The organism is Algoriphagus algorifonticola (genome assembly GCF_007655305.1).
Classification (GTDB): domain Bacteria; phylum Bacteroidota; class Bacteroidia; order Cytophagales; family Cyclobacteriaceae; genus Algoriphagus; species Algoriphagus algorifonticola.
Window position 1 is genome coordinate 57,672 of the sequence record NZ_VLOG01000052.1, and the last position, 57,671, is coordinate 115,342.

At 39.1% G+C, this 57,671-nt stretch carries 54 protein-coding genes and 2 tRNA genes (1 of these 56 only partly in view); 29 read left to right on the top strand and 27 right to left on the bottom strand.

Features of this window, described 5'->3' with window-relative positions; translation table 11 throughout:
• Positions 1-62: 62 nt before the first annotated feature.
• The 6 genes from mnmG to FL972_RS13425 all read right to left on the bottom strand — a co-directional run bounded on the left by mnmG (position 63) and on the right by FL972_RS13425 (position 4,350).
• Entirely contained in the window at positions 63-1,931 is a 1,869-nt protein-coding gene (mnmG, locus tag FL972_RS13400; protein WP_144605962.1) for a tRNA uridine-5-carboxymethylaminomethyl(34) synthesis enzyme MnmG, read from the bottom strand.
• 78 nt (positions 1,932-2,009) lie between these two features.
• Entirely contained in the window at positions 2,010-2,435 is a 426-nt protein-coding gene (gene ybeY, locus FL972_RS13405) for an rRNA maturation RNase YbeY (protein ID WP_144605963.1), read from the bottom strand.
• A 1-nt stretch (position 2,436) separates the two neighbouring features.
• A complete protein-coding gene (locus FL972_RS13410) occupies positions 2,437-2,838 on the bottom strand; it encodes an ATP-binding protein (RefSeq protein ID WP_091653382.1) in 402 nt (133 codons plus the stop codon).
• Positions 2,839-2,873: 35 nt separating this feature from the next.
• Positions 2,874-3,638 carry an exodeoxyribonuclease III gene (locus FL972_RS13415; protein ID WP_144605964.1) on the bottom strand — a complete coding sequence of 255 codons (765 nt, stop codon included), beginning with the start codon at positions 3,636-3,638 and terminating at the stop codon, positions 2,874-2,876.
• A 2-nt stretch (positions 3,639-3,640) separates the two neighbouring features.
• Positions 3,641-4,003: a hypothetical protein gene (locus tag FL972_RS13420; RefSeq protein ID WP_144605965.1), complete on the bottom strand. Its 363-nt coding sequence runs from the start codon at positions 4,001-4,003 to the stop codon at positions 3,641-3,643.
• Between the two features lie 5 nt (positions 4,004-4,008).
• On the bottom strand, positions 4,009-4,350 hold the full coding sequence (locus tag FL972_RS13425; protein ID WP_091653386.1) for a carboxymuconolactone decarboxylase family protein: 342 nt from the start codon (positions 4,348-4,350) through the stop codon (positions 4,009-4,011).
• Positions 4,351-4,429: 79 nt separating this feature from the next.
• Between FL972_RS13425 and FL972_RS13430 the strand changes: the two genes are divergently transcribed.
• The 7 genes from FL972_RS13430 (at position 4,430) to FL972_RS13460 (ending at position 9,597) form a co-directional block, all read left to right on the top strand.
• A complete protein-coding gene (locus FL972_RS13430) occupies positions 4,430-5,128 on the top strand; it encodes a ComF family protein (RefSeq protein WP_144605966.1) in 699 nt (232 codons plus the stop codon).
• 5 nt (positions 5,129-5,133) lie between these two features.
• On the top strand, positions 5,134-5,676 hold the full coding sequence (locus FL972_RS13435) for a YfiT family bacillithiol transferase (RefSeq protein WP_144605968.1): 543 nt from the start codon (positions 5,134-5,136) through the stop codon (positions 5,674-5,676).
• Positions 5,677-5,688: 12 nt separating this feature from the next.
• Complete coding sequence (locus tag FL972_RS13440) at positions 5,689-6,447, top strand: SDR family NAD(P)-dependent oxidoreductase (protein WP_144605970.1); 759 nt, start codon at positions 5,689-5,691, stop codon at positions 6,445-6,447.
• A gap of 7 nt (positions 6,448-6,454) precedes the next feature.
• Positions 6,455-7,870 carry a pyridoxal phosphate-dependent decarboxylase family protein gene (locus FL972_RS13445; RefSeq protein WP_144605971.1) on the top strand — a complete coding sequence of 472 codons (1,416 nt, stop codon included), beginning with the start codon at positions 6,455-6,457 and terminating at the stop codon, positions 7,868-7,870.
• Between the two features lie 12 nt (positions 7,871-7,882).
• Positions 7,883-8,446: a hypothetical protein gene (locus tag FL972_RS13450; RefSeq protein WP_144605973.1), complete on the top strand. Its 564-nt coding sequence runs from the start codon at positions 7,883-7,885 to the stop codon at positions 8,444-8,446.
• A gap of 94 nt (positions 8,447-8,540) precedes the next feature.
• Positions 8,541-8,996, top strand: coding sequence for a PaaI family thioesterase (locus tag FL972_RS13455; protein ID WP_144605975.1), 456 nt, complete (start codon positions 8,541-8,543; stop codon positions 8,994-8,996).
• A 184-nt stretch (positions 8,997-9,180) separates the two neighbouring features.
• Positions 9,181-9,597: a hypothetical protein gene (locus FL972_RS13460; protein WP_144605977.1), complete on the top strand. Its 417-nt coding sequence runs from the start codon at positions 9,181-9,183 to the stop codon at positions 9,595-9,597.
• Positions 9,598-9,613: 16 nt separating this feature from the next.
• Here the strand turns inward: FL972_RS13460 and FL972_RS13465 are convergent, their stop codons facing one another.
• Positions 9,614-10,153, bottom strand: coding sequence for an RNA methyltransferase (locus FL972_RS13465; protein WP_144605979.1), 540 nt, complete (start codon positions 10,151-10,153; stop codon positions 9,614-9,616).
• A gap of 79 nt (positions 10,154-10,232) precedes the next feature.
• Here FL972_RS13465 and mutS point away from each other — a divergent pair, with 79 nt between their 5' ends.
• The 6 genes from mutS to FL972_RS13495 all read left to right on the top strand — a co-directional run bounded on the left by mutS (position 10,233) and on the right by FL972_RS13495 (position 15,450).
• The gene (mutS, locus tag FL972_RS13470) at positions 10,233-12,836 is read left to right on the top strand and encodes a DNA mismatch repair protein MutS (protein WP_144605981.1); all 2,604 of its coding nucleotides are present in this window, start codon (positions 10,233-10,235) and stop codon (positions 12,834-12,836) included.
• A 48-nt stretch (positions 12,837-12,884) separates the two neighbouring features.
• Complete coding sequence (locus tag FL972_RS13475; RefSeq protein ID WP_144605983.1) at positions 12,885-13,682, top strand: LuxR C-terminal-related transcriptional regulator; 798 nt, start codon at positions 12,885-12,887, stop codon at positions 13,680-13,682.
• Positions 13,683-13,822: 140 nt separating this feature from the next.
• Positions 13,823-13,895: transfer RNA gene (locus FL972_RS13480), tRNA-Gly, on the top strand.
• Positions 13,896-13,979: 84 nt separating this feature from the next.
• Positions 13,980-14,063 (top strand) — tRNA-Leu (locus tag FL972_RS13485).
• A 45-nt stretch (positions 14,064-14,108) separates the two neighbouring features.
• Positions 14,109-14,348 (top strand): GIY-YIG nuclease family protein, encoded by a 240-nt coding sequence (locus FL972_RS13490; RefSeq protein WP_144605985.1) that lies wholly within the window; start codon positions 14,109-14,111, stop codon positions 14,346-14,348.
• 250 nt (positions 14,349-14,598) lie between these two features.
• Positions 14,599-15,450 (top strand): mechanosensitive ion channel family protein, encoded by an 852-nt coding sequence (locus FL972_RS13495; RefSeq protein WP_144605987.1) that lies wholly within the window; start codon positions 14,599-14,601, stop codon positions 15,448-15,450.
• Here FL972_RS13495 and FL972_RS13500 read toward each other — a convergent pair whose 3' ends face one another.
• From FL972_RS13500 to FL972_RS13510, 3 genes are all read right to left on the bottom strand, one after another.
• Entirely contained in the window at positions 15,451-15,918 is a 468-nt protein-coding gene (locus FL972_RS13500) for a pyrophosphohydrolase domain-containing protein (RefSeq protein WP_144605989.1), read from the bottom strand.
• An 84-nt stretch (positions 15,919-16,002) separates the two neighbouring features.
• Positions 16,003-16,770, bottom strand: coding sequence for a hypothetical protein (locus tag FL972_RS13505; RefSeq protein ID WP_144605990.1), 768 nt, complete (start codon positions 16,768-16,770; stop codon positions 16,003-16,005).
• 164 nt (positions 16,771-16,934) lie between these two features.
• On the bottom strand, positions 16,935-17,690 hold the full coding sequence (locus tag FL972_RS13510; RefSeq protein ID WP_144605992.1) for a superoxide dismutase: 756 nt from the start codon (positions 17,688-17,690) through the stop codon (positions 16,935-16,937).
• Between the two features lie 177 nt (positions 17,691-17,867).
• On the opposite strand from FL972_RS13510, the gene dapF reads away from it, so the two are divergent.
• The 7 genes from dapF to FL972_RS13545 all read left to right on the top strand — a co-directional run bounded on the left by dapF (position 17,868) and on the right by FL972_RS13545 (position 27,316).
• Positions 17,868-18,641: a diaminopimelate epimerase gene (gene dapF / locus FL972_RS13515; protein WP_317129946.1), complete on the top strand. Its 774-nt coding sequence runs from the start codon at positions 17,868-17,870 to the stop codon at positions 18,639-18,641.
• Positions 18,642-18,734: 93 nt separating this feature from the next.
• Complete coding sequence (gene secA / locus FL972_RS13520) at positions 18,735-22,115, top strand: preprotein translocase subunit SecA (RefSeq protein WP_144605996.1); 3,381 nt, start codon at positions 18,735-18,737, stop codon at positions 22,113-22,115.
• 5 nt (positions 22,116-22,120) lie between these two features.
• Positions 22,121-22,660, top strand: coding sequence for a hypothetical protein (locus FL972_RS13525; RefSeq protein ID WP_144605998.1), 540 nt, complete (start codon positions 22,121-22,123; stop codon positions 22,658-22,660).
• Positions 22,641-23,831 (top strand): M20 metallopeptidase family protein, encoded by a 1,191-nt coding sequence (locus tag FL972_RS13530; RefSeq protein ID WP_144606223.1) that lies wholly within the window; start codon positions 22,641-22,643, stop codon positions 23,829-23,831. Before FL972_RS13525 ends, FL972_RS13530 begins: the two co-directional genes overlap by 20 nt.
• Positions 23,832-23,932: 101 nt before the next feature.
• On the top strand, positions 23,933-24,706 hold the full coding sequence (locus FL972_RS13535) for a S1/P1 nuclease (protein ID WP_144606000.1): 774 nt from the start codon (positions 23,933-23,935) through the stop codon (positions 24,704-24,706).
• A gap of 86 nt (positions 24,707-24,792) precedes the next feature.
• Positions 24,793-26,655 carry a tetratricopeptide repeat-containing sensor histidine kinase gene (locus tag FL972_RS13540; protein WP_144606003.1) on the top strand — a complete coding sequence of 621 codons (1,863 nt, stop codon included), beginning with the start codon at positions 24,793-24,795 and terminating at the stop codon, positions 26,653-26,655.
• Positions 26,656-26,665: 10 nt separating this feature from the next.
• Positions 26,666-27,316, top strand: a complete 651-nt coding sequence (locus FL972_RS13545) for a response regulator (RefSeq protein WP_144606005.1) — start codon at positions 26,666-26,668, stop codon at positions 27,314-27,316.
• Here FL972_RS13545 and FL972_RS13550 read toward each other — a convergent pair whose 3' ends face one another.
• Positions 27,317-28,696 carry a methyltransferase RsmF C-terminal domain-like protein gene (locus FL972_RS13550; protein ID WP_144606007.1) on the bottom strand — a complete coding sequence of 460 codons (1,380 nt, stop codon included), beginning with the start codon at positions 28,694-28,696 and terminating at the stop codon, positions 27,317-27,319.
• A gap of 100 nt (positions 28,697-28,796) precedes the next feature.
• On the opposite strand from FL972_RS13550, the gene FL972_RS13555 reads away from it, so the two are divergent.
• The 5 genes from FL972_RS13555 to FL972_RS13575 all read left to right on the top strand — a co-directional run bounded on the left by FL972_RS13555 (position 28,797) and on the right by FL972_RS13575 (position 33,271).
• The gene (locus FL972_RS13555) at positions 28,797-29,156 is read left to right on the top strand and encodes a DUF1304 domain-containing protein (protein ID WP_144606009.1); all 360 of its coding nucleotides are present in this window, start codon (positions 28,797-28,799) and stop codon (positions 29,154-29,156) included.
• A gap of 15 nt (positions 29,157-29,171) precedes the next feature.
• Positions 29,172-30,014, top strand: coding sequence for a fumarylacetoacetate hydrolase family protein (locus FL972_RS13560; RefSeq protein WP_144606011.1), 843 nt, complete (start codon positions 29,172-29,174; stop codon positions 30,012-30,014).
• Between the two features lie 53 nt (positions 30,015-30,067).
• Complete coding sequence (locus FL972_RS13565) at positions 30,068-30,541, top strand: hypothetical protein (protein ID WP_144606014.1); 474 nt, start codon at positions 30,068-30,070, stop codon at positions 30,539-30,541.
• Between the two features lie 9 nt (positions 30,542-30,550).
• Positions 30,551-30,979: a secondary thiamine-phosphate synthase enzyme YjbQ gene (locus FL972_RS13570; protein WP_091653426.1), complete on the top strand. Its 429-nt coding sequence runs from the start codon at positions 30,551-30,553 to the stop codon at positions 30,977-30,979.
• 87 nt (positions 30,980-31,066) lie between these two features.
• On the top strand, positions 31,067-33,271 hold the full coding sequence (locus FL972_RS13575) for a DUF5916 domain-containing protein (protein ID WP_144606016.1): 2,205 nt from the start codon (positions 31,067-31,069) through the stop codon (positions 33,269-33,271).
• Between the two features lie 49 nt (positions 33,272-33,320).
• On the opposite strand, the gene FL972_RS13580 is transcribed toward FL972_RS13575, so the two are convergent.
• The 4 genes from FL972_RS13580 to FL972_RS13595 all read right to left on the bottom strand — a co-directional run bounded on the left by FL972_RS13580 (position 33,321) and on the right by FL972_RS13595 (position 39,262).
• Complete coding sequence (locus tag FL972_RS13580; protein ID WP_144606018.1) at positions 33,321-34,316, bottom strand: TlpA family protein disulfide reductase; 996 nt, start codon at positions 34,314-34,316, stop codon at positions 33,321-33,323.
• 45 nt (positions 34,317-34,361) lie between these two features.
• Positions 34,362-36,770, bottom strand: a complete 2,409-nt coding sequence (locus tag FL972_RS13585) for an alpha-L-rhamnosidase-related protein (protein ID WP_144606020.1) — start codon at positions 36,768-36,770, stop codon at positions 34,362-34,364.
• Positions 36,771-37,062: 292 nt separating this feature from the next.
• Positions 37,063-38,232, bottom strand: coding sequence for an ATP-binding protein (locus FL972_RS13590; RefSeq protein ID WP_144606022.1), 1,170 nt, complete (start codon positions 38,230-38,232; stop codon positions 37,063-37,065).
• Between the two features lie 97 nt (positions 38,233-38,329).
• Positions 38,330-39,262: a polysaccharide deacetylase family protein gene (locus FL972_RS13595; RefSeq protein WP_144606025.1), complete on the bottom strand. Its 933-nt coding sequence runs from the start codon at positions 39,260-39,262 to the stop codon at positions 38,330-38,332.
• Positions 39,263-39,357: 95 nt separating this feature from the next.
• Here FL972_RS13595 and FL972_RS13600 point away from each other — a divergent pair, with 95 nt between their 5' ends.
• The gene (locus FL972_RS13600) at positions 39,358-40,791 is read left to right on the top strand and encodes a DASH family cryptochrome (protein ID WP_144606027.1); all 1,434 of its coding nucleotides are present in this window, start codon (positions 39,358-39,360) and stop codon (positions 40,789-40,791) included.
• 288 nt (positions 40,792-41,079) lie between these two features.
• On the opposite strand, the gene FL972_RS13605 is transcribed toward FL972_RS13600, so the two are convergent.
• The 3 genes from FL972_RS13605 to FL972_RS13615 are packed head-to-tail and all read right to left on the bottom strand — an operon-like array spanning position 41,080 to position 43,807.
• Positions 41,080-42,321, bottom strand: a complete 1,242-nt coding sequence (locus FL972_RS13605; RefSeq protein WP_144606029.1) for a serine hydrolase — start codon at positions 42,319-42,321, stop codon at positions 41,080-41,082.
• The gene (locus FL972_RS13610; RefSeq protein ID WP_186300118.1) at positions 42,318-43,379 is read right to left on the bottom strand and encodes an aminotransferase class I/II-fold pyridoxal phosphate-dependent enzyme; all 1,062 of its coding nucleotides are present in this window, start codon (positions 43,377-43,379) and stop codon (positions 42,318-42,320) included. Before FL972_RS13610 ends, FL972_RS13605 begins: the two co-directional genes overlap by 4 nt.
• 5 nt (positions 43,380-43,384) lie before the next feature.
• Complete coding sequence (locus FL972_RS13615) at positions 43,385-43,807, bottom strand: VOC family protein (RefSeq protein ID WP_091653438.1); 423 nt, start codon at positions 43,805-43,807, stop codon at positions 43,385-43,387.
• Positions 43,808-43,847: 40 nt separating this feature from the next.
• Between FL972_RS13615 and FL972_RS13620 the strand changes: the two genes are divergently transcribed.
• Both FL972_RS13620 and FL972_RS13625 read left to right on the top strand, forming a co-directional pair.
• Positions 43,848-44,750 (top strand): patatin-like phospholipase family protein, encoded by a 903-nt coding sequence (locus FL972_RS13620; protein WP_144606033.1) that lies wholly within the window; start codon positions 43,848-43,850, stop codon positions 44,748-44,750.
• Positions 44,725-45,351: a class I SAM-dependent methyltransferase gene (locus FL972_RS13625; RefSeq protein ID WP_317129947.1), complete on the top strand. Its 627-nt coding sequence runs from the start codon at positions 44,725-44,727 to the stop codon at positions 45,349-45,351. Before FL972_RS13620 ends, FL972_RS13625 begins: the two co-directional genes overlap by 26 nt.
• Before the next feature lie 148 nt (positions 45,352-45,499).
• On the opposite strand, the gene FL972_RS13630 is transcribed toward FL972_RS13625, so the two are convergent.
• Together FL972_RS13630 and FL972_RS13635 are read right to left on the bottom strand one after the other, a co-directional pair.
• Positions 45,500-47,968, bottom strand: coding sequence for a non-ribosomal peptide synthetase (locus FL972_RS13630; protein WP_144606035.1), 2,469 nt, complete (start codon positions 47,966-47,968; stop codon positions 45,500-45,502).
• Positions 47,958-48,725 (bottom strand): hypothetical protein, encoded by a 768-nt coding sequence (locus FL972_RS13635; RefSeq protein ID WP_144606038.1) that lies wholly within the window; start codon positions 48,723-48,725, stop codon positions 47,958-47,960. Before FL972_RS13635 ends, FL972_RS13630 begins: the two co-directional genes overlap by 11 nt.
• 360 nt (positions 48,726-49,085) lie before the next feature.
• On the opposite strand from FL972_RS13635, the gene FL972_RS13640 reads away from it, so the two are divergent.
• Positions 49,086-49,688: a trimeric intracellular cation channel family protein gene (locus FL972_RS13640; RefSeq protein ID WP_144606040.1), complete on the top strand. Its 603-nt coding sequence runs from the start codon at positions 49,086-49,088 to the stop codon at positions 49,686-49,688.
• Positions 49,689-50,340: 652 nt separating this feature from the next.
• Here the strand turns inward: FL972_RS13640 and FL972_RS13645 are convergent.
• The 7 genes in view from FL972_RS13645 to FL972_RS13675 are tightly spaced (at most 19 nt apart) and all read right to left on the bottom strand, a layout consistent with a single transcriptional unit that may run on beyond the window.
• Complete coding sequence (locus FL972_RS13645; RefSeq protein ID WP_144606042.1) at positions 50,341-51,501, bottom strand: DUF4221 family protein; 1,161 nt, start codon at positions 51,499-51,501, stop codon at positions 50,341-50,343.
• Entirely contained in the window at positions 51,498-52,643 is a 1,146-nt protein-coding gene (locus FL972_RS13650; RefSeq protein ID WP_186300119.1) for a DUF4221 family protein, read from the bottom strand. The genes FL972_RS13645 and FL972_RS13650 overlap by 4 nt, the downstream gene beginning before the upstream one ends.
• A 19-nt stretch (positions 52,644-52,662) precedes the next feature.
• Positions 52,663-53,808, bottom strand: a complete 1,146-nt coding sequence (locus FL972_RS13655; protein ID WP_144606046.1) for a DUF4221 family protein — start codon at positions 53,806-53,808, stop codon at positions 52,663-52,665.
• Positions 53,809-53,819: 11 nt separating this feature from the next.
• Positions 53,820-54,938: a DUF4221 family protein gene (locus FL972_RS13660; RefSeq protein WP_144606048.1), complete on the bottom strand. Its 1,119-nt coding sequence runs from the start codon at positions 54,936-54,938 to the stop codon at positions 53,820-53,822.
• Positions 54,939-54,941: 3 nt separating this feature from the next.
• On the bottom strand, positions 54,942-56,078 hold the full coding sequence (locus FL972_RS13665; RefSeq protein ID WP_144606050.1) for a DUF4221 family protein: 1,137 nt from the start codon (positions 56,076-56,078) through the stop codon (positions 54,942-54,944).
• 7 nt (positions 56,079-56,085) lie between these two features.
• Positions 56,086-57,306, bottom strand: coding sequence for a DUF4221 family protein (locus FL972_RS13670; RefSeq protein WP_144606053.1), 1,221 nt, complete (start codon positions 57,304-57,306; stop codon positions 56,086-56,088).
• A gap of 1 nt (position 57,307) precedes the next feature.
• A protein-coding gene (locus FL972_RS13675; RefSeq protein ID WP_144606055.1) for a DUF4221 family protein crosses the window boundary here: on the bottom strand, positions 57,308-57,671 show its 3' end. 773 nt of this gene lie beyond the right edge of the window; 364 of the gene's 1,137 nt are visible here — the last part of the coding sequence; the start codon falls outside the window, past its right edge; the stop codon is at positions 57,308-57,310.

Below are 57,671 nucleotides of genomic sequence, written 5' to 3' on the forward strand. Positions count from 1 at the left end.
CGGTGTAATTAAGAAAAAGCCCACTCTTACAAAGCGGGCATTTTGTTAATCTTTCTACAGGTTTATCTTCCAAGGTAAACAGTCAATATGGATAGGTCAGCTGGTGATACCCCACTTATTCGGGAAGCTTGACCCAATGTTTCTGGTCTAATTTTATTCAATTTTTGTTTTCCTTCAGCAGATAAAGCAGGGATAGCTAAATAATCAAATCTCTGAGGGATTCTAAAGTTTTCCATATTAGAAAGCTTCTCCACCATTTGCTGTTCTTTTTCTATATAGCTATCGTATTTGATTTGAATTTCTGCTTGCTCTAATACTTCGGTTGGATATTTTGATAAATAAGTAGCCAATTCTTTATCCAGCTTCTTCAAATCACTGATCCCGATTTGAGGCCTTTTTAGAAGTTTTTCAGCACTGATTTTTTCCTTGATAGCAGCTGTATCAATAGCTTCCAGCCCCTCATTTGTTGTTTCGTCAGGAAGTAGCTTTTTCTGCTTCAAATCATTGATCAATTTTGCAGTTTGCTCTTTTTTATCCTGCATCTTATCAAATCTTTTTTGATCAGCTAAACCGATAGAATAACCCAACTCTGTTAATCTCAAATCAGCATTATCCTGTCTAAGCAATAATCGGAATTCAGCTCTGGAAGTGAACATTCTATAAGGCTCCTCTGTACCTTTATTGATTAGATCATCTATGAGTACTCCTATGTATGCATCTGATCTTTTCAATATAAATGGATCTTTTTCCTGAGTTTTCAGTGCTGCATTGATTCCTGCAATTAGACCCTGAGATGCCGCTTCTTCATATCCAGTTGTACCATTGATCTGACCTGCAAAGAATAGGTTTTCTACTAATTGTGTTTCAAGTGTGATCTTGAGTTGAGTTGGTGGGAAGAAGTCGTATTCTATGGCATATCCTGGTCGAAACATTTTTGCATTTTCAAAGCCTGGAATTTGCCTCATGGCTTTCTGCTGAACATCTTCCGGTAGAGAAGTAGAAAAACCGTTTACGTAGATTTCTACAGTGTTCCATCCTTCTGGTTCAACAAAAATTTGGTGCCTTTCTCTTTCAGCGAAGCGGTTGATTTTATCTTCAATTGATGGACAATAGCGCGGACCCAAGCCTTGAATTCGGCCATTAAACATAGGAGATCTGTCAAAACCAGTTTCCAGTGTTTGGTGTACATCCTTATTGGTGTAAGTAATCCAACATGACCTTTGTTCTTTTAAGGGACTTGTTTCATCAGAATAAGAGAATTTTTCAGGGTTCTCATCTCCGTGTTGAACTTCCATTTTGGAATAATCGAGGCTTCTACCATCTACTCTTGGAGGAGTTCCGGTTTTCATTCTTCCTGCCTCGAATCCCAAGCTCACCAATTGTTCTGTAATTCCTTTAGCTGCTGCTTCTCCGGTTCTGCCTCCTCCAAACTGTTTCTCTCCTATATGAATGATCCCATTTAGGAATGTTCCATTGGTTAGGACTACAGTTTCTGATTCTATTTCTAAACCTATTCCAGTTTTAACACCTACTACTCTATTGTCTTTGACAATGATTCCAGTAATCATTTCTTGCCAAAAGTCCACATTGGGTGTTGCTTCTAAGGCCAATCTCCATTCCTCAGCAAATCTCATTCTGTCATTTTGAGACCTTGGAGACCACATGGCAGGCCCTTTTGATCTGTTGAGCATACGAAACTGTATCATGGATTTATCTGATATGATTCCAGACATTCCTCCTAGAGCATCAATCTCCCGTACAATTTGCCCTTTAGCCACTCCTCCCATAGCAGGATTACAAGACATCTGAGCAATGGTATTCATATTCATGGTACACAATAATACCTTAGAACCCATCTTTGCCGCGGCATGTGCTGCTTCACATCCGGCATGTCCTGCTCCTACTACTATGACATCATATTTTTGAAACATGATAATTTTCCTTTACTGTTTCACGTGGAACACTTACAGATTAAGTAAGTAATTTGGTTTACTGTTCCACGTGGAACACTATGATTTTTTATATAATTCAATAGCGAACTCTTCCTTGGTTCTCATGAGTTCTGCTTCTTCTTTTTTCTTGTCTTTGTATCCAATCAAATGAAATAAACCGTGACTTATCACCCGGCTTAATTCATCTTCCTCTTGGACTAGATGTTTGGATGCATTTTCCTGAACCCTATCAATACTGATGAAAATGTCTCCTTCGATAAGTCCATCTTCTTCTGAATTGTCAAAGGTGATAATATCTGTATAAGTGTGGTGATTTAAATACTCCACATTGATTTGGTACAAATATTCATCTGAACAGAAAATATAATTGAGATCTGAAATTTGATAGGCTTCCGATTTGGCTATTTCCTTAAGCCATTGCTTTCTCTTGTTTTTCTGCTTGAGCTGAAAAGGGCTGTCTTCAGTAAAGAAATTAATCGCCATGTTAATCCATGTAAAAGGAAAGGATTGTTTTCTTTCCGTTTTCTTCAAACTTTACCTCATCAGTCAAATGTCGAATCAAGAAGATTCCTCTGCCTCCTGGTTTGGCGATATTTTCCGGGGAAGTAGGATCAGGTAATTGTTCCAAATCAAAACCCTCTCCTTCATCTTCGATGATGAATTGCAGTTGATCCTCTTCTGCTTTCAATTCCAGATGAACCAGCTTGTTCTTGTTACTTTGGTTTCCGTGAATGATAGCATTACTGATACATTCTGTGACAGAAATCATAATATTCCCATAGATATCATCATTGATTTCAAACTTCTCGCGAGCATTGTCAATGAAGCTCTCAATGATTTTTATGTTCTCAATCAGTGATGGTATTGAAATTTTTATAGAATTCATTCCTTTTATATGCTATGGGTAATATTTATTTGCGTTTAATCTTCAATTTCTAAAACAATCGGACAATGATCCGAATGCACCACATTTGGCAAAATTACTGAGCTTTTTAATTTGTTCTGCATTTCCGCAGTAGCCATATGATAATCTATACGCCATCCCAGATTTTTTGATCGTGCATTTGCCCGATAACTCCACCAAGTGTATTGATGAGGGTCTGGATTAAAGTGTCTGAAACTATCCACAAATCCTGATTCGGTGAATTTATCCATCCAGGCTCTTTCTTCTGGCAAGAATCCTGAAGAGTTTTTATTTGACACAGGATTATGAATATCTATGGCCTTGTGACAAATATTATAATCTCCGCTTAAAATCAAATTAGGATGCTCTTTTCTCAAATCTTGCATATATCCATAGATATCATCCAAGAACTCATATTTGAAGTCTTGTCGAATATCTCCAGTGGTTCCTGAAGGAAAATACGCAGATAAAAAGGAGAAATTATCAAATACTGCTTGAATCAATCTTCCTTCATCATCGTATTTGTCCAAACCCATTCCCATTTTGATTGATTTGGGTTTGATTTTGGTAAATATGGCTACTCCGGAATATCCCTTTTTGACAGCAGGAAACCAATGTAACTCATATCCTAAGTCAGTAAATATACTTGGTTCAATTTGGGAAATATCTGCTTTAAGTTCTTGAATTCCAATGATATCTGGGTTTTCAGTCTTCAACCAATCCACAAATCCTTTGTTGATGGCAGCCCTGATTCCATTTACATTGTATGAAATAATTTTCATGCTTAATCAATCTCTATTTGGTACTCTTTTTCAAAATATTCCAAAACCTGAATCTTCAGGAGCTTTTCCTGCTCCAATAAATCGAAGTGAGGAAGTTCTTTTATTAGTTTCCAATGAGGCCAGCCTTCTTGATCTACAAAATCCAATTCGTAAAATCCTGCTAGACTTAAGACCTTGCAAACAGCAATATGCATCAAATCCTGCTTTTGCTCCTTTGAAAATGTCTTGGCCCCTTTTCCTAGTTCCTGAACACCTATTAGAAATAAAACTCCATTGAGATCTTTGGGTTTTTTCCCAATAGTATCTTCCAGCCCAACCAATAGTTTGGACCATTTTCTCTCCAGGTCTAGATCTTTTTTAAACACTTATATTATTGATTTTCAAGTTCTTCCCAATATTCGGTCGCCCTTCTTAAATGAGGAATGACGATGCTGCCACCTATTAATGTTGCGATGGAGAATACTTCAAATATTTCTTTGGAATTGAGCCCAGCTTCGTGGCATTTTCCCAAATGATATTTGATACAATCGTCGCATCTCAAAACCATGGAGCAGGCTAGACCGATCATTTCTTTCGTTTTGATATCCAAAGCACCTTCTGCATAAGCATTGGTGTCAAGATTGAAAAATCGCTTGATCACTTTATTGTCCGCGGCCATGATTTTATCATTCATGCGGGCTCTGTAATCGTTGAATTCCTCTATAAGATTCATTAAATTAATGGTTTAGGATAAATCTGCCGCAAATATACAGCTATTCTGCAAGCAGTTTGAATAACAGCAACTAATGCGTATGCGTTTACTTTTTGTCAAAGATTTTTTGGATTTAATTTTTCCCCGCAATTGCGAGCTGTGCACAAGGGCTCTTTTCGACTACGAGTTTTGTCTTTGTACGATTTGTGAAGGCAAACTTCCAATAACTAGCTATCATCTTCGGGCAACTGACAATGATTTGAAGGATAAATTGCAGGGGTTGACAAGGGTTTTAAGAGTTTTGGCCTTTTTGAAGTTTACAAAAAATGGTAAAAGTCAGCGCTTACTTCATCAGCTGAAATACAGAAATAAGCCTCAAGTCGGATATTATTTGGGTAAAAAGTATGGTCAACTACTGTTAAAACAAGATTATTCAAAAAGCTGGGACTGCGTTGTTCCTGTACCCTTACACCGAATGAAACTGAAAAGAAGGGGATACAATCAAAGTGAGGAATTTGCCAAAGGGCTTGCTGAAAGTCTGGGTATTCAAATGGAGAATATTTTAGAGAGAATAATAGCAACAGAAACCCAAACCAAAAAAAGCAGACTGGAAAGAATGGGAAATGTAGAGGAGGTTTTTCAATTAAAAAGCAATATTTCAGTTCAAAACAGAAACATCTTACTAGTGGACGATGTCATTACTACCGGAGCAACTTTATGCTCCAGTGCAAATGTACTTTTGGCCAATGGGGCAAAAAACGTAGATTTAGCAACCATAGCCGCAGGAGGCAAAATTTAAACCCTATGATTGATATAGAGCATTTAAAGTACCCTATCGGAAAATTTCAGTTTGATCCTGAATCTGCCGAGGAAAATCTCAAAGAGGCGATCGAACAGATAAAATTACTGCCCGAGAACCTAAATAAGGCATTGAGAAATCTCAATGAATCTCAAATAAACACTCCCTACCGGCCTGGAGGTTGGACTGTTCGTCAAGTGGTCCATCATATTGCTGACAGTCACATGAATGCTCTTATCCGTTTCAAATTGGCTTTGACGGAAGATAACCCTACTATCAAACCTTATGATGAGGCTGCATGGGCCAAAATGTCTGATTATGATCTTGCAGTAAATCCTTCTTTGGATTTGATACGAATCATACATTTCAAATGGGTAGTACTTCTGGAAAAAATGGAGCTGAGCGATTTCCATAAAACCTATTATCACCCGGAAAATAAGAGGCAACAAAGCCTTTTGGAAGTTGCTTTGATGTACAGTTGGCACTCCCAACACCATCTCGCTCATATTCAGCACTTGGCCATTCGGGAGAACTGGGTTACAAAATAATATTTTGCTATCATGAACATTTCTCTAAAAAACCAAAGAATATTGGTCACAGGTGCTTCCAGAGGCATAGGAAGAGCTATAGCTCGTCAACTTTCTGAATCTGGAGCTGAAGTAATCGTCCATTTTAATTCCAATGCTGAGGAAGCAGAGTCTTTGTTGAGTCAATTCAAAACTCCAGGATTCATGGAGTCTTGTGATTTATCGGATTCCGGAAAAGTAGTGGGTTTTATTCCTGCATTAATAAAAAAATATGGGCCATTAACCGGATTGGTGAATAATGCCGGGGTTTCTATTCCTGCAAAAGATACTTTGCCTACCGATGAATGGCTGAAAATTTGGGAAAAAACCATGGCGATTAATTCCACAGCAGTTGGAATTCTTTGTAAAGAGTTTGTTGATCAGGCTAAAAGCCAGCAGAACGGTCGGATCATTACTATTTCTTCTAGAGCAGCTTTTCGAGGAGATACTACCGATTATCTGGCCTATGCGGCATCCAAAGGCTCCTTGGTAAGTTTGACAAGGTCAATTGCACGGCATTATGGGAAAATAGGCATTAAAGCCTTTTTAATTGCTCCAGGGTTTACCAGGACAGACATGGCAAATGAGATTTTATCGGAGTACGGAGAGGATTTTGCGCTAAATGATATTGCCTTGAACGAGCTGACTCTCCCTGAGGACATTGCTCCTATGGTCACCTTGCTTTGTTCTGGATTGGCTGATCATGCTACCGGAACTTCAATTGATATCAATGCAGGATCTTACGTGAGATAAAAACCCTATGGATAAGCAGGAATTTAGAAAGAGAGCCCATCAGTTAGTTGATTGGATGGCAGATTACTTGGAGGAGAAGGAAAAATATCCGGTTACACCCAATACAGAGCCCAAAACTATATACAATCAGCTTCCTAAAAATGCCCCTGAAAAGGGAGAATCATTCGATCAGATTTTTGAGGATTTTGAAAAAATAATTCTTCCTGGAATGACGCATTGGCAGCATCCCGCCTTTTTTGGCTACTTCCCGGCGAATAATTCAGAACCTTCCATCTTGGCAGAAATGCTCATGTCAACATTGGGTGCTCAATGTATGTCTTGGTTGACCTCGCCCGCAGCCACGGAATTGGAAGAAAGAGTTTGTGATTGGTTGAGGGATGCCAAAGGAATAGATTCATCCTGGAAAGGAGTCATTCACGATACTGCGAGCACCGCTACCTTAAGCGCTATATTAACGGCAAGAGAAAAAGCCAGTCATTATCAAATCAATGAAAAGGGCTTTGTTGGGGATATGGTTTTTCGGGTTTATTCATCTTCCCATGTTCACTCATCAATCGATAAGGCGATAAAGATCGCAGGTTTAGGTGTTCAAAATTTAGTTCGAATCCCTGTAAATCAGGAATTTGCCATGATTCCTGAGGAATTGGAAAAAGCGATAGTGGAAGATTTGAAAAATGGCTTTTATCCACTTTGCGTGGTTTCTGCTTTGGGTACCACCAGCTCAACTGCCGTTGATCCAATCGATGAGATCAGTAAAATCACGCAAAAACATGGCCTATGGCATCATATAGACGCTGCTTTTGCAGGTACAGCCTTACTTTTGCCAGAATATCAGCATTTGATGAAAGGACATGAAAAAGCGGATAGCTATGTGTTCAATCCTCATAAATGGATGTTCACTAATTTCGACTGTACCGTCCTATTCTTAAAGGAGCCTCAATACTTGGTCAATACATTTTCTCTCACACCCGAATACCTGAAGACTCAACTGGACAATGAAGTTAACAATTACCGAGACTGGGGCATACAACTAGGTAGACGATTTCGGGCTCTGAAATTGTGGTTTGTCTTGAGAACTTATGGATTAGAAGGAATTCGGGAAAAACTCAGAAATCATTTAAAACTGGCAAAAACAGTTGAGGGATGGATAATCAAGCAAGATAACCTGGAGGTTTTGGCTCCAGTTAATTTCAACACAATCTGTTTTCGATATACTCAGGCAGATTTATCAGTAGAAAAGCTAAATGCTATCAATGAAAAGTGGATGAATGAAGTCAATGCTAGTGGAAGGGCATTTTTTTCACATACTAAACTCGAGGGTAAATTTGTCATTCGCTGGGTAATCGGGCAGACCGATGTGGAACAAAAACATCTTGAAAGTGCATGGGTTTTATTAAAAGAAAAGCTTCTAAGCATTGTTTAATCTTATCTATGTATGGCTGCAAAAGATCCTGTTTTAACTCCTGAGTTACTGAAAATCATCAAAATATTCGGAATAGCTTCCATTTTGCTGGTTTTGGGTCTTTCCTTTTTCAATTCAAGAAGAGCCAACAATACGGGTGATGACCTAACCTTTCGGATGAGTGATGCTGCTAGAATCTATTTTTTAAATATGAAAGCCATCAATTATGATAGAGAAATCCGTTCAGATGCAGGAATGACTTTGTTCAGACATGAAGATCTAAGTGTTGGAAATGAAGACCTGGGAATTCAACTTGTACTTATTTTAAATCCGCCCAAAGATGAGGCTTACCTTTACCTTGAGCCCCAAAATTTTGATTGGCCCATTCAAATCAAATCGGGCGGAGAAACTTTCACTTTTAAAAATGGAAATAAATCAGATCATTTGTCAGCAATAAATCAACTAAAGGCTTTGATTCAAGGTGGAAAAATGATTTCTTTAGTCCAAAATGAAATAGAAATTCCGATTTGGAAAAAAAAATCAGAAAAAGAGGCGCTCAAGCAAGTATTTGAAGACTACGCACGCTTGATGGAATAAAGTTTTGGTTCATTGAGTTTAGAGTTTATCACAAAATAATGTTCATACCTCTTTATTTTTAAACTTTTAAAAAACAAAAAAATATTCTTAATTAATGGAAAAAGAGTCAAAGGCATTGCAATTATTTCTGTCTCTTGTGGGTAAAACCTTGGATCAAACTCCATCAGCAGCAGGTAACTGGTTGGCTGGTACATTGAAAGAAGTAAGTGAGAAGCATATCAAGGTGGCTTACACTGTAAGAGCGGAAATGTGCAATCCTGCCAAAATCCTTCATGGTGGAGTAGCCTCGCTAATGCTGGATGACGTAATTGGAATGGGAAACTTTGTTACAGGCTCCGAACACCTGATGACGAGTATCAATTTGAATGTGGACTTTTTATCTCCTGCTCAAATTGGAGAAGTCTTAGAGGTAAGTGCAGAGTTAATCCGTTCGGGCTCAAACCTGAACCATTGGGAAGCAGTGATCCAGAAAGACTCAGGCAAGATTGTGGCAAAAGCAAGTTCAAATATGATCAAAACCCACGTTAAGCTGAGTGATTTAGGTTTTTAATATCAAATACAATTAAATTTTAATCAATTTAAATAAAGCCTTTAGAATTCAATTGGAATGATTCTTCTGGCATATCCTTAAAAACTACTATTACATGAAATCGAGCATCGGGGAACCTGTGCGAGATTGTCCCGAATCAAGTTCGGGACAAGCTATATGGCCCTTTAAAAACAAATTATATCATATGAAAAAAATTTTACTGACGCTTATTTTTTGCGTTTCCTTTGCATTTTTGTCTCAGGCCCAATGGACTGTTTCCTATCATCAGAGTGATCTACCCTTTTTGGGAATTAATAAGCAGCTAGGTGAAAAATGGATTCCGGAGTTTCGCCTAGGGGCCAATAATTTCACACGATTTCTGAGTTTGGAGCTAGTTGCGAACTATATGGTCAAATCTGATGAGGACCTTCAGATTTACCTGGGATTTGGAGGAAGAGCTAATTTATTTCCGGGACTTGTTTTTCCTGCCGGGATTAATTACTACCCATTTGCTAAAAAAGAATTTGGTTTTCATTTTGAAGCGGCACCTTTGGTTTCATTCCAAAATGGAGCCTTGTTAAGAGGATCTTTAGGCTTTAGATATCGCTTTCTGAAAAACTGATCGGAGTTGGGGGCTTTTAGGAATCGAAAGCCTCCAATTTTACCATCAGATCCCAGACTGCAATTCCCAAGGAAACAGAAATATTCAGGGAATGCTTTGTGCCAAGTTGAGGGATTTCCAAGACTTGATTGCAAGCTTTCAAAACTTCCTCCTCTACTCCAAAAACCTCATTTCCGAAAATCAAGGCATATTTTTTATTAGGTTCTGGCTTGAACTCGTTTAGAAGTATGGATTGGTCAACTTGTTCTAAGGCGCAAAGCTGATAACCTTCCGCCTTCAATTTGTGAACAGCCTCCATGGTATTCAGACAATATTCCCACTCTACAGACTCTGTGGCTCCCAAGGCAGTCTTCTGTATATCACGATGAGGAGGAGTTCCAGTAATTCCACAGAGATAAATCTTCTCCACTCTGAATGCATCCCCGGTCCGAAAGGCCGATCCTACATTATTCAGGCTTCTTACATTATCCAAAACCAGAGCAATGGGTGATTTTTTGGTTTCCTTAAACTCTTCAACGGAGAGCCTTTCCAACTCTTCCATACTTAATTTCTTCATCTTTTTTGATCTCCCTTGCTTATAGGCTATTTTCAAACTTAATTCGTTCCCCCAAATTTAAGAGAAATTAGCCGAACCCATGAGTAAATCCAAAGATGGAAAAGAAACCCCGCTGATGAAGCAGTATAATGCGATCAAAGCGAAGCATCCTGGTGCCTTGCTTTTGTTTCGTGTGGGTGATTTTTATGAGACTTTTGGTGAAGATGCAATAATTGCCAGTAAAGTTTTAGACATTGTTTTGACTAAAAGAGCCAATGGTGCAGCTTCACATATAGAATTGGCGGGTTTTCCACACCATTCATTGGATAATTACCTTCCCAAATTGGTCCGAGCAGGAAATCGTGTCGCAATTTGTGATCAGCTCGAAGACCCCAAGTCGGTCAAAGGAATCGTGAAAAGAGGGGTTACAGAATTAGTAACTCCGGGCCTTTCCTACAATGACCAAGTTCTGGACACCAGAAAAAATAATTACTTGGCATCCATCCACTTTGGAAAGGATAAACATGGAATCGCCTTTTTGGACGTTTCAACGGGGGAATTCATGTGTGCTGAAGGGAATTCCAGCTATGTAGAAAAGCTTCTGCAAAGTTTTGCACCTGCAGAAATTATTTTTTCGAAAGCTGCCAAAAAAACAGCTCATGACTTGATCAAAAACGACTACATCACTTTTCACTGCGAAGATTGGGTGTATCAGTTTGATTATACTTACGAAAAGCTCAAAACCCATTTTGAAACTGCCAACCTCAAAGGTTTTGGAATAGAGGAACTGGAGATGGGCATAGTGGCAGCCGGAGCGATTCTGTTCTATCTTGAAGAAACTGAGCATAAGGAAATACAGCATATCTCAGCAATATCAAGGATTGCTGAAGAAAAGTATGTGTGGTTGGACAAATTTACCATCCGAAACCTCGAATTGGTATTCCCACAGCATGATGGAGGCGTTCCGTTGATTCAAATTTTGGATCATACGGTAACTCCGATGGGTTCGAGAATGATGAAAAAGTGGATGGTTCTTCCTTTGAAAGAAAAAGCTCCTATAGAAGAACGCCTTAATGTGGTTGAATTTTTCCATGAAAACGCAATCCTGATAGACGAAATATTGGCTCATTTGCGCCATATAGGTGATTTGGAAAGATTGATTTCTAAGGTGGTGGTCGGAAGGGCCAATCCAAGGGAAATGAATCAGATCCGTCGGGCCCTGAAAGCGATTTTGCCTGTAAAAACCCTTCTCAAGGAACAGCAAAACCCCACTCTAAAGAGATTAGCTGATCAAATCCATCCATGTGAATACATTTTGGAGAAAATTGAGAAGGAGCTTCAAGAGGATGCGCCGATGCTGGTTCATCAAGGAGGCGTGATCAAAGATGGCGTAGATGCAGAATTGGATGAATACAGAAACTTAGCAAATAAGGGCAAGGATTTTCTGGTGCAAATTCAGCAAAGGGAAATCCAGAATACAGGAATCAGTTCTTTAAAAATTGCCTTCAATAAGGTTTTTGGGTATTACTTAGAGGTCACCCATGCGCACAAGGATAAGGTGCCTCAAGAGTGGATCAGAAAACAGACTTTGGTCAATGCGGAAAGATATATTACCCCCGAGCTCAAAGAATATGAGGAAAAAATCCTGAATGCAGAGGACAGAATGATTGCTTTGGAGCAAAAATATTTTCAGGAATTAGTTACTGAGACAGCTCAATTTGTCACTCAAATTCAACAAAACGCCAGAATAGTTGGCACATTAGACGCGCTATTGTCTTTTGCACAGGTTGCTCTAAATAATAATTATTCCCGTCCGAAGGTATCCGATACCGAAACTTTGGAGATTAAGGACGGAAGGCATCCGGTGATAGAGAAGCAATTGCCAGCTGGAGAAGAATATATTCCGAATGATATTTATCTCGATCACGACAGCCAGCAAATAATAATCATTACAGGGCCTAATATGGCTGGTAAATCGGCCCTGCTAAGACAAACGGCCTTGATTGTTTTGATGGCTCAAATGGGTTCTTTTGTTCCTGCTTCTTTCGCAAGAGTTGGAATAATTGACAAAGTGTTTACCCGTGTTGGAGCTTCTGATAATTTATCCAAAGGTGAGTCAACGTTTATGGTTGAAATGACCGAAACGGCTAGCATTTTGAATAATTTGTCAGATCGCAGTTTGGTATTGATGGATGAAATCGGGCGAGGAACTTCCACTTACGATGGAATTTCCATAGCCTGGTCTATTGTCGAGTACCTTCATAATCATCCTACTTTCAAGGCAAAAACCTTGTTTGCAACTCATTACCATGAGTTGAACCAGCTTACTCAGGATTTTCCTCGCATAAAAAACTTTAATGTTGCTGTAAAAGAAGTGGGAAATAAGGTGATTTTCATGAGGAAACTGAAGGAAGGTGGCAGCGAACATAGCTTCGGTATTCATGTAGCTCAAATGGCCGGAATGCCAAACCCTGTTGTCTTGAGAGCGGCAGAGATCATGTCCCATCTTGAAAAGGATAAGGCCATGAACCAGGGCAAAAAGTCACTTAGTTCTGTCCCAAAAAATAATTATCAGCTTAGTATGTTTGAGATGGATCCTAAATTCAAAGAGGCAAAAGAACTTTTGGATCAAATAGATATAAATTCTATTTCTCCCATAGAAGCACTGCTAAAGTTGCATGAAGTGAAGAAAACTCTTGACTAATTAAAAATCAGTTTTTTAGTATATTGACTGCAAAAAGAGAGATGTTCTATGGATAAGGTGTTACTAAAGGACCTTAAAAAACAAGATAAGTATACTAAGTTCTTCCAAAATTGGGCGGAGCAGGAGTTTAAAGCTCATCCCAACGAAAGAAGACTATTAGAGAATCTCGAGGCATTAAGCCAAAGTATTGGCATGAACGAGGGGCTTTTGATAGCTTGTTTTGATTATAGAAATCTAAAATTGGCTTTTTTTACTGGGGAGGTTGAAAAGCTTACAGGGTATCCGGAGGAGATGTTCCGCAAAAAGGGGATGGAAACTTCTTTTACCATGGTGCATCCTGATGATCGGGAGGAGCTGTTTAAGTTCCAAAAGATTGTTTTCGATGCCTTTCACAGTTTAAGTTTGAATGAGAGACATTCTTTTGAATTTTCCTATATCACGCGCTGGGTTCATCGAACCACCGGTGAAGTATCTTGGATGATGGCCAAAGTAAGACCTTATTTGATTGATAAGGATGGCAATTTTGCCATGGACTTACATATTATCGTGAAGCTGTTGACACCACCTAAATTCAAGGGTTATGATTGGAACTATTCTTACACTAAAGATGATGGTACCCGAATCATTGTATCTAAAGATTCTCCAAATGACAAGGAGGTCAAGTTAACGAAGAAGGAAAAAGAGGTGGTTGAGTTGATGCTGGAAGGAATGGAATCAAAGGATATTGGGGAGAAATTAAATATTTCTATCAATACAGTCGGAACCCACAGAAAGAATATTCTTCGAAAGCTGGGAGCGAAAAATGTGGCTGAGATGGTTAAAATCTTGGCCTCATATGAATTTTAAAAATTGCTGAAAATCAGTGTGATCCTTAAAATTCCTGAGATTATTAAAAAAATTCCAGTCAGAATTATTGTAAAAATCAAAGAGGAACTTACCTTTGCATCCACAATTCGCTCAGACAAAGGTCTGGGATATTGAAATAAGCGAGAGTAGCTCAGTTGGTAGAGCACGACCTTGCCAAGGTCGGGGTCGCGAGTTCGAATCTCGTCTCTCGCTCAGATCAAGCCCTTGAAAGAGGGCTTTGTTGTTTCAAGCCATAGCTTTAACAAGCAAAAGACAGCCTATAATTTTATAGGTAATGCCGGGATGGTGGAATTGGTAGACACGCAAGACTTAAAATCTTGTGTCCTTTTGGACGTGCGGGTTCAAGTCCCGCTCCTGGTACATAAAGCCTCACAGAAATGTGAGGCTTTTTGTTTATATTCCTAGGTGTTCACCGTTTATGCCATTTCAAGTATTTCAAGGAAATATGTTTATGTTGGACTGACTTCCGATTTAGAGGCAAGGCTTCACAGGCATAACTCTGGATATGGGCGAACTACCAAGCCTTATATTCCATTTGAGCTAATTTTTCAAAAAGAATTTTCGACAAGATCAGAAGCCAGGGAGTTTGAGAAATATCTTAAAAAAACGAATAATGGTAAACGAAGATTTTTGGGTTTGAGATAAATCTTGTGTCCTTTTGGACGTGCGGGCCTGCCTGTTATCGATTCACAGGTCTTCCTGTTGCTTGGTTAGATAGTCCTCAATTTGACTAATGGGCGATGTAGAAATGCAGACAGGTTCAAGTCCCGCTCCTGGCCTCCTAAGGGAGGAAAATCCAAAAGCCTCACAGAAATGTGGGGCTTTTTGTATTTATGCCAATGGCTTTAAAATCCTGTCCTTTTTCGTATTTTGAGGAAAATCAAAAAATAGGATTATGAATAGCCTTAACATTTTTCAAACAGATTGGGAGGGAATAGAATCACTATTAAAGACTATTGGCCTTTCTTTAGCTATCCTTCTCGCCTTTTACTTTTTGGCAAATATCCTTCAAAAGTTTTTGAAAAAGCGATTGCTCGTCAGAATGGATGATCCTCTTCTAGCCAATTTCTTATCCGTGGTCTTTAGGTTGATCATTATTCTGCTTGGATTTTTATTGGTTTTTAGAATAATAGGACTGACAGGCTTGGTATCAGGGCTTCTCGCCGGGGCTGGAATCACAGCTTTTGTAATTGGTTTCGCCCTGAAAGATATCGGTGAAAACTTTCTGGCCGGTATCCTCTTAGCCTTTAAAAGACCTTTTCGGGTAGGAGATATTGTAGATATCAATGGAATGGGAGGGGTTGTTTTGACCTTAAACCTGCGAGATACTCAAATCAAAACTTCTGATGGAAAAGACGTTTTTATTCCCAATGCTACCATCATTAAAAATCCTTTGGTCAATTTTACCATAGATGGATATCTGCGCTATGATTTTATTGTTGGTTTGGATTATGGCTCCGACTACCAAGCCGCAAGAGCATTAATTCTTGAAGCTATTCAAAAAGTACCTGGAGTGTTATTGGATACTAAAACCCCGATGGTTTGGGTTTCAGACCTGGCAGAAAGCACTCTGAATTTGCAGGTGACTTTTTGGGTAGATACTTTCGATAGAAAAATTGCTGACCTGGAAGTGAAAAGCCAAGCTATCATCCAAGTATTGACTACATTAGAAAAGGCCGGATATAATCTTCCGGCCCGTGTATTGGAAATCAAAAACTATAGGGATGAGCCTATTAAAAGTTCCTGATTATTTTTCAATAATTTTCTTTAAATCAGCTGGGGAGTAATTAACGGATTTCAAAGTTTTTCTGTCTCCTTCTCTGAAAACTAAATATAAATCACCCTCTTTTTCATAAAAACAGTCAGTTCCTTTGAGTTTATAATGCGCCACAGTAGCCTTGGCCTCTTCCTCTGTCACGCAGGCTTTGCTCATGTTTGATCTTTGAACTTCATCGAAAAGCTCTTTGAATTTTTCCCCCAACCCAAATTCAAGCACAGCCCCGGAAAGCACGTATTGCAGATCGCAAAGCGCATCCGCAATTTCTACCAAATCCTTATCTGCAATGGCTTGTTCTAGCTCTTTCAACTCCTCTGCAAGCAAAGAAACTCTCAATTTGCAGCGGGTTTCTGAAGGAATGGTAGGTTCTGGTAATACAGGGTGCTTGAAAGTTTGATGGAATAAAGCTACCGAAGTGAGGGATTTTGGATCTTGCATAGGTATTAATCTAGTTGGAATCCGAAATAAAGAAAAAAGACCGGAAAACCCGGCCTTTTAAAACTTTAAGATCTAATAATGTGCTTAGTTTCTCTTTTTCAAAGTGACGGCACTGTCAATGTTGCTCATGATTCTGGAATAAAGCAAGGTATTGCCATCGACCCCGTTTGGACCGATTTCAATTTTACCATCTGCATTTCCATCTACTGCCAAAGAAAAGTCAACTCCTGCAAATAGCTTGGTCATATCGAAATCCAAAACCATTTCGCTTTGGCCTTCCACTTCTACCCCATTGCTACCCTCTGCCATTGCACGGATTGTTTTTTCAGTTTCAGACCAAACAATAGCCTCTGTGTTGTTGACTTGACCTTTAATCCACATTGATTTGTTGAATTTTGGATCTGAAGAAGCTACGGTGGTGTTTTTCTTCAACTTAAACTCTGCTTCTGCATAGTTTCCTTCAGGAGTTTCTCCTTCAGCAATCAAAGCTGCTCTACTATCACCATTGGCAATAATGGTCAGTGATTTCGTTTGTGCAGCGGAAGTCTGTAGGCTGGAGTTCACATTTGTTTTCAAAGTAATGTTACCCAGATTAATTCCTGCTTGAATGTCTGCTTTTGCAGCATACCTCAATTCCATGTCTGCAGTGGCCACAGTGAATTCTGTGGAAGAGAATCCATTGACGATTACTCTGGAATTGCTACCACCAGAAGAACCTTCGCTGGCAGTCGCAAAAAGCCTTGCATTGGAATTCCCTTCAGAAGGCATTTGGTCTTCGTTTTCTGAACAAGAACTCAAAATAATTCCGGCTGAAAATGCAATCATTGCGACGTTTACAAAATTTTTGATCATGGTAATTTTATTTTGGTTTACTTCTATTTGATCCAATTGAGATGCCAATCGGATATCCAGAAAAAAAAACGAAGAGCAAAACGTAACTGGATTAGCTAAGAAATGGGTATAAAAAAACGCCGAACTGAATAGTCCGACGTCTTATATTTATTTAATTTTCTGAATTAAATGGCTGCATTATAGCGTTCAGCCACTGTTTTCCAGTTAATTATATTCCAAAAAGCAGAGACATAATCCGCTCTTCTGTTTTGATAATTGAGATAATAAGCATGCTCCCAAACATCCAGACCTAGTAAAGGAATTCCTTTAAAATCGGAAATGTCCATGAAAGGATTGTCTTGGTTAGGTGTAGAACCTACGGACAATTTGTTGTCCTCTCCCACCACCAACCATGCCCAACCTGAACCAAATCTAGTCTTAGCAGCAGCTTCAAATTGCTCAACAAATACCTCGAAACTTCCAAAAGAAGAATTGATAGCCTCTGCCAAATCCCCCTCTGGTCTTTCGGCAGCATCTGGAGTCATGATTTGCCAGAATAGTTCATGATTATAGTGGCCGCCACCATTATTTCTCATTTTCGTACTATAATTGGAAATCTTAGCCAATACATCCTCCAAAGGTTTGTTGGTGTCTACATTTTCCTCTCCAACTGCCTCACCCAGGTTTTTTGCATATCCGGCTGCATGTTTGGTGAAATGGATCTCCATAGTCATCGCATCAATATGAGGCTCCAATGCTCCAAAATCAAAGCTTAGCGGAGTTTGCGTAAAGCTGGTTGCTAAAATTGCCTGTGCATCACCTTTGGCCTCATTGGAGCAAGCACTTAAGATTCCCGAACCAACCAGACCTACAGCAAGTCCTGCTTTGGAACTGTTTGATAAAAACTTTCTTCTGGATATGGGGTTTTCTGTGAGTTTCATAAATAAATAACTGATTTCTAGTTTCAATGTTAAAAGATACCTGAAACTAACCATTCTTAAGCAGAATTGAAATTGCTAATCAGACATTAAGTCCGATTTTCTGACAAGTTGGTTATGTTTGCATCCAAAGTTTTGCTTGGTTAGGTTTTTGACTTTCTAAAAGTTAAGATGAATAAAATGGTTTTTTATAAATATCAGGGCACTGGAAATGATTTTGTGATGATCGATGATCGGGAGAATAAATTCGATGATCAAAATCTCGACTTGGTTTCCAGAATCTGTGACAGAAAGTTTGGTATAGGTGCTGATGGATTGATTTTAATACGAAATCATCAAGACTATGATTTTGAAATGATTTATTTCAATGCTGACGGCTCCCAGAGTATGTGCGGAAATGGTGCCCGATGTGCAGTCGCCTTTGCGGGTTTTTTGGGCATTATTAAAGAAAAAACTAATTTTTTGGCAATCGACGGCCCTCATGAGGCAGCGTTAAGCCAAGATGTAGTAGAGCTAAAAATGGGCAATGTAAAAGGAATTATACCCAAAGACGGAGATAGCTTTGTAAATACAGGTTCACCACATCATATAAGAGTGGTTGAAGATGTTCATAACTACCCTGTTTTTGAGGAAGGCAAAAAAATACGATATAGAGAAGATTATGCTCCTGGTGGAACCAATGTCAATTTTATAGAGGCTTTGGGCGATGAAGAGATTTTTGTCAGAACTTACGAGCGGGGAGTTGAAAATGAGACTCTGTCCTGCGGGACAGGTGTGACAGCAGCGGCCATTGCTTTTGAGCAGGAAAAATCTGATGCTGAGGTGAAAATCAAAACCTTGGGAGGAAATCTTTCCGTACGATTTCATAGAAATGAAGATGGAAGCTTGGACAACGTTTGGTTGATTGGACCAGCCAAACAGGTTTTTTCCGGAAAAATGGAACTTTCAAATTAAGAAAGGCACACAAAGGCCTCTCTAGTTTAATTATCAATTGTAATAAAAAGGGCTTAATTTTAAAGCCTGATTTCAGAATCACATACGACAAACATGTTAGATTTTATAGCAAAAGGATTAGCCAAAGTTTTTGGAACCAAATCCGACCGAGATATCAAAGAATTACTTCCGAAGGTTAAAGAAATAAATGACATTTTTTCTGGTCTTCAGAAATTAAGTGATGAAGAGCTTCGTGCCCAAACTGCACAAATCAAAGAAACCATCAATAGCCATTTACAGGAACTGGATGATAAGATTGCTGGATTCCGAGCAGAAATTGAAGCCCTTCCTATTGATGCCATCCACCAGAAGGATAATCTGTTTACCCAAATCGAACAGGTAGAAAAGGAAAGAGATGAGGCATTGGAAGAGGTTCTGGAAAAAGTCATGCCTCAAGCTTTTGCAATTGTCAAAGAGACGGCCAGGAGATTTAAAGAAAATGGACAATTGACCGTAACGGCCACTCTTAAGGACAAGGAACTGGCGGCCACTAAGAAAAATGTGGAGATTGACGGTGATAAGGCCATTTGGCACAACAGCTGGCTTGCTGCAGGAAACGAGGTAGTTTGGGACATGGTGCACTATGATGTGCAGCTGATCGGGGGTATGGTTTTGCACAAAGGTAAAATCGCCGAGATGGCGACGGGGGAAGGAAAAACGTTGGTTTCCACACTTCCTGCATACCTCAATGCTTTGGCCGGAAGAGGTGTTCATATTGTTACAGTAAATGATTACTTGGCAAAACGTGACTCGGAGTGGAATGCACCGCTTTTTGAATTCCATGGCCTTTCTGTAGACTGTATCGATAAATATCAGCCTAATTCAGCAGGAAGAAAGAAAGCTTATGGTTGCGATATCGTGTATGGTACCAATAACGAATTCGGCTTTGATTACCTACGGGACAATATGGCACGAGACTCTGATGATTTGGTGCAAGGAAAGCATCATTTTGCCATGGTCGATGAGGTTGACTCCGTGTTGATTGATGACGCACGTACTCCATTGATTATTTCAGGACCAGTTCCTAGAGGTGATGTCCATGAGTTTGATCAAATGAAACCTAGGGTATCAACCTTGGTAGATGAACAGCGAAAGTTAGTTCAGGGATTTTTGTCAACTGCCAAGAAGCTGATTTCAGAAGGCAACGAAAAAGAAGGGGGACTAGCATTGTTCAGAGCATATCGAGGTATGCCGAAATACAAGCCTTTGATCAAATACCTTTCTGAGCCAGGAATTCGCGTGGTTTTACAGAAGACTGAAAATTTTTATCTCCAGGATAATAAGCGAAATATGCCTGAGGCAGACGAACCGCTTTTGTTTACAATTGATGAAAAAAGCAATGTGGTCGATCTGACTGATCGTGGTATCGAAACCATGACCACTAAAAATGAAGACCCTAGCTTCTTCATTATGCCGGATATCGGAATTGTGATTGCTGATCTTGAAAAGGATGAAAGCATTGATGAAAAAGAAAAGCTTGTAAGGAAAGAGGAGGCGATCAAGGACTACGGGGTAAAAGCTCAACGTATTCATACTGTCAATCAGCTCTTGAAGGCTTATTGTATGTTTGAGCGTGATACGGAGTACATCATTGTGGATGGAAAGGTGAAGATTGTCGATGAGCAAACAGGTCGTGTGATGGAAGGCAGAAGATATTCTGACGGTTTACACCAAGCGATTGAGGCGAAAGAAAATGTGAAAGTGGAAGACGCTACTCAGACCTATGCGACCATCACCCTTCAGAATTACTTTAGAATGTATCACAAGCTGGCTGGTATGACCGGTACGGCAGAGACTGAAGCTGGAGAATTTTGGGAAATCTATAAGTTGGATGTGGTGGTAATTCCAACCAACAAACCTATACAAAGAGACGACCGAGAGGATAAAGTTTATAAAACGGTAAGAGAGAAATTCAATGCTGTTGTAGACGAGATCAATGAATTGGTTGCCCAGGGTAGACCAGTCTTGGTGGGTACCACTTCAGTTGAAATTTCAGAGGTATTGAGCAGAATGCTGACTCTGAAAAAAATCCCGCATCAGGTGTTGAACGCCAAGCAACATGCGAAAGAGGCTGATGTAGTGGCTGAGGCAGGAAAAGCAGGTACGGTTACCATCGCTACAAACATGGCGGGTCGTGGAACAGATATCAAGTTGAGTCCAGAATCCAAAAAGGCAGGCGGTTTGGCAATTATAGGTACAGAGCGTCACGAATCCAGACGTGTGGACCGACAGTTGAGAGGTCGTGCAGGTCGTCAAGGAGATGTGGGTTCATCCCAATTCTTTGTCTCCCTGGAAGATTCCTTGATGAGACTTTTCGGGTCTGACAGAATTGCCAAACTCATGGATAGAATGGGGCTGGAAGAAGGAGAGGTAATCCAGCACTCTATGATTACCAAGTCCATTGAGAGAGCTCAGAGAAAAGTGGAGGAAAACAACTTCGGTACCCGTAAGCGTCTATTGGAATATGATGACGTGATGAATTCCCAGCGGGAAGTGGTGTACAAGAGAAGAAGAAATGCCCTCAAAGGGGAGCGTTTGGAACTAGATATTTTAAATATTCTTTACGATGTATGTGAAAGCATTGTGGAGATGGGCAAGTCTACAGAAGACTTGGAAAACCTCCGCATGAATATTTTCACCTCTTTGGGTCTTGACTATCAAATTTCTGACAATGATCTAAAGTCCAAAGATGCCTCCACTTTGACACAGGAGCTGTATGAGGCTGCTTTTGAAAGTTACCAAAAGAAAAATCAGCAGATCATTACCACTGCTCTTCCAATTTTAAGACGGGTGCAGGAAGAAAGAGGTGCTACTGTGAAGGATATCATGGTTCCTATTTCTGATGGCATTAAGCAAATCGGAGTGGTCGTGAATCTGGAAAAAATGCTCAGTTCAGAGGGAAATGAGTTGATCAGGTCTTTGGAGAAAAATGTCACTTTGGCCATTATTGATCAAAACTGGAAAGAGCATCTACGGGATATGGATGACTTAAAGCAGTCCGTTCAGAATGCCGTATATGAACAAAAAGATCCATTGTTGATTTATAAGTTTGAGGCATTTGAGATGTTCAAGCGATTTATTGGCAAATTGAATGAAGATATGGTTTCATTCCTGACCAGAGCTGATCTGCCAAAGCAAGATCCTTCTCAAGTTCAGCAAGCACAGGCTCAAAGAGCACCTGAACCACAAGTTCAAGCTTCCAAAGCTGAGGTTTCCAGCTCCTTGAATCCAGGAGCAAATAGGGCTGCTGCCGCAGCAGCTTCTGCGGGAAGACAAGCCCCTCAAGCTGTGGCTCCAAGAAAGTCTGAAAAGACTTATGGAAGAAATGATCGTGTGACTGTTCAATACACGAACGGAACCCTCAAAGAGGATGTCAAGTATAAAAGTGTGGAACAGGATGTGCAGGAAGGAAAATGTGTAATCATCGATAATTAATCCATATGAGAGTTGTCTGGTTATTTGTGCTTTTGATTGTTGCAGTTTCTTGCAAAACATCTAGCTCTGCAGTAGATAGCGCATCTTCTTATGAAAACTACTCTGAAGATTTGACCTCATCGCTGCCTTCCTATCCTAACTTTGAGGAAAGGAAAGAAGCACAAAAAGCAACTGAACCAGCCACTTCTCCTCAGGCGATTGACAATCAACTGGAGCAAATAGCCAAGCAGCAATATGAGAAGAATAAATCCGAACCGTATTTCAATGGTTACAAGGTGCTGGTTTATTCGGGCTTGGATAGGGATTTAGCTTTCAAAACTCAGGAAAAAATCAGCATGCTTTTCACTGACGTTAAGCCAGCCATTCAATATGAGCAGCCCAGGTACTTGGTGAAAGTAGGAAAATATGCCTACAAGGTGGAAGCATTAAAGACTTACCATCTGATCAAAACTGAATTCCCATCGGCGCGGATTATTCAAGATCGAATCTTGAGGAAAGAATTTACTGTGCCAAGCCAAACCAATGATGTTGAAGGACAAAATTAAATCGCTTGCCAAAGCGTATAAAGAGGAAGTAATTCAAAATAGACGTCATCTCCATTCCCATCCGGAATTATCCTATCAAGAGTTTGAGACAGCAAAATTTGTCAAGTCTAAACTGGAAGAAATAGGAATCGAAAGCTTGGAGCAAAAAGCGACAACGGGATGGACTGCCTTGATCAAAGGAAAAAACCCGGATAAAAAAGTAATTGCTCTTCGTGCGGACATGGATGCTTTGCCTATTATTGAGGCAAATGAGGTTTCTTACAAGTCTCAAAACCCTGGAGTAATGCATGCTTGTGGGCATGATGCACATACAGCTTCCTTATTGGGTGCTGCCAAAATCCTCAACGAGGTAAAGGACCAATTTGAAGGTACCATCAAGCTTATTTTTCAGCCGGGAGAGGAAGTTGCCCCGGGAGGTGCATCTTATATGATCAAAGATGGAGCCTTGAATAATCCACGTCCCAATGGTATAATAGGTCAACATGTGATGCCTTTCATTCCAGCAGGAAAAGTTGGGTTTCGTCAAGGCATCTATATGGCTTCTGCAGATGAGCTTTATGTCACTGTGAAAGGTAAAGGAGGACATGGAGCTATGCCGGAAACGCTAATCGATCCGGTATTGATTGCTTCCCATATGATTGTAGCTTTACAACAGGTGATCAGCAGAGCTGCAAGCCCTAAAATCCCTTCGGTACTTTCATTTGGTAGAGTGGAAGCTTTAGGAGCTACTAATGTGATTCCAAATGAGGTGAAAATTCAAGGCACTTTTCGAACCTTGAATGAAGAATGGAGAGCGAAGGCTCACCAAAAAATGCTTCAAATCGCAAAAGGAATCGTGGAAGGCATGGGTGGAGAAGTTGACTTCGAAATAAGAAAAGGCTATCCATTTTTGCAAAATGACCCTGAATTAACCGCAAGAGCTACAGAAGCAGCTAGAGAATATTTGGGAGAAGAAAATGTGATAGACTTGGATATCTGGATGGCAGCAGAGGATTTTGCCTATTATTCTCAGGAAATTGACGGTTGCTTTTACCGCCTTGGAACCCGAAATGAAGCCAAAGGAATAGTATCAGGTGTTCACACACCTACTTTTGATATCGAGGAAGATGCTTTGGAAATTGGTGCCGGATTGATGGCTTGGTTGGCTGTGGCAGAACTCCAGAAAGCTTAATACTGAGTTGACATTTTAATCATTTAGCTTAGCTAAATTTGAATGTAAAAATCAGTTTCTACAGGTTTCATTGAAGCGAAAAAACAAATACTCATAAAAGAATGAAAAGATTCAAAATAGTAGGTATCATCCTGCTTTTTTCCTTAGTATCTACCCAAAGCTTTGCCTGGGGTCAGTTGGGACATTATCTGATTGGCCTAATGGCCCAGAGGCAGATGAAAGAATCCACCGTGAAAAGGGTGGAAAAAATTATTTATCCGATGTCCATAGCTCGTAGTGGCACTTGGATGGATGAAATCAGGTCAGATAGCACGTTCAATTATGCCACTACCTGGCATTATTTGACCAGCAAAAACGGAGAATATGACCCTGCACATCAGGAAAAAGGCGGAGATGCTTACGAGGCAATTCAGCGCTTGAAAAATGAATTGAAAGCAGGTGGATTAACTCCGCAGCAAGAAGCAGAAAAGTTAAAAATGTTAATTCATATGGTGGAAGATATCCATCAACCACTTCATGTAGGTACAGGGGAAGACCGTGGAGGAAATGATGTGAAGATTGAATTTTTCGGGAATCCCACTAATCTTCATGCACTTTGGGACAGCGGAATGATAGAAAGACAGGGCATGAGTTATTCTGAAATAGCCAATGAACTATACAGAAGAATCACTCCTGAATTGCAAAGACATTATCAGTCTGCAAGCATGCAGGATTGGTTGAAGGAAGCGGTAAGCTTAAGACCTATGGTGTATGATTTGCCGGAAAATAAAAGAATCAGCTATAGCTATATGTATCAATATTATCACGTAGCTGAAGAAAGGATGGTCGCTGCAAGTGTGAGATTAGCGCAGATCTTAGAAGAGATATATGGCTGATCAAAAGTCTGATTAAAGCTTTTAGCCTTTGATTCTTAGGAGTCAAAGGCATTTTTTTTATATTGAAATACTATTTATTAGTTTTTATGCGAATAATTTTTCTATTACTTCTATCCTTTATTTCTATTGACTCTTTCAGCCAAAATAAAGAACTGAAAAAAGAGTTAGGGAGGATTTATTCAAACCTGGATTCTGCTGATAATTATTTAAAGGAAGCACAGCATAAATTAAAGTCTAAAGCTGACTCAGGGATTTACTTTTATTTCGAAGCGGAGAAACTTAACCTTCAGGGTAAAAATATTGAGGCTAAGCGTGCTTTTTCAAAAAGTATAGAGTTTATAGACCCATCGCTGAACCCTGAATTAATTTCTCTAGCATATATCCGACTGACTAGAATAGATCAGGCAGCGGGCCAATTTGATCTCGCCTTGAATCATGCGCAGGATGGAATTGACTTTTCACTGGTTTCCGCTGATTCCAATAATTTGGCTTATCACCTTTTGGATATTGCAGTAATTCATCATGATATGGAGGATTATTCCAAAGGAGTGGAATATGGAAAAAGGGCCATTGAAATTTTAGATCAATATTCTAAAGCGAACCCAATTTACAGAGCATTCGCGCTGAATAGTATAGCGATCAACTTTGACGATTGGAGCAAACCTGATAGTGCTTTATTCTACCACTTCAAAATAATTGAGGATATGGAGAATTTGGACAGCATGCGTGTCATTTTCACTTTCAATAATATTGGTAACACCTTCATTAAGCAGGAAAGGTACGATGAAGCCAAAAAGTGGATAGAAACTGCCTTGAAACTCAATCAGAAAGATGGGTATCCTGCATACGGATTAGCTACCAATTACACCAATTTGGCCAACATCGCTTATAATTTAGGGAATTATAGTGGAGCTCGCTCCTTGATGGACAGTGCAGCTTACTATGTGGCACTAAGTGGATCGACGGAGAAGAAAAGAGATTATCTGTTTGAAGAATATAGATTTCATAAGGCGAAGGGAGACTTGCCCAAGGCTATGGACTTTTTGGAACAATACAGTGCCCTAAAAGACACCATCTTTCAGGAAGAAAGGCTGATGGCAATGAGTGAGATGGAAGCTCGGTACGAAGTAGAGCAAAATGAAAGGGCTTTAGCTGAATCAAGAGCTGCTTTGGCAGAAAATGAACTAATAGTCGAAAATAGGAATAATCAACTTTTGTTGCTTTTGGTGTTTTTATTACTGTCTTTGGGGATAGGCTTTTTTATCTACTATAGGCAAAAGACAAAAAATCGTCACCTCAGACAGGAAGCAAAATTGCAAGCCATCTATGCAGAGCAGGAAACGCAAAAAAGACTGAAGACACAAAGGGATGAAATTGCTTCGGATCTACATGATAATATCGGTTCCCAGTTGACCTTTATCGTGTCTTCTTTAAGCAACTTGAAATTTGTCGATTTGCCGAAAGAGAAAATGGCTCAAAAAATTGATCAGATTTCAGGGTTTACTGTGGAGACAGTCAATGAGTTGAGAGATACTATCTGGGCCATGAACAAGGATAGTATGACCATTGAAGATCTGCGAGGCCGTGTTTCAAATTTGATAGCCAAGGCCAAGAAGGCTTGTCCTGACACAGACTTCGAATTAATTATAGACGAAAATGTGGATGCGGGTCATCGATTAAATTCTTTGGAAGGCGTTAATTATTATAGAATAATTCAGGAAGCATTGAATAATGCGATTAAGTATGCTCAAGCGAGCAAGGTGCAGATTCAAATCATTCAAGGCATGGATAAGGTCCGCCTAGTGGTCAAAGATAATGGGTCTGGAATCAGTGAGACCAATCCTTTCGGAAATGGACTTGGCACCATGAAGACAAGAGCCAGCAGAATCGGTAGATCTATGAAAGTAAATACGGCCCCTGATAAGGGCACAGAAATAGTGATTGATTAACCCATCAATTATGGCCATTAGAATTGCAATAGCTGAGGATAATTCATTTTTGCTGAAGGCGATTTTGGAAAAACTATCCTTTTATCCGGATCTTGATGTAAAGTTTTACGCTTCAGATGGTGAAGAGTTTTTAGAAAAACTGGATAAAAACTCCAATATCCACCTTGTCTTAATGGACATTGAAATGCCTAAAAAAAATGGTATTGAAACTGTGGAGATCCTCTCGAAAAAATTTCCTCAAATCAAGACTATTATGCTGACGGTTTTCGACAATGATGAAAACATTTTTAAGGCAATTCAGGCAGGTGCTAATGGATATTTTCTCAAAGAAGTGAATCCACCGGAACTCTATCAGGGAATAATCGACACCTTGGATGGAGGGGCAGCGATGACTCCATCCATTGCTCTAAAAACTTTGAAATTGTTGAGAAATCCTCCTCAGTTTGACGATAAAAATATAGAGGCCAAGCTAACAGCCCGGGAAACAGAAATCTTAGAGCAAACTGCTAAAGGGTTGAATTATAATCAGATTGGGGAAAATCTTTTTATTTCTCCGAAAACGGTTAGAAAACATCTGGAGAATATTTACAGCAAACTGCAGGTACACAATAAAATGGAAGCAGTTCAAAAAGCGCTTAAAAACCGAATTATAGAAGGCTAATTAGAGTGTCCGAATTCTCCATTCTTTGGGATAGTAATTATTGCTTCGCCCGCCCAGGTTTTTGATCCAGCCTAAAGGCAGACCTTGATAACAAATCAGGACCCAGCCCAAAGGAATCTCTTCGATCTCCAAATCTTTTTTCCTCAAAAAATCCAGCGCTTGTTCCAAAGAGGCATTGAGCAAGTTGAAGCCATTTTTGGGTAATGTGGATAAAGCCCACTCTGCAGATGGGATCCAGTCGTTTTTCTGTTTTTTCCCTAATTCAACGCCAAAATATCGGATGCTTAAATGTTGGCTTATTTTTTCAAAATAGGGCTTCCAGGTAGCCTCAATTCTAAAATAAGAGTCATTTAGCTGATAGTATTGTCCTGATGGTTGAAAACCTAATTCCTCATCCAAAGCCTGAGATTCTTTTGGACTGACTTCCTTCAGAAAAGGATGCTTGAAATCTTTGATTTTTCCAGGCGAAAGAGAAAAAGCATCTCCTGGCCTCTTGAAAACTGTGATAAAAAAGCCTTCTCCTTCTACTAAATGGGGAAAAAATCGATATCCGTAAAAAGTCCCTTCTTCGGTTTCTACTTGGCTTTCCCGGATATTCCAGTTCTCATCAAGAGGGATTCTTACTGGTTCGTAAGAAAACTCAGACACCATAAACCGGATTAAATCTTCATTTTCCGACTCATTAAAAGTACAGGTACTATAAATCAAATAGCCATCAGCTGCTGTGAGTGCACCGGCTTTGTCCATGATTCTTCTTTGCCTGGATGAGCAAAGTTGCACATGATCAGGGGACCACTCTGTTCTAGCCTGTGGATCTTTTCGAAACATCCCCTCTCCAGAGCAAGGGGCATCCACCAAAACGAGGTCGAAAAATCCTTCCAGAGGCTCAAAGTGCTCGGGATCATTATTGCTAACCACCGTATTACCCAAACCCCATTTGATGATATTCTCTTTCAGAATTTGAGAACGGCTTTGTAGGACTTCATTGGCAACCAACAGCCCCTCATTTCCAAGATAAGTGCTTAATAAGGTGGATTTTCCTCCTGGTGCGGCAGCCAAGTCCAGGTAGATTCCTTTAGGTATCTGTAGGCTATGTAAAATATGTTCGATAAACATAGAAGATGCTTCCTGAACATAATAAGCTCCGGCGTGAAAACTGGGGTCTAAAGTAAAGGAAGGGCGCTCTTCCAAAAAATATCCATGCTTGGACCAGGGAACAGGCGAAGCTTGATATCGAAGCTTGAATTTTTTGAATGGGTTGAGGCGAATAGAACTTCTACTATCCTGATCAATGGCCTTTTCGAAAACGTCATATTCTTCGTTTCCGAGTAACTCTCTCATTTGAGTTTGAAATGCGGGAGGAAGTTGAAGTTTATCCATATAATTCAGGTCTCAAAGATAGGCAATTGATTTTACTCTGATTTGGATTCAAGCCTTCCTGAATGCTCCAAAATATCTGTAAATTCAGGAAAAAACGGATATGCAACTCTTAATCTCCCTATTAATCAGTTTGATAGCAGTCGAGCATTTATTTTTCTTTTGGTTGGAGTCTATTGCCTGGGAAAGATATGGCCGAAAGGTTTTCGGAGGATCTAAGGAGTTCTTCAAAACCACCAAGTCTCTTGCCGCAAATCAAGGTTTATACAACGGCTTTGTTGCTACTGGCCTTATTTGGACCTTTTTTCTGGAAAATGAGCTGTCCATTTCTGTTCGAATATTCTTTCTGGGATTTATCGTAGTTGCAGGAATTTTCGGGGCATACACCGTTTCTAAAAAAATCTTTTGGTTTCAGGCCTTTCCTGCTTTCATTGCATTTATTCTGATTCTCAGCTTTTCATAAACCTATAGCCTAACTATGAAACTATATAAATTAGCCTCGGCAACCCTTTTAGAAGTAGATCAAGCGTTTTTGCTAGGCCCAGAATTAGACTGGGATCATTTATTAGGTAGAGAAAATTTAAAATCTCTCTTGAATAATGAGTCCAAAAACTGGGAAAGTATCTCCTCATCCAAAGCAGAGGAGTTATTAATTGAGGAAATCTTGGCTCCATTGGGAAACCAGGAAGTTTGGGCTGCCGGTGTCACCTATTACCGAAGTCGAACTGCAAGAATGGAAGAATCTCAAGATTCAGGTGGGGCTGATTTTTATGATAAAGTGTATGCAGCCGATAGGCCAGAACTTTTTTTTAAAGCTACTGCATCGAGGGTTTCTAACCCCGGTTCGCCCGTGAATATCAGAAAAGACTCCTCCTGGGATGTTCCCGAACCTGAATTGACCTTACTTTTAGCTCCTTCCGGAAAAATCCAGGGCTTTACAATCGGTAATGATATGAGCAGCCGGAGTATTGAGGGAGAAAATCCACTCTATCTACCCCAAGCTAAAGTTTATCAAGGATGTGCTTCCATAGGGCCATGTATTTGGATTGGAAATAAGTTGGAGGAGGAAACTGAAATTAAATTGGAAATTAAAAGAGGAGGAAAAACCCAGTTTGAAGGAAAAACCAATTTGACACAATTAAAACGGAAACCACAGGAATTGGCCGATTGGTTATTCAGAGCAAATACATTTCCTATTGGTTGCTTTTTGATGACAGGCACTGGAATAGTTCCTGATAATTTTACGCTGGAGGATGGAGATCAGGTTTTGATAAGTATTGAACCTATGGGTGTGTTAGTCAATTCAGTGAAAAAGATCTAATGACTGTATCAGATTAGAGCTTAAAAGCGTAATGACTTCATAAATAGATTATCATGAATAAATTCTGCTGTTTTCTCCTGACTTCATTGTTTGCCCTTTCTTCTTGCACTGAAGCGATCAATCCTGACAAGTCTGATTGGGAGGAATGGGCACTTACAGAATCTTTTTGCAACTTTTGCCTCAATCCCGGAGATGTAAAGACCTATGATCAGGCGGACACAACCTATGTTTACCGATTTATGAAAGACAGTTCTTTTGTTAAAAACATTGGTGATTATGTGCTTTCCGGTAAGTTTCAGGTCGAAGAGAATAATGACAATTTATTTTTATTGTTGAATTATGACGAAGAGTCCGTGCTTTTGAGCCGTGACAATCCTAGTAATAGGCAACTGATCCACACCTGTTTTTCAGGTCAAGAGTATTTTTCCTGGGATTCCGAAGGAAGGTTATTGGGTTCATGGGGAGCATGCGATGGGCCCACATTGATATTTGAAAAGACGAGCGATACCCAAAGCATATTTTTTTAACTTGCCGATATGAGTCAGTTTTTTCAAAAAAAATTACGTTTGCCCAGTTATCCACAAGGCTATCATTTAATTACTGAAAAAATAGAGGCTGCCATTCCTGAAATTGAACAATTTCAAGTCGGTTTTTTGCAGGTTTTTATTCAGCATACCTCAGCTGCCCTGACTATTAATGAAAACGCTGATCCTACTGTCAGAAAAGACTTCCAAACCTTTGTAAATGAATTGATTCCCGAAACTTATCCACGGTTTATCCACACTTATGAAGGTCCGGATGATATGCCTGCTCACATTAAAGCCAGTTTTTTCGATTCCAGCCTTCAAATTCCGATTTCTGGTGGAAAACTATCCTTGGGAATTTGGCAGGGAATATATTTATGTGAATTTAGGCGAAATGCAGGCTCCAGAAACTTGGTGCTGACTGCCTTTGGTACTCGCTGAAAAACGATAAGCATCACATCTTACCATTTGTAAAATTCTCAGAGTCAAAGCTTCAAACAATTCTAATTTTGTGGCATCGACTAAACCATGAGAATAAGCCAAACTATTATTTTGTTTGGGTCCTTGCTGCTATGCTCTGCTGCATATTCTCAGCAAGCTCCCAATGCCTTCGCTTTCAAAACCAGTGAACCCATTGTCTTGGATGGAATCCTCGATGAAGAAATCTGGGGTCCTGAGGGTTGGAACTCTAATTTTACCCAATATTTTCCTTCCGATACCAGTCAAGCTCAAGCGCAAAGCAGAGTGAAGATCGCATTTGATGATCAAAATATATACATAGCTGCGGTCATGGAAAATACAGGTCCTCGCAAATATGTTTCTACCTCTTTGAGGAGGGACTATAGAGGAGAGCAAAATGATGGGATCAGCTTTGTATTTGATACCTTCAATGATAAAACCAATGCCTTCCAATTTGGTGTCAATCCTTACGGGGTACAAAGAGAAGCTCTTTTGGCAAACGGTGGAGCTAGAGGTGACGATCTAAACTTGGCTTGGGATAACAAATGGTATGCGAAGGCAACAATTTTTGAGAACCATTGGCAAGTAGAGGCAATCATTCCTCTTTCCACATTGAGATTTCAGGATGGTGCCCAAAATTGGAATGTCAACTTTTACCGGATTGACAGTCACTTGGGAGAAAGAAGTACTTGGGCGCCTATTCCGAGAAACTTCTCTATTATATCCACAGCATTTAGCAGAAAGCTGATATTTGAAGAACCACTTAGCAAAAAAGGAGCGAATATTTCCATAATTCCTTACACGGCAGCCCGAACTGCCAAGAATTTTTTGGAAGGAACAAAAGAGAGCTTGACCCCTGCAGTTGGCGGGGATGCGAAAGTTGCCATTGGACCTGCCCTGAATCTGGATCTAACAGTTAACCCAGATTTCTCTCAGGTAGAAGTAGATCAGCAGGTAACAAATTTGGATAGATTTGAGATATTTTTCCCGGAAAGAAGACAGTTTTTCCTCGAAAATGGGGACTTGTTTGCCAGTTTCGGCCATCCTCTAGCCAGACCGTTTTTCTCCAGAAGAATTGGGGTAGACAGGGATGAAAATACTGGACAGAATGTTCAGAATAAAATTCTGTATGGTGCTAGGCTCAGCGGGAAAATTACTGATGACTGGAGGGTAGGCCTGATGAATATGCAAACAGCCAACGATGAGCAAGCCGGGATTACCGGGAAAAATTTTAGCGTTCTTGCCTTGCAGAAAAAAGTTTTCAACCGATCAAATATTGGTTTGATTGTAGTTGATAGAGAGTCTTTGGCTTCAGAAAATGAACAGGGCCTTTTTAATCCCAATGATTATAACCGCCTGGTAGGTTTAGAATATAATTTGGCATCGGCTGATAACAGATGGACTGGGAAAGCATTTTACCATAAGACATTTGAAAAGGGAGTAAGTGATGAAACCGGAACTTTCAATGCCTACATTTTATACAATGATTTGCACTGGAATTGGAGCTTCAGTTTCCTGGATATTGGAGAAAATTATAATCCTGAAGTTGGCTTTACGCCAAGGACAGATTATAAGCGTTTGAATCCGGACCTTTCGTACAGTTTCTTCCCTAAAAGCAACATTATTAATAGGCATGGTCCTAAAATTGATTTTGAATATCTGTGGAATGATGGATTGGGGATGACTGATAGAGATATAGAACTGAGTTATGAAATTAGATTTCAGTCCCTTGCGCAGCTGACTTTTTCCAACACCTATAGTTATGTCTATCTTTTCAGTCCATTTGATCCTACTCGAACAGGTGGAGAAAGACTTGCTGCAGGCACTGATTACAGTACCCAGAGATTTGGGATTGATTTTAGAAGTAATCCGAGATTGCCCTTTAATTTTTCTCTTCGAAGTGAGTTTGGAGAATATTTTACAGGAAATATTGCTTCCATTCGAAGTGAGATGGCCATCAGAATGGGTTATACAGCAAATATCTCTATGAATTTTTCTTACAATCAGATTCGTCTTCCGGAACCACAAAATGATGCGAATTTGCTTCTAGTGGGTCCAAGAATCGATTTGACATTTAGCAAAAACCTATTCTGGACAACCTTTATCCAATACAACAACCAGATTGATAACCTGAATATTAATACTAGGTTACAGTGGAGATATGCCCCTGTTTCCGATTTCTTTGTGGTGTACACCGACAATTATTTTCCGGGAGATTTCATCCCTAAGCAAAGAAGTTTGGTGTTGAAGTTGAATTATTGGTTGAATATGTAGTAAGGTTTTTTCAAAGAACCATAAGGAAAAACAATTGGTTTTTTTGGTCTTATGGTATTGGTTTGCTAAAAAGACTTTCGACTCTCTTTGTGATTCTTCCCTTTATATATCCTTTCCAAATTTGCTCGATTTGTCCCTCTGGAGAGATAAGAATATAAGTAGGCCAAATAGAAATTTGGTAAAGATCTGTGACATAGCCAGTCTCATCCCAGAGATCTGTCCAAGTGATCATTTCCTTATGTTTTTTTGCAGCATTCAGCCAAATTTTTTTGCTATTATCATTCCAGATGCTCATCACGCTGAGTTGGTTTCCATATTGCTCATGTATTGACTTGATCTCTGGAAGTGCGTCAAGACAGGGCTTGCACCCGGAAAATGAAAACTCCAAAAGCCGATAGCGTCTATCATAATCAGACAGTGACACCATCTCTCCTTCCCGACTTTCCAAATTAAAATCTCTTGCAAGATCTCCTTCTTTGGCAATGTAATTTTCTTGCTTTAATGATAATTGTGCAACAAAGCGTTTGAATGAGTTGAAGCTTTGTAGGTCTTCAGAAACTTGTGAAAGTGCAATCTCCAGCTCTTCCTCTGAAAATGCGTTAGATTTTTTCATTAGCCAATTTAACCCCACTTCCTTGTCCAGATTTTCTAAAATCAAGGATTTTTGAAGCGAAGTTTCTGCTCCAGCAATTTGCCTAGAGAGCTCGTCATAAGGATGAATGGGTTCGATTTGGAGAGAGGGGATATCATTAATGTTACCAGAAATGAGATAATTTCCCTGCCCAATCCAAAAGGTTTTTCTACCCAAGACTTTTCCATTGTTTTTAAGATGCAAAAATAAAATTTGGCTGGGTCTTTCGAGGTCTACTTCTATAACGCCTTTTATTTCTTCGGTATACTGATATCCTTTGTCTACAAAGCTGGTTTGAATAAAGTCTTTTCCCGATAATTTGCCTTCGATTTGAAAACTTATTTCGGTTTGTTGGCCAAGAAGAGAATAGCTCAAACCTAAAAAGAGTACTAAACTGCCGTAAAATATTTTCATTATAAAAAAGGATTTTCTAGAAAAACGGGTTTAACTCATTAAGGTTTAGTTTTCCCTTGCTTCAATTCTTGTTTTTTCCCCAGTCATTAAAATTCTACGATATCCATTCTGAGAATCGCTGCTGACTTCTTTGCCAAGGACTTTTACTTGTTGATAACTCTCAGGAATCTCAATTGAAAGCCCCCACTTTTTCTGGCTTTGATTGACCTCCATGATCAGATTCTTTCCTTTTTTCTCATAGGTTACGGTGATCTCATTTTCACCAACCTTTACACGCTCAATTTTGGCTTCTTGCCAATCACTTGGCATTTGAGGCCTTATGTGGATAACTTTATTTCCGGCATCTGGCTTTATCCCAAAAAACTGGCTGACTATCGGAATGGCATAGCTATACAAGTTCCAAGCCTGGGTAAACATTCCATAGTCTGGAGAAACCTCGTAGATTGATCCGGGTAAGGCAAATCCAAAACTTCTTGTCATTCGCTTTAGGTAATCCAAAGCCTGGTCTGGATTCCCATAATTATTTTCCCCAATGGCAGACACCCCCGTAGGCAATGTCATCACAGCACCGGTGTAGGAGAATACTTTGCTCCCGGTAAAAGAACCATCTTCCAGCTCAGCACTTTCATCCCTATCTATGCCAGTTACAAATACTCCAAAGGGATTGGTATATTTTCTTCCTGTTTTTAAGGCGGTTTGGGCTTTTTCAGGATCGGCCACTCCGACTTCCATAGGAGTATTGACCACCCAATTATGATACAATACAAAGCCCTGTTTTTGATCCTTCGGTAATGTGGATAACTTTGATTTAGTAGCTTTTAATTCTTCCACAGCCCAAGGTTTATTCAAAGTATCTGCCCGAATAATGGCTCCATCAATCAAATGAATGGCCTCATCTGCAGTTCCAATAAAATCGGCATAGCTTCCAAATTCTGGGACCCAAAATTCTGCATTGATTTTTTCAGCCAGCGCATCTGCTGTTTGTTGATAACTTTCAGAAAGGGTTGTTTTTCCTAAAATTTCAGCCATTTGAGCAGCATCTGCAAAAGCTTTGTAACTGTAAGCAGCCACATCGATCATTTCTGATTCCAGTCCGTGGATTTCCATCATACCATAGCCATCAGCTAGTAGATTCCCGTCTGAATCATTCTCCTCTAAAAGCCATTTGAGCCCTTTTTCTACAGAGGGAAAATATTTTTCCAAAAATTCTCTATCTCCAGTCCATCGATAAACCTCCCAAATAGTGGATGCCCACTGAGGAGTTTCATTAATATTTCCCGGATTGAATACCACTCCATTGGTGGAGGCTTCATGGATAATCCTTCCATTGCCATTGGTTTTTTCTGACAGATTGTGGATAAGTTCTAGGGTGGAATAAACTAATTCTTTTCTGCCAGTAGCAAGCAATCCTTGTATGGTGTACTCGCTATCTACTCCAAAAAACCAGGGATAATCGGGCAATCCTGCTCCAAATCCCCGACCCATTCCAGGCACTTCCCGCACCAACCAATCGGTATTGTATTTGGTCCATTCGTAGGCTTTCTGCAATTCTTTGTCAGGTATGTTTATTTGGGAATCTTCAAAAATAGACTGGTACCTCTCCTTCTTCGCATACCAATCATTGGAAAGATTATCTCGTAAATCAGCCAAGGTCTCCATGGCTTTGAGTTCGCTTTCAGTTGATCCTGCAATAAAAATGGGTACCACCAATTCGGAATTCGCTGGAATCGTAATAGTTACAGCGAAAGCAGCGGATGCTCCCTTCCCCTTGGATTCAAAGGCACAAACGGATTCCTGGGGACTTATTGGAACTCCAGCTTCTGTTCCCCAAACTGCAAACCAATCATTTCCCTGATCTTTTGCGGTAAATGTACCAGTCAGTTGATTGAAAGAGATTTGATCTTCCTCATCCTCCATTCCATTTTCTTCCCCCAGCCAAACGGGTCTTAAATCGGCTTGGGCATTCCAAGAAAAATCAAAGCTAGTTTCGGTCTCTCCCGTATTTTCAAAGCGGTATAAAACCACCACTCCTTCTCGTCCGTCTGGTACAAAATGAAGACGATCTACGATTAGGTCTTTTGCTACTTCCCCAAAATGGACCACATTGCTAAAGGGGTAATTGGTGAATTTTTGAGCATTTTCAAAGCATTTAGTTTGTCCATTAATGGATAATTGAGCAGCAAAACCATCCATCAATTTAATTGGGTGCAACCAGATACCGCCCATTTCTCCTTCTACATGCCAGCCTAAATCTGGAAAAGTTCCATCCTGATGCCCAACCAAATACATTCGGTCTCCGGCAGCCACAAAAGGGGAGTTGAGGTAGTTCTTTTTCCCCTCAAGTCCTTCCTGATTTTCAAGGTCTTGGAAAATTCGGGAAAGAGAATCTGGTTGAATTTGGCAACTCCAGCATAATGCTAAGAGCTGAAAAACTAGTAGGCTTTTTCTGAACATCGTTCCTTATTTATTTATTCAGTTTTTTCCATTTCAAGGTAAAAAATCTATGTATGTAGGGTTCTTGTCTGTATTTTATTGAAGTTCAACTCAAATTGTTTTGTATTCATTCACCAATCTAAGGACTTCACTTATTCAATTTAATTTCCTTCTCGATTTTTAGATCATTAGCCAATAAGGTCTGTTCCCCCTGATTTATGGGGAATCTGATTAACACCATTTTGAATGGTAAAACCTGATAATTAAGAGGAAAAAACAATTCTGGGTGTGAACATTCAAGTGTTTTTTAAAATCAATACATCAACCCAAAATGCCATAATGGAATAGTGTTGAGAAAGCCTACTTCAAGATCGTCTTTGACTAGATATCCCTTTTCGGAGCCTTTAAATTGCTTTTCTTTCTTATTTTTTCCCCCTATTTCGAAATCCATGTCATCTATCTTAAAATCAACTACTGTAGATGCCGTGACCTCATGCTTAATCTTTACTTGATTGAGAAAAAAGGTTTCTCGGATATTACCCATATTTTTATTTTCACCCGCAAGATCAAATACTAAATTGGTATTGTCTAAATATATTTTCTCGACCTTTCCTAAGGCCCGAACTCCGGTGGTTTGACTTCTCAATTGGGAGATCATGCCCGCTTCTTCCAAATAGAGTAGGTAGTCGGCAATATTGTTTCGACTAATAGTTAACATTTCGGCTATTTTGCTCATGTTGGGCTTGAAAGGGACACTTTGTGAAACGATTGCCAATAATTGCTTTAATTTCCGTCCTGTCGAAACGTTCATTTGGGCATAAGTAGGGATATCCACCTCTAGGGTCTGATTGATTACTTGACGTAATTTTATTTCAAAGTCTTCTTCCTTCGCAAAAGGGTAATATCCATTTTTCAGGTAATTCCTAAATAGGGGAAGAGGATGTGGAAGGTGAGGTAAATTGACCTGTTGATTCACAATCTCCTCAATGGAGTAAATTGGCGTCTCTATTTGATGAAATAACCTCAAATATTCACGAAAGGATAAACCTTGCATCGAATAGACCACTGCTCTCCTGCTCAAGTCAGAACTCCCTTTTTTAATATCAAGAATTGAGGATCCTGAAAATGCTACCTTTAGCTCTTGATGATAATCGTAAATTAGTTTGATTTCTTTAGACCAATCAGGGTATTTGTGAATTTCATCAATAAATAAATGTTTGCCTCCAGCTTTTACAAATTCATTTGCTAAATCTAACAAGCGATGTTTGGCGAAGTAAAAGTCCTCTGCTGTTACATAGAGTGTTTCTTGTGGATTTAGATTTTTCTTGATGTGCTGTAAAATAAGCGTTGTTTTTCCTACCCCTCTGGGCCCAACTAAACCGATTAACCGATTATTCCAATTAATCGAATCGTATGCATAGCGAGTAAATGCACTATCAATTTGATTGATTAACTGCCTTGAATAGTGAAACAACTGATCCATCTCAAAAATTTATGAACAAAGATACTGATTTTGCACTCTGACAGTGCAATTTTTGTCGATTTTTGCACTCTTATAGTGCATAATCTAGTGTCAGCTCTTATAAAACCTTTCCGATCTCCCGCCAAGTGATCAATTTAATATGCTGTTCTTCCAATAATTTCTTAGCCTGTTCACTGGTGAAAAAGTCATAATCCTTTTGTCTCCAGGGTGCGTGAAATGCATCATGGCCCGAAGTTACTGCATTCATCTCAGCATCGTCAAAGGCTAAATGTAATAATAGCACATGCACTCCAGCCGGTAAATTCTTCAATGCATGCGTGTAAAACTCTTCCATACCATTTGCATAAGCTTTTTCATCAGCCATGATAATCTGGTCAATGATGGGAAGCTTTTGGATTTCCAAGCCTTCAAATAGTGCTGGATTGGGTTCAATAAATCCTTTATAAATCTCCTGATTAATCATCGCTGGTATATTGTATTCCAAAGCCAGCTTCACATAAATCCTCATATATTCTGGACGTCCATAAAACATGCAACCCATATGGGAATCGAGATGGGTGACCTCAATTCCCATGGCTTTTGCACTTTCAATTTGAGCTCTGACTTCCTTTTCTACTTGTTCGGGACTGGCATTTTGAGCCACCTCTGCACAACTTGGAAACATATGCCCGAGTGGATTGACGAGTCCGGGAACATCTGTCTTCCCGGCTTCCGGTCCCCAATTATAATGGAGCCATTCATTGGTTAGCGTAATATGAATTCCTATGTCCGTGTTTTTGATGCTTTTGGCCAATTCAGCTACCTCTTTAGACCAGGCTGCCGGAACCATCATGCTTGTTGAGGTCACCAATCCATTTTGAATAGCTTGAAAAGTTGCCAGGTTTTGTGAATGGGAAACGCCCACATCATCACCATGAATGATTAATAATTTGTCTTCCGCAGCATAGCCCAGTTTTTCTTGCAGGCTTTGTGCAAAGTTTATGATTGGGATGAATACAAGCAGAAAACAAATGAAGTGGGAGATTTTCATGATGAGTTTAAATTTTCCTGAATTTAAAGAAAATAGAGAGAAATGAATTTTAAAAATACCTCAAACACTTGCCTTAAACAGCCTGTTTAACAATCATGAAGTATCAAAGAGCTATAGTTTGGTTTAGAAATGATCTGCGCCTGACGGACAATGAAACCCTTCATCAAGCTTTGGCCATGGCCAGAGAGGTGATTCCGGTTTATTGTTTTGATCCCAGAAATTTCGAAACTACTAAGCTGGGTTTTTCTAAAACAGGTCCTTTCAGAGCCCAATTTTTATTTGAATCTGTTTTGGATTTGAGGAAAAATTTAAGAGAAACTGGCGCCGATTTGATTCTTCTAAGGGGGAAACCTGAAGTAGAGTTGATCACGCTAGCTAGCCGAATTAAGGCGGACGCTATTTTTTATTCAGAGGAAGTAACTGATGAAGAAAAAAAGGTGGACGAAGCTTTGGATCAGGCTGCTTGGGGAAAAGGAATTGCTACAGAGTCCTATTGGATCAGCACCCTGTATCATATAGAGGATTTGCCTTTCCCTGTTTCCCAAGTACCGGAAGTATTTACGGCATTTAGAAAAGCTGTGGAAAAGATGGCTTCAATCAAGCCTGTTTTTTCCAAGCCCGATAAAATTAATTTTCCAGCAGAAGATTTATTACCCATGTCTGGAGTATTGCCAGACCTGAAAACATATGGACTGGAGGAACCTGAGACCGAGCCCAGAGCGGTGATGGAGTTAAATGGTGGAGAGAGTGCCGGTTTAGGGCGAATCCAGTCCTATATATGGGAAAAAGATCTTCTGAAAATATATAAAGAAACCAGAAATGGATTGATTGGAGGAGATTACAGTTCTAAGCTTTCCCCTTGGCTAGCTTTAGGCTGTATTTCTCCTAGAACCATTTTTGAAGAAGTAAAGCGCTACGAAAAAGAGCGCAAAAAGAATCAAAGTACCTATTGGTTGATTTTTGAATTGATCTGGAGAGACTATTTCCGGTTCATTAGTAAAAAGCATGGGAATCAAATATTTCAAATTGGAGGTATAAAAAAACAAGAGGACTCCTGGAGAAGAGATAGTGCTCTATTTGAGCGCTGGTGTGAGGGGTTGACAGGAGTCCCTTTTGTGGATGCCAATATGCGGGAATTGAAAAATTCGGGATTCATGTCCAACCGTGGAAGGCAAAATGTCGCCAGTTTTTTGGTCAATGATTTGGGAATAGATTGGACTTGGGGAGCCAGCTATTTTGAAAGTATGTTGATAGATTATGACGTTTGCTCCAATTGGGGAAATTGGATGTATGTAGGCGGTGTTGGGAATGACCCCAGAGAAAATCGCTATTTCAATATCCTTCGACAAGGCAAAAACTATGATCGAAATGGGGAGTATGTTCGGCTATGGATTCCAGAGCTAAAATCCATTAATGGTTTCGACATTCACCACCCTTGGGAAATGACAAACAAAGAATTGAGGGAATTAGGGATTTCTTTGGGAGGGAGTTATCCACACCCTTTGGTCAAAATGCAGAGTTATTCTTAACTAGGAAAAGTGTGGATAAGTCACTCTTTTTTTTGATGCTTATTCCTGATTTTTTCACGATAAGAGGGGTTGAGCCTCCAAAAAATAATATATGAGAAGGCCATCCACCCAACCCAGTAAAAACATACGATTGGGATTGTCATAGGATCATAAAGAAACCCCCAATCTATTCCAAACTTTAGTCTATAATTTCCTAAGCTTACTATAGTTTGGCCAATTGCCACTACAAGCGCATAAATTGAATAATGCCTGAAGAATAACTTTCCTTCTATCAGTTTAAATTTCATCTTAATTATTGATATAAATCAATTTCAAGTCAGACCAATCTGGATTGATTCCTTTTTTTCTCTTCAACTCCATTTGATAAAGGTATTCCCCAAGTTCTGTGAAAAACGGAAGCCCGATTTCATCATACTCGTATTGATCATCATTCAGCGTTTCATCATTATTCACATAAATAATGGCTGAGACGATGAATTCTACATTGTTTTCAAAATCTGCGAAATAACTTCCATCAATCAAATGTCCATAAGCCCATCCAGTCTTATTGAAAATCCGGAATTGTTCAGGAATGGGTTTTTTGTCTGTTCCAAATTTGAAAAACTTGGAATAGCTATCATAATATTCTTCCCCTTGATAGCTTGGAAAATCCGACTCTCTGGGTAGCATACTCATATATTTCAGAATGAATTTTCTGTGTTCCTCATTGAGTTGAAATCGCTCCGGTTCCAAAAAGGCCTGTGGAAAAACTATCCGCTGAATGACTCCATGTAGATCGCTGAGCGCAAATTTATTTTTAAACGTAAATTCCATTCCAGCATTGATCAGAGAATCTCCGGAGTAATAAGCTCTTCCAATTATTGGTTTTTCAGGATTTGAATAGATAGCCTTACTTTCCCTTTCTGGTAATTCGAGAATGATATTTCCGCTTTTATCCACAAATTTGATTGGGTTGAAATAGCGGTTTTCAATTTCATTCGCCGGGAAGCTCAATCGGTGGTTGATGAGAGTATGATTGAGTCCCTTTTCCGCTAATTTTTGATTGATGTAATCTTGGCCTAATAGCTCATAAAGTCTATTGTATGCGTCATTATCAGAAACCAATAAGATCTTCTTGATGTAATGAGCTATGCTTGGAAGAGAGTCTTTGGACGACTTATCCACATAAGCTGGCACTTGAGAAGGTCGCACTGAATCGATTAGCATGATGCTGTTCATATCCAAGTTATCCACATCCTGCTCTTCTAGCCACTCCAAAGCCAAAATGGCTACCGGCAATTTTACGGTTGAGGCAGGATAGAAATACCGTTCATCATCCAAATTGAATTCATGCGTGTCAAACATGGGAACTCCATGTTCATTTCTGTCAATTTTGGAATAAAGAATTTGAACTTGGTATTTATCGGCAGAGTCTAATACTCTTTTTAAAATTGGATAATCAGAAAGATCTCCCTGAAAAGGTTGATTGTGTTGTTTGCCGCAGGAACTTAGAAAAATTGATAGTATGATTAGATAAAATAGTTTTTTCATTCCTTTTGGAGTTGATAAAGTGTATTGACAAGATAAAAAAGATCATCGAATTCATGAAAAGCTGAAATGACGATGCGGTTGATATGTGGACTGCTTTGGGTGGGATAAGGAAAGGAGGATATGATGATGCCTGCATTTTCAAGTTTGGATACCCAATCAGCTTTATCAATGGTGAATGCCGGAAAATTTCTTGAGCCTTTTATGCCTTTGAATCTTGAAATTTCCTGAGCAAAAATCCCACAATAATCTTGTAATTGGCTTTTGGATTTTTCATAAATGGATTGGGTTTCCATGAAGGTAAGAAGATGCGCAGGAGATCCGGGAGATGCCCCCCCATATAAGGGTGTTGACTTGATCGCTTCTATGCTCTCTTCACTTCCCAAAATAATTCCTGCCGGTAAAGCAAGTGCTTTTCCAAGCGACCCTGAAACTATCAGCTTGATCCCTGGATCTTTCCACTGGGAATAGGTTCCAAAGACACCTCTGCCCACTACACCAAAAGCATGGCTATCATCTATGAGTAGACTGATTGAGTTTTTTTCTGCTAAATCCTTTACCCAGGAATAATCGTGGATTTCACCCAATAATGGATCCACTGCATTTCCAATCAATAAAATCCTCTTACCATTTGATTGACTGGCTTGTTCTTGACAAGCTAATTTCCATTGATTAAAATTTAATTGAGTATTACTAGAATATCCATTGGGAATCACGGCTGCATGGGTATTGGGAGCGATCCAGATTTCTTCGGCCAATTCCGCCAAATGTTGAGTTGCTGCAATTCCTGCCAAATAGCCGGAACTGAGAACGGCTGATTTTGGGGCTTTGGCTTCTTGGGCAAAAAACTCTTCGAATTCATCAAAGATTTTGAGCCGGATATTATTGACCCGGCTTTGCCCGTGATTGGCCCCTAAGTCAAACAGGTTTTTAGCTAAAACTTCCAGAAACTCCACATTCTGCCCAATTCCCAAATAGGAGGTGCCACTGAAATAAAGGTAAGATTTACCCTCTATTTCAATGACTCGATCGATTCCCTTTTGGATATATTGTGGCTTCAAATCTCTTATTTGGCAAAAATTTGTGATTCGTCCTGAAAGGATTTGAATTCTAGGGCATTGCCGCAAGGATCCAGGAAAAACATGGTCGCCTGCTCTCCCACTTCACCTTTGAATCTGATATAGGGCTCAATAACAAACTCAATTCCATGGTTTTTTAATTTGTCTGCCAGTGCATGCCATTCATCCCAAGGCAAAATTGCACCAAAGTGTCTTACGGGTACATTTTTCCCATCTACCTCATTGGTCTTTGCATTTGCCAACTCATCCGGCTTGATATGAGCAGAAAGCTGATGACCAAAAAAGTTGAAATCTATCCATTTATCGGTACTTCTGCCGATATCACATCCCAGTAAATCACCGTAGAATTTTCTGGTTTCTTCTATATCCCGAATAGGGAAAGCCAGGTGAAAGGGTTTAAATTGGCTCATAATGTGTACTTTCGTTCAGTAATTTTTATACCCTAAAGATATGGCAAAAAAGAAGAAAGTTTCACTGGTTTTGAGCAGCGGTGGAGCTAGAGGATTAGCGCATGTGGGGGTGATTGAAGAGTTGGAAAAAAGAAATTATGAAATTGCTGAAATAGCAGGTTGCTCTGCCGGCGCTTTGGTGGGGGGAATGTATGCGGCAGGCAAGATGGAGGATTTTAAAAATTGGATCTGCAATCTGGACCGGATTGATGTTTTTTCTTTGATGGATTTTACCTTTTCCAGTCGTGGATTTATCAAAGGAGAAAAAGTGTTTTCGGCTTTAAAAAATGTGGTGGAGGATTGTCAGATTGAAGATTTGAATCTTCCTTTTTCCTGTAATGCGGTAGAGGTGCACTCAGGCAAGGAAATCATTTTTAATAGCGGAAGTTTGTATACAGCCATAAGAGCTTCTGGAAGCATTCCTTCAGTTTTTGTTCCTGCAGTAGTCGAAAAGCAAATTTTGGTAGATGGAGGAGTTTTAAATCCTATTCCTCTTTCACTGATCAGAAAGCGGGAAGACACCATTTTGATGATTGTGGATGTGAATGGATTGGATCAGGATTATGTTGCTCCTCCTAAAAAGGATGCTGAAGGGAACCGTTTCATCACCTTACCAGCCTGGCTGAGAGAGTATAAAAATAAAATGAGTCAATACTTTCCGGAGGAAAAACCTGAAGATAAAGAAATCAGCTATTCTACGCTCAATTTGGTCAAGCGCTCTTTCGACTTGCTTCAGGATAGGTTTTGTGAACTCTTATTGGAAAAACATGCTGTGGATATTCAGGTGAAAGTGGCCAGAAAACAGGCTGGAACTTTGGAATTTCACCGCTCTGCTGAATTGATTGAAATTGGAAGGGAAAAGGCTCAAAAGGCTTTAGATGATTGGGAGCATGGAAATCAATGAGCTAAATCGTTTATTGGGGAATGTGGATATCTACCTACTGGATCAGATATTGAAAGGTAGATTTACCAAGGATATGAAAATTTTGGATGCGGGTTGTGGGGAGGGCAGAAATACAGTCTACTTCGTCAATCAGGGATATCAGATTTTCGGAATTGACCCTGATGAGTTAGCGATTCAGTATTGTCGCTTTCAGTCAAAAAGCTTAAAGAAAGAGTATGATGCCCATCGATTTCAAATTGGGAGACTGGAAGAAATTCCTTTTCACGCTGAGGCATTCGATGTAGTGATTTGTTCGGCTGTTTTACATTTTGCCAAAAATGTGGATAACTTCAGGCAAATGATTTCCGAAATTTATCGGGTTCTAAAACCCGGTGGGATTTTCTGGTTTAGAATGTGTACCGGCTTTGGGGGAATTCTAAATTCCGCTAAAGAAATAGGAAATGGGTTTTTTGAATTGCCTGACGGGTCAGAGCGATTTGTTTTGCAGACTAAGGACTTGGAACAAGTACTTGATTTAGGCTTTGAATATGTGGAAGAGCCTAAAACAGTGTTGGTCTTAGATCAGAGAGAAATGGGGGTTTTTGTAATGAGAAAAATATAGCAGGTTTTTGTTTCCTGAATTTCCACAGTCATGCCTTTTAGGATCTTTTCTTAACTGGCTAGAAGACATTAGCGTCAGGATTCTGATCTTTTAATCTGATCCTACCTTATATTTTTTACTTACTCGCTGAATTTCGGATGTACTTTTTTCATTTAAGAGAAACTTTCCTCTTCGAGTATTCATCTACAAATTCGGAAATATGGCTAACAACTAAATCACTATATTTTTCCGATAGGCCGTCCAAATGATCTCCTTGTATTTTAACCAAATCAAATTTATCCCGGCAGATATTTTTCCAATTAGCCACGCTCTCTCTAGAAGTCATTACTGATGCGGTTGAATAAAAATAAAGAAGGTTTGGAATCATCTTTAAAGGTTTTGTTTGGGCTAAAAATTCATGGATACTTTTTTCAAATGGGCTTATAGGTGCTTTTTCAAACTGTACTTTTTTGGAGCCAAACTGAAGTGCTAGTTTCCAAACTTTACTTGAGGCTTCTCTGAATGGCAAGCTTTTAAATTGATGAATAATTGGATTTATTCGATTTATTAAAGGTATTTGATTTTTATTTCCTATGTGATACCAAGGAGTATCAAAGAAGATACCTGCACCATCATTTAGTTTTTCTAAGATCTTGGAAGCGACAAAACCATTAAAACTCGTGGCAATAAGAATGGGGTTCTTATAGGGTCTCAAGATTTCAGTCAATTCTTCTAAAATAAATTCCTCCTTAAACCCATTCAGTATTTTGAATTGGTCAACTCTTAAATAAGCTAGGTTAACCTGATTTTTAAGAAAATTATTTTTTAGTAAGACATTATAAGAATAATAAAGGCCTGTTTCTATCAAAAATATGGAGGGCTTTTTGGGATCGTAATCAGAGTGGATCCAATGAATATGGGGAAATTTTTGTGAAACATTTGAATTTAGATAATTGGCCAACTTTAGAATACTTCGGTATTGAAATATTGCTTCGTCTTCAATCTTTTGATTGAGAGCTATTTCCAGTTCATCAACAATTAAAACACTCTGTAAAGAAGACCCTCCTAAATCTTTAAAAAAATCGGCTTCTAAATTGGTAATTGTAATCCCCAGATGGGTAGACCAAATTTTATGAATAGTTTTTACAAGTGGATCTTTAAGCTTAGAATTAACGAAGTCAAACTCTTTTTCTTGACTCATTTGAAGTAGTGAGTCTGTATCTACCTTTCCATTAAAATTTAAAGGGAAGTTGCTTACTTGAAGGTAGCTTCTTGGCCAAATATCTAAATCTTTTATTTTCGTTAATTTATTTAGAAGCTTTTCTTCAGGTTCAATTTTATTCATTTCCAAACAAGCAATCACATATTTATTCCCATACATATCCGTACGCGTGATAATTTTGCAAGAAATCGCATGTACAGCTTGTTGTATTTCACTTTCAAGTAACTCCAAATCAACCCACTTTCCATTGATTTTCTGTAAAGAATTGACTCTACCGGTAAGAACTAGATATTGACCCTCTGAAATAAAACCTCTGTCTCCTGTTTTGTAAATTCTATTTTGGCCACTTTTTGAGTGAGCTTGTATTTCTTTATTGATGAAATAACCCAAGCTTATGTAAGGTGAATAAATCACAACTTCACCTTCTTCCAAAGGCTTGCAGTTTAGTCCTTGAGCATTAATTATTTTAACCTGTTTGTTTCTTACTGGAAATCCATCGTGTATTTGAAAAGAAGATCTGGATTGAATTTTATGTTGGCTTATTGTCCTTGTTTCTGTACTTGCATATGCGAGTTGAAGTATACAGGAACTTGGGAAATTTTTACAGAATAGCTGAAAATCATTGGCTAAAACCGGCTCACCTGAAAGGCATAAAAATCGAATTGACTTAGTATAATCAGAAAGTTCAAATTTTTGAATTTTACAAAGAGTTCGAAATGCTGAGCAAGTTAGGGTAGCAAAACTTACTTGATTTTTTCTCCAAAATTCCGGGATTTTGTCAAGGCTTTTATCGTTCAAGCTATAAACAGCTATGCTAGCACCACTTATCAAGGCCGGGAAAATGCTGGCCAAGGAGGAACTAAATGATGGTGCAAAAACAAAATCTAGGGTATCACTTTCAGAAATATGATTCTCTTCTTGTTGTCTTAGGGTGTCTTCAATAATAGACTGGTAATCATGGACTACAAACTTGGCAGAACCTGTACTGCCCGAAGTAGCATAGACGCAAAATAATTGTTCCTTAAGATCTGTGTTTTTCCACCAAGAATTAAGTTTCCCAGGCCTAGATTCAAAGAATTCGGGGAATCTTAATCTGGGACATTTAAAGTTTTCTTGCAAAGAATCAGAGATTAACAATTTCACCGGAACATGATCTACCCATTTATTTTCTGGATCTGGGGGTATAAAAAAAAAGTAATTGTTGGAAAGCAGTACTCCAAGACAAGCAATGATACTATCGGATTTTTCATTTAAAGAAATACCTATGCATTGCCTTTGAATTCCTATTGATTGAATTAATGAGGCAATAGATTTAGCTTTTCTTACAAGAGTTGAATAGTTAATAGTTTCCGATTCTGATTTAATAGCAACTTTTACAGGAAAAGATTCACTGATTTGAATAATTTCAGACAGCATACTGATAGACTAAAATTTCTTCAGAAAGAGACATTCCTGATTTGATCATATTTTGATGACTAATGCTATTTTTATAGGCCCACGAAAAAATAGGCCTATTTTCAAATTGTATCCTTAAATGTTTGATTCTATTGGTAAGAATTACTTTGTGAAGACCCAAGTTCCGGTAAGATTTTTGGATTGCTGCTACTGATAAAATGGAAAAAACAGGATCAAAATAAGTACCCGTTATGCCAACAAACTTGTCGTCATAAACAATAAAATAAAATTGTATGCCTTCGATTTTTAATTTTTGTCTAAAATTCTCTTCAACTGATTCGGCATGTCTGTTTTCGGCCTCAAAGCATTCAAGATAAAGCCATGAAAACCTGTCTATTGACTCTGCAGTAACTGGTTCAAGTCTTACTTTTTCATTATGAAAAAAAACCGGTTCTTCATGATGTTCAAGCTTCATAATGGCAATTTTCTCTTTCAATTGATATTTTGATTCTCCTTCCAAAATATTTTGAGAGAAGGTGTCCTTGGCATCAATTAAAATTTGATACTTTTTATCATTCGTATCTGCGTAAAAACTCTCAATTAAATTCAGAGCTTCCAAACTAATAATCTTCCCAATGCAATAGTTAAAATAATTGACTTGATTGAATTTTAATAAAGTCAATTCCCCATGTTTATTAATGGCGATTTCATTTTTTACTGATTCATTTTTTTGAAAAGCTGTTAATCTCATTAAATCATAATGGAGAAGTGAATTCATCTTTTTATTTAGGTTGGGTGCTGTTAGGGTAACTTGGCCTTGCCATCTTTAGGGCGCTATTTACAATCATTAGGGAGGTTTTCAAAGTAAACGAATGGGAAAGTACATCTAGAAAATTATGGTAGTTTAAGAAAAATTGTTTCTTAATGATTGCCATTATAACATACCGATAACATGAATTCTCTTGATGCTGAAATAACGAATGAATCAAGACTTCTATCCTCCTGTTGACTCAAGCTGGCTATATAATTGCACAGTCAAATATTCGTAGATTGAATGATCTGAGGTATTATGTTTTATCTAATAACTTTCGTTTTCTTACTAGAAGAAAATCGGATATCCATCTAATAGGCTTTAAAAATGACGCTTCAATACGTTCTTGAACTCGTAGGAACCTTTGTTTTTGCCATTTCCGGTGCACTTGCCATCCGGGAACGGGAGCATGATATGTTTGGAGCTGGTTTTACTGGTTTTATTACCGCCATAGGAGGTGGTACATTGAGAGATATTTTGTTGGATTCTTATCCCCTGGTATGGATTGGAGACATTCATTTTTTGTATTCCATTTTATTGGGAGTGATGGCCGCTTTTATATTTCCGAATTTTCTCAGCCGACTTCGGAAAACCTTTTTTCTGTTTGATACTTTGGGAATTGGCTTTTTTACCGTTTTGGGAGTTGAAAAAGCCTTGAGTTTGGGGGTCAGGCCTGAAATTGCGGCTATCATGGGAATGTTTACTGCGGTAATGGGTGGAGTGATCAGAGATACCTTAACGAATGAGACTCCGGTACTTTTCAGGAAGGAAATTTATGCTTCAGCTTGTCTGGCGGGCGCTGTTTTATATGTAGGCTTGAATTTTTGGGGACTGGAGAGGGATTACAATTTGTTGATTTCTATGTCATTGGTGATCAGTATTCGCTTGATTGCTATGAAGTATAAATTGAGCTTGCCAAGACTGGATTGAGGGTTGATGTGTAAGTGTGTAATTGATTAATCGAGTAATTGAAGAAAATCGCTGGTTGAGGTTGGCGACACTTCATTATTCATCATTGGGTGTTCGATGTTCGATATTTTTTTGATCTCCCGCAAAGAGCTGGTCGTCGCTGCGAGCGTAGTTTACGGAGCGCGGCAGTCTCATTATCTCTCGCGGCGGCACAGCGACGCAGCGGTTTAGATCTCCCGCAAAGTAGCTGAGAGGCAAAGAGTTTTTAAAGCTATGTTTTCTATAATTCCTTTCTGGTGGAAAAATGTCGAAGAACTGGAGTAGTTAAGAGTTATTGGTTATTGAGTTATTTTCAAACCAAGTTTTCACCCTTGTTTAAACCTATGTGCGCTATTGTAATTCCTATGTGGTTTAAAAAGTGCTCGCAGCGACGCAGCGGCGCAAAGCTTTTATCTCCCGCAAAGGATTCAAGAAGCAAAGTGTTTATGAAGCTATGTTTTCTATGCTTGTGTGGTCCACTTCTATTTTTAAACCACATAGAAAAGTAGCCCACGTAGCTTTTGTCGGACATATTTTTCCCGCAGATTTTCAAAGATTCTAGTCACAGACTTGAACCGATCTCAGTTTCTCCGCAGATAACCTCTTTTGCAACTTGGCTACTTAGCGGGAGGTTTTATTCTGAAATACTCGGCTTTATTCTCACAAATGCCACTTCATCATCTACATTTAAGAAACTATAAAGCATGCCATCTCTTACAAATGTTTTATAAGCAATCTTATAATCTTTCGGCAGCAGAACTTCTGACACCTGATCAAATTCCTTATTGAAAGCTGTCAACACAGTTTTATAAACAAGGGAATCACCTACCATTTTATCCATCTCCGAAGACAATCGCCAATATAGGTTGTTCTTTTTGTCAAACATTAGAGGACCGTATTTCACATACTTTTTAGTTTCCTTGGCAAGTCGCTCATACTCCTCTTGACTTTCCACTCGCTTTGGAAAATTAATTTTTGCCTCTTGGCTTGTAAATTGGCTTTCGTAGGTTTTTGAGTTCAATGAGTCGGTTTTCCAACTGTAAAACTTTAATTCATTTTTGGACCTGGTAGAAAGAATCAAGGTGTCATTTTTTACTTGAAGAAGATAACTATCCAAAATAGCCCCCATAGGATAATCTGGATATTCCGGTAAATAAAGGCTAGTTCTGTATTTTTCCATCTTGGAAATAAATTCCAGAGGCTTATACTGAAATGTTTTATTTTCCAAGTCAAAAATCACCATGCCGAGTGGAGCCTTTTCCAGTTTTTTATCTGCGTATAAGGCAACCAGTGTTTTACCATCCTCCGATAATGCTTCGTTGAGATCGACTCTCAAGTCTTCAGGGAGCTTTTCTCCTTCAAAATCATGTTCAGCATAATTCAAATTTTCAAGTTTGGTGCCCTCCAAGTCAAAATGGTACAGGTCGTAATTATCCGACAGGTAAATAGTTCCATCTTCCATGGCATAAACCTTGTTGAAATAGGAATGTCGAATGGAATTTGGGCCATCTAAGTAAAATGGAATTATCCTTTCAAGCTGAAGCTTTTCCAGATTGATAATTTCCAACCCGGGCTCTTTGGCTCCGGTTTGGAAGTTGTACAAGTATTTTTCATCCTTTGATAAGTCCGAACTGGTCAGACTCCAGTTTACATGGATAAACTGATCACCAGCATCGACAAAAACAGTATCGAGGCTGTAGGTAATTTCTAGCTTTCTAGCTGTTTCCTTATCAGAATCTTTCTGGTTACATGAAAAAGTCACAAAAAGAATCCCTGCAAAAAGTAATCTTCTCATTTAATTTCTGGTTTTACTCTTACAAATGCCACTTCATCGTCAATATTCAAAAACTTCCACAGCCTTCCTTCAAGATAAAATCCAGGTTCGAAAAACAAGACTCCCTCCGGTAAAAGTGTTTCACCCACCTGATTTATTTCCGAATCAAAGGCTGTCAGGATATGCTTGTAGATAATGGTATCCCCCGCAGTTATCCGCTCCAAATCACGGTGAACTCTCCAAAATTTATTCTGTTCAGGATCATGGATCAACCTACCAAAACTGACCTCTTTGTTTTTTTCCTTCATTGCTGCTCTAAATTCTTCTGGTGAACTTGCCTGCATTGGGAAATTTCCTTTTTTGCTATTAGAACTCAACTGGCTCTCATAGCTTCGACTGATCAAGCTGTCCTGCTCTAAGATCCATTGCCAGATTTGATTTTTGGCACTGCTGGTGATCAGAATTTTGTCATCGAGCACTCTGACCCGGTTTTGCTCAGGCGCTTTCGCCATTCCTCCTCCATTCATCTCAAAACTGATTTCAAAGTCTGAGGTAAATTGCAAAAAGTCAGAGGGGAATAAGCGAAGCGATTGATCACTTAAGTCGATTTTCACTAAACCAAGAATTTTGCTGTCAAAACCCTGGGTACCGTAGAATCCATAAAATAGTTTGCCGTCGCGGGTATCCAAACTGGACACATTTATTTCTTCCTCCTCAGCCAATTCATCCCCTTGCCATTCAATTTCGCCCAATTTGTGAGTAGAGATCTTTTCACCGGACTTAGCCACATGATGAATGCCTACAAAGTCATAAAAAAGCACACTTTCATCCGGAAGTACTTGGATGCGCATGATAAAGCCGCCTCCAATGCCATTGGGCCCTTCTTTCTCGTATTGGCGAACCTCTTTCAATTTCAGGTTTTCCAAGTCTATGATTTCCATGACCATCTCTTGATTATTGAAATTGTAGAGGAGTTTCTGGTCTTTATCCACATCCGACATACTGAGACTATAGCGGACAAAAAAGAAATGATCTCCCGCATCCACCATGACCGTGTCGATCTCATAGGAGATTTCTAGATTTTGATTGGAACTTGAATTTTCTGGATCGCCTCCACAGGAAATCAGGAAAAGGATCAAAAAGTAGATAGGTAGATTTTTCATAATAGTTGGTTTAAAATGGTTAAAACTTAAAATCAAACACCGCAAACCCCAACTCATCATCTACATTGACATAGGACCAGAGTTTGCCGTCTTTGAAGAATGGGCTATTAATCTTCAAGCCTTTTTCTTTCAGTTCTGCCTCTCCCAAAACATTGAAATTTTGATCATAGGCGAAAAGATAGTATTCGAATCGCATGGGGTCTTGATAGCTCTCTCCTCGAAAGGTTCTTTCTCCTAGACGGAAATACATTTGACGACTTTCATCCCATAGTATTTCCTGAAAACTAACGTTTGAGAAAATCTCACTTTGAATATTTCGCACCTCCTCTGGGCTAGACACATTTTTGGGGATCTCTATTTTCATTTCATTGGGGACAGTCTGATGCTGGATCTCAACAAACTCCAATTTCTCTGTTTCTATATTGAGTCGATAAAACCCGCTCATAGCAGCAGAAGAAACTATAATATCTTTAGGTAGTCTGCTTAGAAAACTTCTGACGGAATAATAAGCGATCATAGTACCCTTCTCACCCTCAAAAGAAAAAGTGCCCGTATATTTTTCCGCAATTTTCATTTTTAGAAGCGGAAGGCTTTGTGCGGATTTTGAATCTGGATTTATGATCAATAGCAAATGATCTCCAGCCTCGGAAAATCCAGGATGAGAGTATATTTTTCTCTTCTCGAAATTGAAGCTGCTTCTAAAAAATAAGGATTGAAAGCTTTGGGATAGGGCGGAATCTATTCCACTGGGAAAAAAACGTAGGTTTTCCTGTTTTATACCATCCTGATCAAAAATTCCTACGGTGGAGTTATTTGTCAAATAAATTTTACTTCGAGGGCCTACTTCTAGGCCTGATAAGTAATCCCCTACACCATTGGGACCTTCAGCCTCAAAATCAGTCTTTTTTATAAGCTGTAACTGATCGAGGTTTACTTCGACGAGTTTAAACGGATTGTATTCAAAAAAATAAATCCTTGATAAATCCTGAGATAGTCCGTACGGAAAAACCCCACTGGCAAGGTTAAGAAAATCCTCCCCCGAATCTACGATGACCGTGTCTAAGGAGAAACTTAATTTTTCGAAAATATTGTCAGGTAGGGTTTCCAACTTTTGATTACAGGAGAAAAACCATGCAAAGCCAACAATCAGAAAAATATTTTTCATCTTCTCAATAGTTAAAATTCAAAAGTGAATACCGCAAAGCCCAACTCATCATCCACATTGACATAGGACCAGAGCTTGCCGTCTTTGAAGAATTGGAATCCAAAAATATTATCCGGAAAAATTGCCTCGTGCTTTTGATTGAGGTCCTTATCATATATCGTAACTACCGCTTTAAATACTGAAGAGTCCCCGATTTTCCGGTCTAACTCCCTTGAAAATCTCCAAAATTTTTCATTAAAGTCATCGTAGTAAAACCTGCTAAAAGTAATCTCCTCGTTTTCCTTTTGAAATGCAGCTCTCATTTCTTCCACACTTTCAAATGATGTAATTTCTGGGACTTTTTTATAGTCTGAAGTCAGGCTAGAATGAAAAATTTTATGGGAAATGGAATCCGTTTTTTGATCCAAAATATACACTTCATTAAAGTTGGGAGAAGAAATCAAAACTCTTTCACCCGCCTGGTCTATATAAGTAGATTCGATTGTTCGAGTTTGTAATTGTCCATCTTGGTAGAAGCTTCTCACATAGGGTTGAATTCGGCTATATATTTCTAAGGGGATGGTCTTGAGTTCCAGATTTTGCAAGTTTAAAACGGCTAATCCTTTTTTTGCCTTTTCTTCGTCATCTGGCCCGTATTCGACGTAGCCCTTTTTGCCATCGTCAGAAAGAGTCAAGTTGAAGCCTAGAGACTCACCCACAGCCAAGTTTTCAAAATTCTCCTTTCGAAACTTAATGGCCTCCATTGTTTCTAGTGAAGAATCGAATACCCGAACATCTGAAAAGGTCAAAAAGTGAAACTTCCCATCTTGCGAGATGTTCAGAGCCCTAGGATTACCAATTCCTGTTGGCCCTTCTTTTTCTAACTGGATTCGATTGGAAAGTTTGAGGGATTCTAAGTCAATCACTTCCAGTTGGAAATTGGTAGGATTTAAATTGTAGAGCAGTTTTTTATCGGAAGAAATAGCCGCGACATTTAGACCAAACTTGAGAAAAATAAAATCCTCGCCGGAATCAACCATTACCGTATCCACAGTGTAGGCAAATTGGAATTCTTTTTCTTCGGCGTTATTTCCCTTTTGACTACAGGAAAAGGAAAAAATAGCGATCACTAGTAAACTTAAATATCTCATTTGTTAAAACTTAAAATCCATCACTGCAAACCCCAACTCATCATTCACATTGACATAGGACCAGAGCTTGCCGTCTTTGAAAAAATACCCTCTTATGAAATCTGTAACCCCATTGAGTTTGCTTTCACCAACCAACTCGTAGTCTTTATTATAGGCTAATAAATAATAGGTGTATTCATTAGGATCATTTCGAGTTTCTCCCATTTTGACCTGCGAGGCCAGTCTGAAAAAAAGATTCTTTTTAGAGTCCCACATCAATTTTTGATAAATGATCTGTGAATTGATTTTTGCCATTTCCTGCCTAAATGCTTTTTCTGTTGTCAGGTTTTGCGTGACTTCTCCACTAAGTCGATTGGGAATCATTTGATGTGTGACTTTTATCAAGCGCAGACTGTCTGCGTCCGGGTCATATTCATAAAAATCTCCCATGGCTGAAGTGGATATCAACAGTTTGTTTTGATGATTGAAGAGATAAACGGGTTGCCCTGAAGACATATAGTTTCCGTTTTCATTTGCCAAAAGAGTGTATTTCCGAACTATTTCCATTTCTGGAAGAGCTACTGTTCTGGCAGTTTGATTTTTTACATCAATGATTACCAATTCCGGATTATTAATTTCTTCTCCTGTTGGCCAAGAGTAAAAAAGGTTTCTTTTAAAATCGTAAATGGAATTTCCATATAGGGAAAAAAAGTTTTCGGCAAGCTGGGAGTCAATTCCCTTTGGAGTCACTTTGAGATTTTTTTGCTTCTTCCCCGATTTGTCATAAATGCCGATTTGAGGAACACCCAAAACATAAACTTCCTCATTGGGACCTATTGACACTTGGGCCACAAAGTTGCCGACTCCATCAGGTCCTTCGGTTTCGAATTCAGTTTTTTGGGTTAATGTCATCGCTTCCAAATCCACCTCGACCAAAGCAGGCGGACTGTTTTCAAAAAAGAAAAAGCTATTGTCATTCAAGTCGAAGGTTCGGATTCCAAAGCCAAGGTTTAAAAGTTCATCTCCCGAGTCCACCAAGATGGTATCAACAGTAAAGGAGAGTTTTTCTAGAATGTTACTTTGCTCCATATTTTCGCTGGATTTTTCCTGACAAGAAAAAATAATGGAGGCAAAAAGAAGGAATAAAAGCTGTTTTTTCATGAGTAGATCACAGATTGTTAATTTTTATTTCCCTTTCGGATGGATTTCGTCGCCCATTATTTTTGGGAACAGACACAAAATCAAACACCGCAAACCCCAACTCATCATCTACATTGACATAGGACCAGAGTTTGCCGTCTTTGAAGAAGGCGCTTAATGGAGCTCGATCTAATTCCGGGATTTCAGTTTCTCCAATTAGTTTGAGATTTTTATCAAAGGCGAATAAAAATACCTGAGCCTTGAGGGGAGCTTCTTTATCTTCCCGGGCTTGATAGATTCTTCCAAAACGATAGTATCTCTCAGATTTGTCATCATAAATCAGCTTTTCAAATCCAATCTGAGTTCTGGCTTTTTCCATCTCAGATTCAAACTCCTCCTGTGAGGAAACTTCATTTCTAATCTGCTTTTCTTTTTTGTTGGGAGCAACAGTAAATTCATATTCGTACAAAACCAATGAATCGAGTTCTGGAAAAAACTCATAGATATTATTGGTAGGACTCGTAGACAAAAAATACCTGTTATTGATTCTTTGAAAGTGAATCTCCTCCACGTATATCATCATGCCATCATTCGAATTAAGAATAATTTGATATTCTGATGCCTTCTCCAAAGCAGGCAGGTCATAAATTTTACCGTTTTTTTCTCTAAAGTTGAATTTTGCCAGCTTTCTGCTTGCTTTCATGAAGTCACCGGGAAGTGAAAACAGTTTTTCATCTTCAATAGATAAGATCAGTTTGTAGTGGAGGGAATATTTGAAATTCTCCTCCATTCCCTCAATATCAAAATCATCACCTTTTAGTGTGTAGTCCTTGATCAATTCGCCCTCCCTATCTATCAAACTGGATTTTTCATATCCAGAAAGAAAAAACCTTTCTCCGGGAAAAACATCGAACACTTCTATATACTCACCGACTCCATTAGGCCCTTCTTTTTCAAATGAAAGCTGCTCTTCCAGTTTTAGACTGTTGAGATTTACTTTATTGATCAAGGAGTTTTTCCCATCCAGTAAATAAAGATGTGATTTAGACTCATTAATTGTATGTGTACCCAGTCCATAAGGAAGACTGATCAATTCCTCACCCGGATCGACAACCACGGTATCCACGGAAAAGGAAAAGTTAGCTAGAACATTGGTTGAGTCGTTTTCAGCAGATTCTTTCTCTCCACCACAGGAAAAAGCGAAAGCAACAAAAAGTGCGAGGACAAAGGTTTTTCCTAATTTGTACATATCAATAGGTTAAGGTCATTCTTACAAAGCCGGGATCTTCATCTACTGGTCGATAACTGTAGAGCTTGCCTTCGAAGAAAAAGGCTCGTCCAAAGGGATAGGGCAAATCAACTTTTTGCTCCCCGAGCAATTGCAACTTCTCATCATAGGCAAATAAGTAGACATCTTTCTTTTTAGGTTCGCCAGTTTCCAATTTCCCATTGCTCTTAGATCCAAATCGGAAATACAGCTTTCTGCTTGGATCCCAATATAATCCTGAAAATGTCGCTTGCTGGTTGATTTCATCGCCTACTTCTCTTACTCTTTCCTGCGAGTCTACTTTTGAAGGAAAAGAACCGGTCTTTTTCGATGGAATAAGCTGATGA

Coding starts and splice junctions, on each gene's coding strand:
- mnmG (WP_144605962.1), bottom strand. CDS start 1,931: ATGTTTCAAAAATATGATGTCATAGTAGTAGGAGCAGGACATGCCGGA.
- ybeY (WP_144605963.1), bottom strand. CDS start 2,435: ATGGCGATTAATTTCTTTACTGAAGACAGCCCTTTTCAGCTCAAGCAG.
- FL972_RS13410 (WP_091653382.1), bottom strand. CDS start 2,838: ATGAATTCTATAAAAATTTCAATACCATCACTGATTGAGAACATAAAA.
- FL972_RS13415 (WP_144605964.1), bottom strand. CDS start 3,638: ATGAAAATTATTTCATACAATGTAAATGGAATCAGGGCTGCCATCAAC.
- FL972_RS13425 (WP_091653386.1), bottom strand. CDS start 4,350: ATGAATCTTATAGAGGAATTCAACGATTACAGAGCCCGCATGAATGAT.
- FL972_RS13430 (WP_144605966.1), top strand. CDS start 4,430: ATGCGTTTACTTTTTGTCAAAGATTTTTTGGATTTAATTTTTCCCCGC.
- FL972_RS13435 (WP_144605968.1), top strand. CDS start 5,134: ATGATTGATATAGAGCATTTAAAGTACCCTATCGGAAAATTTCAGTTT.
- FL972_RS13440 (WP_144605970.1), top strand. CDS start 5,689: ATGAACATTTCTCTAAAAAACCAAAGAATATTGGTCACAGGTGCTTCC.
- FL972_RS13445 (WP_144605971.1), top strand. CDS start 6,455: ATGGATAAGCAGGAATTTAGAAAGAGAGCCCATCAGTTAGTTGATTGG.
- FL972_RS13450 (WP_144605973.1), top strand. CDS start 7,883: ATGGCTGCAAAAGATCCTGTTTTAACTCCTGAGTTACTGAAAATCATC.
- FL972_RS13455 (WP_144605975.1), top strand. CDS start 8,541: ATGGAAAAAGAGTCAAAGGCATTGCAATTATTTCTGTCTCTTGTGGGT.
- FL972_RS13460 (WP_144605977.1), top strand. CDS start 9,181: ATGAAAAAAATTTTACTGACGCTTATTTTTTGCGTTTCCTTTGCATTT.
- FL972_RS13465 (WP_144605979.1), bottom strand. CDS start 10,153: ATGAAGAAATTAAGTATGGAAGAGTTGGAAAGGCTCTCCGTTGAAGAG.
- mutS (WP_144605981.1), top strand. CDS start 10,233: ATGAGTAAATCCAAAGATGGAAAAGAAACCCCGCTGATGAAGCAGTAT.
- FL972_RS13475 (WP_144605983.1), top strand. CDS start 12,885: ATGGATAAGGTGTTACTAAAGGACCTTAAAAAACAAGATAAGTATACT.
- FL972_RS13495 (WP_144605987.1), top strand. CDS start 14,599: ATGAATAGCCTTAACATTTTTCAAACAGATTGGGAGGGAATAGAATCA.
- FL972_RS13500 (WP_144605989.1), bottom strand. CDS start 15,918: ATGCAAGATCCAAAATCCCTCACTTCGGTAGCTTTATTCCATCAAACT.
- FL972_RS13505 (WP_144605990.1), bottom strand. CDS start 16,770: ATGATCAAAAATTTTGTAAACGTCGCAATGATTGCATTTTCAGCCGGA.
- FL972_RS13510 (WP_144605992.1), bottom strand. CDS start 17,690: ATGAAACTCACAGAAAACCCCATATCCAGAAGAAAGTTTTTATCAAAC.
- dapF (WP_317129946.1), top strand. CDS start 17,868: ATGGTTTTTTATAAATATCAGGGCACTGGAAATGATTTTGTGATGATC.
- secA (WP_144605996.1), top strand. CDS start 18,735: ATGTTAGATTTTATAGCAAAAGGATTAGCCAAAGTTTTTGGAACCAAA.
- FL972_RS13525 (WP_144605998.1), top strand. CDS start 22,121: ATGAGAGTTGTCTGGTTATTTGTGCTTTTGATTGTTGCAGTTTCTTGC.
- FL972_RS13530 (WP_144606223.1), top strand. CDS start 22,641: ATGTTGAAGGACAAAATTAAATCGCTTGCCAAAGCGTATAAAGAGGAA.
- FL972_RS13535 (WP_144606000.1), top strand. CDS start 23,933: ATGAAAAGATTCAAAATAGTAGGTATCATCCTGCTTTTTTCCTTAGTA.
- FL972_RS13540 (WP_144606003.1), top strand. CDS start 24,793: ATGCGAATAATTTTTCTATTACTTCTATCCTTTATTTCTATTGACTCT.
- FL972_RS13545 (WP_144606005.1), top strand. CDS start 26,666: ATGGCCATTAGAATTGCAATAGCTGAGGATAATTCATTTTTGCTGAAG.
- FL972_RS13550 (WP_144606007.1), bottom strand. CDS start 28,696: ATGGATAAACTTCAACTTCCTCCCGCATTTCAAACTCAAATGAGAGAG.
- FL972_RS13555 (WP_144606009.1), top strand. CDS start 28,797: ATGCAACTCTTAATCTCCCTATTAATCAGTTTGATAGCAGTCGAGCAT.
- FL972_RS13560 (WP_144606011.1), top strand. CDS start 29,172: ATGAAACTATATAAATTAGCCTCGGCAACCCTTTTAGAAGTAGATCAA.
- FL972_RS13565 (WP_144606014.1), top strand. CDS start 30,068: ATGAATAAATTCTGCTGTTTTCTCCTGACTTCATTGTTTGCCCTTTCT.
- FL972_RS13570 (WP_091653426.1), top strand. CDS start 30,551: ATGAGTCAGTTTTTTCAAAAAAAATTACGTTTGCCCAGTTATCCACAA.
- FL972_RS13575 (WP_144606016.1), top strand. CDS start 31,067: ATGAGAATAAGCCAAACTATTATTTTGTTTGGGTCCTTGCTGCTATGC.
- FL972_RS13580 (WP_144606018.1), bottom strand. CDS start 34,316: ATGAAAATATTTTACGGCAGTTTAGTACTCTTTTTAGGTTTGAGCTAT.
- FL972_RS13585 (WP_144606020.1), bottom strand. CDS start 36,770: ATGTTCAGAAAAAGCCTACTAGTTTTTCAGCTCTTAGCATTATGCTGG.
- FL972_RS13590 (WP_144606022.1), bottom strand. CDS start 38,232: ATGGATCAGTTGTTTCACTATTCAAGGCAGTTAATCAATCAAATTGAT.
- FL972_RS13595 (WP_144606025.1), bottom strand. CDS start 39,262: ATGAAAATCTCCCACTTCATTTGTTTTCTGCTTGTATTCATCCCAATC.
- FL972_RS13600 (WP_144606027.1), top strand. CDS start 39,358: ATGAAGTATCAAAGAGCTATAGTTTGGTTTAGAAATGATCTGCGCCTG.
- FL972_RS13605 (WP_144606029.1), bottom strand. CDS start 42,321: ATGAAAAAACTATTTTATCTAATCATACTATCAATTTTTCTAAGTTCC.
- FL972_RS13615 (WP_091653438.1), bottom strand. CDS start 43,807: ATGAGCCAATTTAAACCCTTTCACCTGGCTTTCCCTATTCGGGATATA.
- FL972_RS13620 (WP_144606033.1), top strand. CDS start 43,848: ATGGCAAAAAAGAAGAAAGTTTCACTGGTTTTGAGCAGCGGTGGAGCT.
- FL972_RS13625 (WP_317129947.1), top strand. CDS start 44,725: ATGATTGGGAGCATGGAAATCAATGAGCTAAATCGTTTATTGGGGAAT.
- FL972_RS13630 (WP_144606035.1), bottom strand. CDS start 47,968: ATGCTGTCTGAAATTATTCAAATCAGTGAATCTTTTCCTGTAAAAGTT.
- FL972_RS13635 (WP_144606038.1), bottom strand. CDS start 48,725: ATGAATTCACTTCTCCATTATGATTTAATGAGATTAACAGCTTTTCAA.
- FL972_RS13640 (WP_144606040.1), top strand. CDS start 49,086: ATGACGCTTCAATACGTTCTTGAACTCGTAGGAACCTTTGTTTTTGCC.
- FL972_RS13645 (WP_144606042.1), bottom strand. CDS start 51,501: ATGAGAAGATTACTTTTTGCAGGGATTCTTTTTGTGACTTTTTCATGT.
- FL972_RS13650 (WP_186300119.1), bottom strand. CDS start 52,643: ATGAAAAATCTACCTATCTACTTTTTGATCCTTTTCCTGATTTCCTGT.
- FL972_RS13655 (WP_144606046.1), bottom strand. CDS start 53,808: ATGAAAAATATTTTTCTGATTGTTGGCTTTGCATGGTTTTTCTCCTGT.
- FL972_RS13660 (WP_144606048.1), bottom strand. CDS start 54,938: ATGAGATATTTAAGTTTACTAGTGATCGCTATTTTTTCCTTTTCCTGT.
- FL972_RS13665 (WP_144606050.1), bottom strand. CDS start 56,078: ATGAAAAAACAGCTTTTATTCCTTCTTTTTGCCTCCATTATTTTTTCT.
- FL972_RS13670 (WP_144606053.1), bottom strand. CDS start 57,306: ATGTACAAATTAGGAAAAACCTTTGTCCTCGCACTTTTTGTTGCTTTC.